This window comes from Shinella sp. G-2 (assembly GCF_050172695.1).
In the GTDB taxonomy this organism is placed as follows: Bacteria; Pseudomonadota; Alphaproteobacteria; order Rhizobiales; family Rhizobiaceae; genus Shinella.
This window is the reverse complement of record NZ_JBBEYH010000019.1, coordinates 56,061-97,826: the sequence shown is the minus strand read 5'-3', so window position 1 is coordinate 97,826 and position 41,766 is coordinate 56,061. Positions and strand designations below refer to the sequence as shown.

42 protein-coding genes are annotated in these 41,766 nt (G+C 64.9%); 17 read left to right on the top strand and 25 right to left on the bottom strand.

The window, feature by feature from the left end; genetic code table 11:
- Nucleotides 1-120: 120 nt before the first annotated feature.
- From V8U06_RS22070 to V8U06_RS22050, 5 genes are all read right to left on the bottom strand, one after another.
- Nucleotides 121-1,185 carry an ABC transporter ATP-binding protein gene (locus V8U06_RS22070; protein WP_427142530.1) on the bottom strand — a complete coding sequence of 355 codons (1,065 nt, stop codon included), beginning with the start codon at nt 1,183-1,185 and terminating at the stop codon, nt 121-123.
- Entirely contained in the window at nt 1,182-2,105 is a 924-nt protein-coding gene (locus tag V8U06_RS22065) for a PfkB family carbohydrate kinase (RefSeq protein ID WP_427142529.1), read from the bottom strand. Before V8U06_RS22065 ends, V8U06_RS22070 begins: the two co-directional genes overlap by 4 nt.
- A 73-nt stretch (nt 2,106-2,178) precedes the next feature.
- On the bottom strand, nt 2,179-3,024 hold the full coding sequence (locus V8U06_RS22060) for a carbohydrate ABC transporter permease (protein WP_427142528.1): 846 nt from the start codon (nt 3,022-3,024) through the stop codon (nt 2,179-2,181).
- Nucleotides 3,024-3,908 (bottom strand): carbohydrate ABC transporter permease, encoded by an 885-nt coding sequence (locus V8U06_RS22055; RefSeq protein WP_427142527.1) that lies wholly within the window; start codon nt 3,906-3,908, stop codon nt 3,024-3,026. The genes V8U06_RS22060 and V8U06_RS22055 overlap by 1 nt, the downstream gene beginning before the upstream one ends.
- Nucleotides 3,909-3,976: 68 nt before the next feature.
- Nucleotides 3,977-5,215: an extracellular solute-binding protein gene (locus tag V8U06_RS22050; RefSeq protein WP_226922135.1), complete on the bottom strand. Its 1,239-nt coding sequence runs from the start codon at nt 5,213-5,215 to the stop codon at nt 3,977-3,979.
- Nucleotides 5,216-5,359: 144 nt separating this feature from the next.
- Between V8U06_RS22050 and V8U06_RS22045 the strand changes: the two genes are divergently transcribed.
- Nucleotides 5,360-6,565, top strand: a complete 1,206-nt coding sequence (locus tag V8U06_RS22045) for an ROK family protein (protein WP_427142526.1) — start codon at nt 5,360-5,362, stop codon at nt 6,563-6,565.
- A gap of 7 nt (nt 6,566-6,572) precedes the next feature.
- Here V8U06_RS22045 and V8U06_RS22040 read toward each other — a convergent pair whose 3' ends face one another.
- From V8U06_RS22040 to V8U06_RS22025, 4 genes are all read right to left on the bottom strand, one after another.
- The gene (locus V8U06_RS22040) at nt 6,573-6,902 is read right to left on the bottom strand and encodes a hypothetical protein (protein WP_427142525.1); all 330 of its coding nucleotides are present in this window, start codon (nt 6,900-6,902) and stop codon (nt 6,573-6,575) included.
- A 120-nt stretch (nt 6,903-7,022) separates the two neighbouring features.
- Complete coding sequence (locus V8U06_RS22035) at nt 7,023-8,000, bottom strand: helix-turn-helix transcriptional regulator (RefSeq protein WP_427142524.1); 978 nt, start codon at nt 7,998-8,000, stop codon at nt 7,023-7,025.
- Nucleotides 8,001-8,194: 194 nt separating this feature from the next.
- Nucleotides 8,195-8,683 carry a hypothetical protein gene (locus V8U06_RS22030; RefSeq protein ID WP_427142523.1) on the bottom strand — a complete coding sequence of 163 codons (489 nt, stop codon included), beginning with the start codon at nt 8,681-8,683 and terminating at the stop codon, nt 8,195-8,197.
- Between the two features lie 63 nt (nt 8,684-8,746).
- Nucleotides 8,747-10,060, bottom strand: a complete 1,314-nt coding sequence (locus tag V8U06_RS22025; RefSeq protein WP_427142522.1) for an MFS transporter — start codon at nt 10,058-10,060, stop codon at nt 8,747-8,749.
- Nucleotides 10,061-10,215: 155 nt separating this feature from the next.
- On the opposite strand from V8U06_RS22025, the gene V8U06_RS22020 reads away from it, so the two are divergent.
- The 3 genes from V8U06_RS22020 to V8U06_RS22010 are packed head-to-tail and all read left to right on the top strand — an operon-like array spanning nt 10,216 to nt 11,449.
- Entirely contained in the window at nt 10,216-10,545 is a 330-nt protein-coding gene (locus tag V8U06_RS22020; RefSeq protein ID WP_226922141.1) for an ArsR/SmtB family transcription factor, read from the top strand.
- Nucleotides 10,542-11,021, top strand: coding sequence for an SRPBCC family protein (locus tag V8U06_RS22015; RefSeq protein ID WP_427142521.1), 480 nt, complete (start codon nt 10,542-10,544; stop codon nt 11,019-11,021). Before V8U06_RS22020 ends, V8U06_RS22015 begins: the two co-directional genes overlap by 4 nt.
- Before the next feature lie 14 nt (nt 11,022-11,035).
- Entirely contained in the window at nt 11,036-11,449 is a 414-nt protein-coding gene (locus V8U06_RS22010) for a GFA family protein (protein WP_226922143.1), read from the top strand.
- Nucleotides 11,450-11,494: 45 nt separating this feature from the next.
- On the opposite strand, the gene V8U06_RS22005 is transcribed toward V8U06_RS22010, so the two are convergent.
- The 12 genes from V8U06_RS22005 to V8U06_RS21950 form a co-directional block, all read right to left on the bottom strand.
- On the bottom strand, nt 11,495-13,678 hold the full coding sequence (locus V8U06_RS22005) for a nitric oxide reductase activation protein NorD (protein ID WP_427142520.1): 2,184 nt from the start codon (nt 13,676-13,678) through the stop codon (nt 11,495-11,497).
- 31 nt (nt 13,679-13,709) lie between these two features.
- Nucleotides 13,710-14,522, bottom strand: coding sequence for a CbbQ/NirQ/NorQ/GpvN family protein (locus V8U06_RS22000; RefSeq protein WP_427142519.1), 813 nt, complete (start codon nt 14,520-14,522; stop codon nt 13,710-13,712).
- Nucleotides 14,523-14,566: 44 nt separating this feature from the next.
- Nucleotides 14,567-15,586 (bottom strand): alpha/beta fold hydrolase, encoded by a 1,020-nt coding sequence (locus V8U06_RS21995; RefSeq protein ID WP_226922146.1) that lies wholly within the window; start codon nt 15,584-15,586, stop codon nt 14,567-14,569.
- Between the two features lie 58 nt (nt 15,587-15,644).
- Nucleotides 15,645-16,976 carry a purine-cytosine permease family protein gene (locus tag V8U06_RS21990; RefSeq protein WP_226922147.1) on the bottom strand — a complete coding sequence of 444 codons (1,332 nt, stop codon included), beginning with the start codon at nt 16,974-16,976 and terminating at the stop codon, nt 15,645-15,647.
- A gap of 69 nt (nt 16,977-17,045) precedes the next feature.
- The gene (locus V8U06_RS21985; RefSeq protein ID WP_226922148.1) at nt 17,046-18,080 is read right to left on the bottom strand and encodes an aliphatic amidase; all 1,035 of its coding nucleotides are present in this window, start codon (nt 18,078-18,080) and stop codon (nt 17,046-17,048) included.
- Between the two features lie 11 nt (nt 18,081-18,091).
- Complete coding sequence (gene urtE, locus V8U06_RS21980; RefSeq protein ID WP_427142518.1) at nt 18,092-18,787, bottom strand: urea ABC transporter ATP-binding subunit UrtE; 696 nt, start codon at nt 18,785-18,787, stop codon at nt 18,092-18,094.
- On the bottom strand, nt 18,780-19,544 hold the full coding sequence (urtD, locus tag V8U06_RS21975) for an urea ABC transporter ATP-binding protein UrtD (protein ID WP_226922150.1): 765 nt from the start codon (nt 19,542-19,544) through the stop codon (nt 18,780-18,782). Before urtD ends, urtE begins: the two co-directional genes overlap by 8 nt.
- Nucleotides 19,541-20,671: an urea ABC transporter permease subunit UrtC gene (urtC, locus tag V8U06_RS21970; protein WP_427142517.1), complete on the bottom strand. Its 1,131-nt coding sequence runs from the start codon at nt 20,669-20,671 to the stop codon at nt 19,541-19,543. The genes urtD and urtC overlap by 4 nt, the downstream gene beginning before the upstream one ends.
- Nucleotides 20,672-20,698: 27 nt before the next feature.
- Nucleotides 20,699-21,568, bottom strand: coding sequence for an urea ABC transporter permease subunit UrtB (urtB, locus tag V8U06_RS21965; protein ID WP_427142516.1), 870 nt, complete (start codon nt 21,566-21,568; stop codon nt 20,699-20,701).
- A 65-nt stretch (nt 21,569-21,633) separates the two neighbouring features.
- Complete coding sequence (locus V8U06_RS21960) at nt 21,634-22,881, bottom strand: transporter substrate-binding protein (protein ID WP_427142515.1); 1,248 nt, start codon at nt 22,879-22,881, stop codon at nt 21,634-21,636.
- A 272-nt stretch (nt 22,882-23,153) separates the two neighbouring features.
- Nucleotides 23,154-23,816 (bottom strand): ANTAR domain-containing response regulator, encoded by a 663-nt coding sequence (locus tag V8U06_RS21955; RefSeq protein WP_427142514.1) that lies wholly within the window; start codon nt 23,814-23,816, stop codon nt 23,154-23,156.
- 42 nt (nt 23,817-23,858) lie between these two features.
- A complete protein-coding gene (locus V8U06_RS21950) occupies nt 23,859-25,010 on the bottom strand; it encodes a transporter substrate-binding domain-containing protein (RefSeq protein WP_427142513.1) in 1,152 nt (383 codons plus the stop codon).
- Nucleotides 25,011-25,609: 599 nt separating this feature from the next.
- Between V8U06_RS21950 and V8U06_RS21945 the strand changes: the two genes are divergently transcribed.
- From V8U06_RS21945 to V8U06_RS21895, 11 genes are all read left to right on the top strand, one after another.
- The gene (locus V8U06_RS21945) at nt 25,610-27,163 is read left to right on the top strand and encodes an ABC transporter substrate-binding protein (RefSeq protein WP_427142512.1); all 1,554 of its coding nucleotides are present in this window, start codon (nt 25,610-25,612) and stop codon (nt 27,161-27,163) included.
- A 67-nt stretch (nt 27,164-27,230) separates the two neighbouring features.
- Nucleotides 27,231-28,220, top strand: a complete 990-nt coding sequence (locus V8U06_RS21940) for an ABC transporter permease (RefSeq protein ID WP_427142511.1) — start codon at nt 27,231-27,233, stop codon at nt 28,218-28,220.
- 8 nt (nt 28,221-28,228) lie between these two features.
- Complete coding sequence (locus tag V8U06_RS21935; RefSeq protein ID WP_427142510.1) at nt 28,229-29,143, top strand: ABC transporter permease; 915 nt, start codon at nt 28,229-28,231, stop codon at nt 29,141-29,143.
- Nucleotides 29,143-31,005: a dipeptide ABC transporter ATP-binding protein gene (locus V8U06_RS21930; RefSeq protein ID WP_427142509.1), complete on the top strand. Its 1,863-nt coding sequence runs from the start codon at nt 29,143-29,145 to the stop codon at nt 31,003-31,005. The genes V8U06_RS21935 and V8U06_RS21930 overlap by 1 nt, the downstream gene beginning before the upstream one ends.
- Nucleotides 31,002-32,180: an amidohydrolase gene (locus V8U06_RS21925; protein WP_427142508.1), complete on the top strand. Its 1,179-nt coding sequence runs from the start codon at nt 31,002-31,004 to the stop codon at nt 32,178-32,180. Before V8U06_RS21930 ends, V8U06_RS21925 begins: the two co-directional genes overlap by 4 nt.
- A gap of 23 nt (nt 32,181-32,203) precedes the next feature.
- Nucleotides 32,204-32,962 carry an SDR family NAD(P)-dependent oxidoreductase gene (locus V8U06_RS21920; RefSeq protein WP_427142507.1) on the top strand — a complete coding sequence of 253 codons (759 nt, stop codon included), beginning with the start codon at nt 32,204-32,206 and terminating at the stop codon, nt 32,960-32,962.
- A 44-nt stretch (nt 32,963-33,006) separates the two neighbouring features.
- Entirely contained in the window at nt 33,007-33,618 is a 612-nt protein-coding gene (locus V8U06_RS21915) for a cupin domain-containing protein (RefSeq protein ID WP_427142506.1), read from the top strand.
- A gap of 133 nt (nt 33,619-33,751) precedes the next feature.
- Entirely contained in the window at nt 33,752-34,630 is an 879-nt protein-coding gene (locus V8U06_RS21910; protein ID WP_427142505.1) for a DMT family transporter, read from the top strand.
- Nucleotides 34,631-34,756: 126 nt separating this feature from the next.
- Complete coding sequence (locus V8U06_RS21905) at nt 34,757-35,143, top strand: COG4315 family predicted lipoprotein (RefSeq protein WP_371826666.1); 387 nt, start codon at nt 34,757-34,759, stop codon at nt 35,141-35,143.
- A gap of 3 nt (nt 35,144-35,146) precedes the next feature.
- A complete protein-coding gene (locus V8U06_RS21900) occupies nt 35,147-35,656 on the top strand; it encodes a sigma-70 family RNA polymerase sigma factor (RefSeq protein WP_427142504.1) in 510 nt (169 codons plus the stop codon).
- Nucleotides 35,653-36,438: an anti-sigma factor family protein gene (locus V8U06_RS21895; RefSeq protein ID WP_427142503.1), complete on the top strand. Its 786-nt coding sequence runs from the start codon at nt 35,653-35,655 to the stop codon at nt 36,436-36,438. Before V8U06_RS21900 ends, V8U06_RS21895 begins: the two co-directional genes overlap by 4 nt.
- A 51-nt stretch (nt 36,439-36,489) precedes the next feature.
- On the opposite strand, the gene V8U06_RS21890 is transcribed toward V8U06_RS21895, so the two are convergent.
- The 3 genes from V8U06_RS21890 to V8U06_RS21880 form a co-directional block, all read right to left on the bottom strand.
- Entirely contained in the window at nt 36,490-37,404 is a 915-nt protein-coding gene (locus V8U06_RS21890; protein ID WP_427142502.1) for a DMT family transporter, read from the bottom strand.
- A 108-nt stretch (nt 37,405-37,512) separates the two neighbouring features.
- Complete coding sequence (locus tag V8U06_RS21885) at nt 37,513-38,409, bottom strand: dihydrodipicolinate synthase family protein (protein WP_427142532.1); 897 nt, start codon at nt 38,407-38,409, stop codon at nt 37,513-37,515.
- A gap of 142 nt (nt 38,410-38,551) precedes the next feature.
- The gene (locus tag V8U06_RS21880) at nt 38,552-39,355 is read right to left on the bottom strand and encodes a helix-turn-helix domain-containing protein (RefSeq protein ID WP_226922170.1); all 804 of its coding nucleotides are present in this window, start codon (nt 39,353-39,355) and stop codon (nt 38,552-38,554) included.
- 180 nt (nt 39,356-39,535) lie between these two features.
- On the opposite strand from V8U06_RS21880, the gene V8U06_RS21875 reads away from it, so the two are divergent.
- The gene (locus V8U06_RS21875; protein WP_427142501.1) at nt 39,536-40,474 is read left to right on the top strand and encodes a phytanoyl-CoA dioxygenase family protein; all 939 of its coding nucleotides are present in this window, start codon (nt 39,536-39,538) and stop codon (nt 40,472-40,474) included.
- An 11-nt stretch (nt 40,475-40,485) separates the two neighbouring features.
- Nucleotides 40,486-40,695, top strand: a complete 210-nt coding sequence (locus tag V8U06_RS21870) for a hypothetical protein (protein WP_427142500.1) — start codon at nt 40,486-40,488, stop codon at nt 40,693-40,695.
- On the opposite strand, the gene V8U06_RS21865 is transcribed toward V8U06_RS21870, so the two are convergent.
- Nucleotides 40,692-41,333 (bottom strand): YoaK family protein, encoded by a 642-nt coding sequence (locus tag V8U06_RS21865; RefSeq protein WP_427142499.1) that lies wholly within the window; start codon nt 41,331-41,333, stop codon nt 40,692-40,694. The two genes, V8U06_RS21870 and V8U06_RS21865, sit on opposite strands and share 4 nt — an antisense overlap.
- Nucleotides 41,334-41,766: the final 433 nt, after the last annotated feature.

The window sequence follows — 41,766 nt, the reverse complement described above, 5'->3', positions numbered from 1 at the left end:
AAGGAAAATACGGCGCGATCCGCGCCATCTGCTGTTCGCTCAGCAAAAACAAATCACTCATAACAGCCTCCTGACAGAGGCTATGAATCACAACTTATTCCAAATTAATAGGTCCTGACCCTAGTTGAGCCGCTCTTCCGTTTCCGCATCGAAGACGTGAAGGCCAGCGGGATCGACATGGAGGTCGAACTCGTCGCCTGCCTCGACCTTCGCGGAGGCCGGCAGGGCGGCGACAAGGCGCTGGCCGCCGACCGTCACGGTGACGATGCGCTCCGGCCCGGTCAGTTCGGCGACCTCGCAGCGCGCGGCAAGGCGCAGTCCCGCGCCGGACAGGGTGACGGCTTCCGGCCGCGCGCCGAGCACGAGCCGGCGCCCCGGCGCGACATTCGCGAGCCCCGGCACGGCGAGCACGATATCCGTCCCCTCGATCCGCGCACCGTCGGCTCCCGCCGTTGCCGAAAGAAGGTTCATCGGCGGCGCGCCGACGAAGGTCGCGACATAGAGCGTCGCCGGACGGTTGTAGATCGTTTCCGGCGTGTCGAGCTGTTCGATGCGGCCGTTGCGCATGACGGCGATGCGCGTCGCCAGCGTCATCGCCTCGATCTGGTCGTGCGTGACATAGACGACCGTCGTCTTCGTCATCTGGTGCAGGCGTTTCAGCTCCGTGCGCATCTCCATGCGCAGCTTCGCGTCGAGGTTGGACAGCGGCTCGTCGAAGAGAAAGATCTTCGGATTGCGCACCAGCGCCCGGCCGATGGCGACGCGCTGGCGCTGGCCGCCCGAGAGCTGGCCAGGTTTGCGCTCCAGAAGGTTTTCGATCTGCAGCAGCCGCGCCGTCTCCACCACCGCCCGGTCGCGCTCTGCCTTGCCGACCTTGCGCATTTCCAGGCCGAAGCCGATGTTCCGGTGCACCGTCAGGTTGGGATAGAGCGCATAGGACTGGAACACCATGGCGATGTCGCGATCCTTCGGATGCACGCCGACGATGGAGCGGGCATCGATGCGGATGTCACCGCTCGTCGGCTCGGCAAGACCGGCGATGATGTTGAGCAGCGTGGACTTGCCGCAGCCGGACGCCCCGAGCAGGACGAGGAATTCCCCGCTCTTGAGTGCGATGTCGATGCCCTTCAGCGTGTCGACGGCGCCATAGCTCTTGCGGATGGCCTCGATGGTCAGCGTGCTCATGCCGATGCCTCCTTGCGGATGGGGACGTAGCGTCTCGGATTGGTGGAAATGGCGAGGGAAGCGACGGCCACCCCGGCGGCAAGGCTCTGTTCCAGCCCTTCGCCGGCCGCATAGGCGGCAAGAAAGCCGGCATTGAAGACGTCGCCCGCGCCGATCGTGTCGACGACTTCGACAGTCGGCGCGGCGGTACGGAGCACCTCGCCTTCGGCGTCGACGGCAATCGCCCCCTTCGGCCCGCACTTGACCACGACGACGGCGCCCTCCGGCATGCCACGGCGAAGGGTGCGCGCGGCCTCGGCCGGGTCGGCGACACCGGCAAGGCTCGTCGTTTCGACCTCGTTGAACAGTGCGATCCGGCAGCGCGACAGCCAGGCTGTCGCAGCCGTCCGGTTCGCTGCCGTCCAGCCATCGAGCGGCCAGCCGGTATCGAGCGCGACGGCGATGCCGTGCCGGTCGGCCCAGTCGAAGAGACGGTCGTAATCCTGCACCAGACGGTCCGTGAGGAAGGAACCGCAGACAAGCGCGATGCCACCCGCAAGGCGCGCGCCGTCGAGCACCGCAAGCACGTCCTCGAGATCGAACAGCGGCAGGTGGCCGCGCGTCGTGAAGAAGGTGCGCTCGCCATCAGGATGGGTGATGCCCACCGTCAGCGTCGTCCCGCCCTCGTGCACCGGCCAGTCGCGGGCATGATTGCCGAACCCTTCCGCGAGCCACGCGCCGAAACGGTCGCTGCCGATGCTGGCCGCGATCTCGAAGGGTGCACCGAGCGCAAGCCAGGCAAGTCCCGTATTGCCGGCCGAACCGCCGACGCGCAGGTCGTCATGGTCGACGATGACCTCCGTGCCCGGCTGCGGCCAGGGCGCGGCCGGTCCCATGATCAGGTCGACATTGACGTTTCCGATGACGGCAAGCGGTATCACGCATTCTCTCCAGATCGTCCCGTTGCAAGCCTGTTCGCCGTCTCTTGCAGCCCCGTCGCAGCCATGCCCATCGTCATCCCTTCACGCCGCCGCTGGTGAGGCCCGAGATGAGGGCACGCTGCATGAGAAGGCCGACAACCACCGGCGGCAGCGCGGCCAGCACCCCGGCGGTGGCGATCAAGCCATAGTCGGACACACGCCCGCCGGCGAGATCGGCGATGGCGACCGTCAGGGTGCGCGCCCGCTGGTCCGAGGTGAAGAGCAGCGCATAGAAGAACTCGTCCCAGCCGAGCAGGAAGGCGAAGAGCGCGGACGTCGCGACAATGGGCATGGCGAGCGGCAGGGTGACGATGCGCAGGGTCGCGAAAAGGCTCGCGCCGTCCATCATCGCGGCCTGCTCGATCTCGCGCGGTATGCCGTCGAAACCGGATTTCATCAGCCAGGTGGTGAAGGGGGCGAGAATGCTGAGATAGACCAGCGCAAGGCCGAAGACCGAATTGAGAAGACCGAGCGCCGCGAGCGCCATATAGAGCGGCACGGCGAGCGCGACGGGCGGCAGCATGTAGGTGGCGATCACCAGCGACAGCGACCAGCCGATGGCCGGCGTGCGCGAAACGGCCCAGCCGGCGGGAACGGCGAGCGCGATGGCCGCGACCGTCGCCATGCCGGCGACAAGGATGCTGTTGACGAGCGAGGCCACGAAGGTCGCGCCGGCGCTGTTCGGGATCGTCGACAGCAGCGTGGCGTAACGCGAGAAATCCACCGTGCTCGGCCACCAGCGCAGCGGGCGCGCCACGAGATCGGCGGCCGGCGAGATGCTCATGATGAAGAGCCAGAGGATCGGCGCGAGGATGACGGCGGCGAGCAGAAGCGCGGCGGCGTGGATCAGGATCGAGGCAAAGAGGCTGCGGCGTTCCATCAGGCGGCACTCCCCGAGGCGCGGCGCACAAGCATGCCGTAGCCGATCGCCAGCACCGTGACGATGAGCGTCACGACGAGGGCGAGCGAGGCCCCGGAGCCGGCGCGCTGGAAGGAAAAGGCCTCCTGGTAGACGAGGATCGAGAGGGTGCGCGTGGAATTGGCGGGACCGCCACGCGTCATGACCCAGATGAGGTCGAAGACCTTGAAGGCCTCGATGGTGCGCAGGACCAGCGCCACCATCAGCGGCCCGGCGAGATAGGGCAGGATGACGAAGCGGAAGCGGGCGAAGGGGCCGGCGCCGTCGACCAGCGCGGCGGAGGTGATGTCGCGCGGCACGGCCTGCAGGGCAGCGAGCGCGATGAGGGCGACGAGCGGAAAGTTCTTCCAGCAATCGGCGACGATCAGCGCCGTCATCGCGGTCGCCGGCTCGCCGAGCCAGGAGCGGTAGGCATCGAGCAGGCCGGTCTGCGCCAGTGCGGCATTGAGCGCGCCGTATTCCGGATTGTAGATCAACCGCCAGAGCGTCGCGTTGACCACCGTCGGCAGCGCCCAGGGCAGGATGAGCAGCGCGCGCAGCACGGTGCGGCCGTAGAAATGCTGGTTGAGCAGCAGGGCGGCGAGAACGCCGATCACCATTTCGGCCGTCACCGACACCACGGCGAACCAGGTGGTCGCGGAGAGTGCCCGCAGGAAATTGCTGCTCGACAGCATTTTCGCATAGTTGTCGAAGCCGACGAAACTGCCGCCGAGGCCCACCAGCTTGGCGTCGGTGAAGGAGAGCCGCACCGTATCGACCATGGGCCAGCCGATGACGGCGATCATGATCACCAGCAGCGGAAGCATGAGAAGCCATGCCCGGGTCGTCATCCAGGTGCTGGACATAGCGTCCTCGTGTCTATTGTCGGGAGAAGGAGTGTGCGGGCGACCGAGGTCGCCCGCAAGGCATGATCTCAGAGGCCGCTGTTTTCCGCAGCGGACTTCAGCGCGTCCTCGGGCGAGGCCTGGTCGAGCAGGGCCTCCTGAATGGCCTGCTGCAGGGCCGTCGACAGTTCCTGGTACTTCGGCGTCGTCGGACGCGGATACATGGCGGCAAGGCTGGCCTTGGCGGCCGCGATCATCTCCTCCTGACCGGCGGTGACGGCCGGGTCCTCATAGGAAGAGGCCCAGATCGGCAGGCTCAGCTTCGCATAGGCGTTCTGCGTTTCCTGCGAGGTCATGTGCACGATGTATTTCCAGGCTTCGTCCTGGTGCTTGCTCGTGGAGGTGATGCCGAGGCCCATCGAGCCGTTGACGGCCGACACCGTGCTCTTGCCTTCCACGCCCGGCGCCGGCACGACGCCGACCTTGCCGGCCACCTTGCTGTCCTTGCCGGCATTGGCCATGTTGTACATGTAGGTCCAGTTCAGCGCGAAGGCGGCTTCGCCGTTCTGGAAGACGTTGCGCACGTCCTCTTCCAGGAACTCCTTGGAGTTCGGGTTGGTGACGCCCGACTTGTAGCTGTCCACCATGTACTTCAGCGCATCCAGCCCGCCGCCCTCGGTGAAGGCCGGCTTGCCGTCCTTCAGGAAGGCGCCGCCATAGGCGCTGACGAGGGTCGTGTAATCGCAGACCGCGGCTTCCGCCTGCGACCAGCTCCAGGCGATCGGCGTGGCGAGCAGGCCCTTGTCCTTGATGATCTTGGCTTGCTCGTTGAGTTCGGCCCAGGTCTTCGGCGGCGTCTTGATGCCGGCCTTTTCAAGGATCTCCTTGTTGTAGAAGAGATATTTGGTGTCGAGGATCCAGGGCATGCCATAGGACTTGCCGTCATAGTCGACGGTGGTCCAGGCACCGGGCAGAACGCCCTTCTTCATCTCGTCGGTGATGCGCGCGGAGACGTCGACCAGCACGTTGTTCGTGGCATATTCGGCCGGCCAGATCACGTCGTAGAGCACGACGTCATAACCGCCGCCGGAGCCCTGGGCGAGCACGGTCTTGTCGTGCAGGCCCTCGTAGGGCACGAATTCCAGGTTCACCTTGATATCCGGGTTCGCCTTGGTGAAGGCGTCGGTCATGGCGCGCACGTCCGCCTCGCTATAGGCGGCCTGCGCCATGAAGAGCGCGTTGAGCGTGGTCTCCGCAAAAGCGTGCGGGGCGGAGACGGCCGCAATCAGCGCCGCTCCGAGCAGGGTCTTCTTGATCGATTTCAACATGCCGTCCTCCAGTTTGCTTCGTGATCCCGGGACGCCCTCATGGGCACCCGTTTAATTCCCCGGAACGCTTCGGTTCCTTATTAAGTCAAAACTCTTGACTTAAATGTTCTGTATTATTCAAATGGTGTCAAGAGGGAAGTGCCGATGAACGAATTGCGGACGATCCGTGCGAAAAGCGGAACCAACCAGGAAGGCACGAGCGCCCATAACCGGCGCGTCATCATCGAGGCCATCCGCCTGAACGGCCCGCTGTCGCGCGCCGACCTTGCCCGCGCCACGCGTCTGACGAAACAGGCCGTGTCCAATCTCGTCGAAAGCCTGGAGGCGGACGGGCTCGTCGCCTCGCAGGCACTGGTGCGCGGCGCGCGCGGCCAGCCCTCGACACCCTACGATCTCGTTCCGGAGGGGGCTTTTGCGCTCGGCGTGCAGATCGACCGGGAACTCGCCCGCGTCGTCGCGGTCGATCTTCTCGGCCGGGAACATGCCCGCGCGGTCGCCAACCTTCCGCCCGGCGACCCCGCCGGCGGCAGCCGCGTGATCCTCGACCTGATCGAGACGGTGCGCGCCGAGCTTGCCGCACGCATTCCGGTCTCCGCCCAGCGGCTTACCGGGCTCGGCGTCGCCATGCCCGGCCCCTTCGGGCTGGAGCCGCCGGACGACGACCGCTGGATGATGGGCAAGTGGCAGACCTTCCCGCTTCTGGAAACGCTGTCGGCCGGCACGGGGCTGCAAACGAGCCTGCAGAGCGACGCCACCGCCTGCGCCACGGCCGAACGCATGAACGGCGCGGCCGACGGGCTCGACCATGTGGTCTGCCTCTATCTCGGTTACGGCATCGGCGCGGGTCTCATCCTTGGCGGCGAGCTCTATACCGGCAGCCACCGCAATGCCGGCGAAATCGGCATGGTGCTGTTTTCACGCGGCGGCACCGTGCTGCCGCTGGAACACCGCGCCTCCCTCGCCTCGCTCTTCCAGCTTCTCGGCCTCGATAGCGCGACGACCGATGCCTATGACGCGGTGGAGCAGCTCGCCGAAGCGGACGATCCGCGCATCCTCTCCTGGCTCGCCGGGGCGGCGGCGGATTTCCGGCAGGCCGTGCACATGGTCGAGACCCTGTTCGATCCCCAGACCGTCATTCTCACCGGCAGTGCGCCGCAGCCCCTGGCGCGGCGGCTCTTCGAGGCGATCTTCCCGCTGATGCCCTCCAATGTCGAACGGCCGGGCCGCACCCTTCCCCGCCTCCAGCTCGGCACGATGGATCCCTGGGCCGTCGCCCTCGGCGCGGCCGCCGACCCCATCCGCCGCGCCTTCGACCCGCTTTTCGCGGCCATCCTGAAGGAGGCCTCCTGAGGCAGGCCTAATAACAATCCTGCATGTCGTTGGCGGCCTGATTGGCGATCACGCCGCCCGCCGTCGAGGCTATGTGCCCGGCAACCGCCCCGCCGCGTCCGGCGAAACCACCAAAACCGCCCACCATGCCGAGCGCGCCGCCCAGCATCGCGGCATTCGTCTGCGCCTGCATCGCCTCTGCGCAGGCATCCTTCTTCTCGGTCCGCACCTTCTGCCGTTCGACCCGCGTGGGAGATGTCGTCCGGCTGGCGGCTTCCCTTGTTCCCGAATTGCCGGTCGTCTGCGCGCAGCCGGCAAGTGAAAGGGCGACAACGCCCACTATTCCCAGTCGTCTCATGGTATCTCCCGGTTTCAAGACTGAAGGCCCAGATGTGCCCGAGCTGTCCGGTGCGTCTGCGCTACGGGCGAACGACCATTGCGGATGGCGAACAAGCCACGTGTTATTTTCTGCGGGCATTCAGCGGCCCAGGATCTCCGCCCGGATCTCGGAGGGCGTGGCGTCGAAGCGTTTGCGAAAGGCCCTGTTGAAGGACGAGACCTCCGAAAACCCGGCATCGTAGGCTATGGTCGTGATCGTGCTGGAGGCGCGGTCGCGTTCCCGCAGCAGGCGGAGGGCATATTCGAGCCGCTGCTCGCGAACGAAATCCGTGAAGGTCGTGCCGACATTCTCGAAGAGGCGCTGAACATAGCGCACCGTGACGCCCTGACGCCTCGCAACGGCCTCGATATGAAGGCCGTGATCGCAAAGGCGCTCGCGGATATCCTTCTGGACGAGCTTGAGCCGGGCCGCCGCAATGCTGATTTCGTTCCGCTCGGCGCCGCCGCGCACGAACCCGTCGAGAACCAGGGCCGTCAGATCGTAGACATGACGCGCGGCGGCCTCACCGATCCTGGCGGAACCCGGCGGGTTGCCACGGATCAAGTCGACATAGTTCTTCAGAAGCGGCATGCCCCCGGCGCTTGCCGGGATCACATAGCTCGCTTCCAGATCGAGGCGCGGGGCACGGTCGGCAAGAAGCTGACGGTCGAGCGAGACGAAGTCGAAATGGGTGAGATTTCCGTGCCAGCATTCATGGAATATTCCCTCGCTTATCAGCACGAGATCGCCCGGGGCCACCTTGATGGGCGCCTTGCCTTCGACGGAAATCTCGCGTTCGTCGTTCTGGATCGTCCAGACATAGTTCTGGCGTCCGTCTTGCAGGAGGTCGCGCGCCCGAACGCCGCGCATCGGGGTGAAGAAACCGCTGGAGACCATGAGCCCGCTCGGCAGGGTCATCGCCTCGAGGTCGACGCGGAATGTGTCGAGATCGGGCGGCAGCAGCCGGCGCCCTCCCCAGACATGGAGCGCCATGAAATCATGCAGGAACGCCATCCGCTCCCGCCGTGGAACATCCTCGGTGGAGAGCCGCTGCATGGCAAACGGTGCGGTCGTCATCGCAAATGCTCCGGCTTCGGGCGAAGTAGGAGCCATTTCCCCCACCATTCAGTGGGGGCGGACGGTACGGTTGCGAAGGGTGGACCGTCTCGGACGTCGGCGAACAGGCTTTGCAGGCGGCGAACACGACGACGGTTTTTTTTACCGGCTGGACAAAGAATCCGCCGCCCGCATTCGCCCGCATGCCGATCCGTTCAAGGCGGCGGCATCTCGCCGCATTGCTCTGGCAGGGCGGCGTCGAGACGACCCGTTCTTCTATCCAGGCTGCCGCTTTCGATCTGCAGGGGGCGGAAAGGCGGCTCCTGGATCGCGGGATTTACCTGTCGCACCACGTAACAGCCGGCAAAGACCGCCTCCGTTCCATCCGCGTGATGGGCGCGGATGGCCACGGGGACCTGATAGTAGACGCTGCCGGCCGCACCTTCCTCGCTGACGGCGCCAGTCACGACATCGACGGCCTCCGTGGTTGCATAGCCCTGAGCGAAGGCCTGGAAATCGGCGGCCGGTTTCCGCTCCCCGAAATAGTCCCAGGCGCGGGCATATTCCTTGCGATCGATCGCGTTGTAGAGCGACGTCACCAGCGCCGCCGCATCGGACCGGTTGTCATAGTAGTCAGGCTCGGCCGCATGGATCGGCCCGCAGGAAAGGATGCAAGCGGCGGCCGCAGCAAGATATCGGATCATGGCAATGTCCTCCGCCCCCACTGTAGGGCGGAGAATGCGGCAAGACCGTGAGGCATGTGCCGTTCAGGCCAGCGACGCGTGCCGCGTTTCCGCGTCGATCAGCACGGCGGCACATGCCGCGGCGATCAACAGGGCGGCGAAGATGCCGATCGCCAGGCCGAAGCTGCGCTCGACCACGAACCCCATCAGCGAGGGCGCCAGCAGCCCGCCAAGTCTTGCCATGGCGCCCGCCATGCCCATGCCGGTCGCCCGCGACGCCGTGGGGTAGAGTTCCGGCGTGAAGGCATAAAGCGCACCCCAGGTGCCGAGCAGGGCGAAGCTCATGATCAGCAGGGAGGTGCCGATCAGCGGTGCGGTTCCCGCCACCACGAACAGCAGGCACCCGAGTGACGACAGCAGGCAGAAGCCGATCAATGTCGGCCGGCGACCCCATTTCTCGACACCGTAGGCGGCGAGTGCATAGCCGGGGATCTGGGCGAGCGCGAGGAAGACGAGGAAGCCATAGCCGCGGACGAAACCGAAACCCTCGCCCGCGAGCCGTGGCGGCAGCCAGGTAAAGACGCCGTAATAGGAGATCGAGACCAGGAACCAGATTGCCAGGATCATCAGGCTGCGCTGGCGCAGTTCCGGCGAGAACATGCCGGACCGGGGCAGATTGGCCGCCGACGCGAGCGAGACATCCGCCGCCAGCGGCGGCTTGCCGTTGACCGCGAGAATGCGGTCGAGAATGGCCTTCGCCTCCTGCACCTTGCCGAGGCGCAGCAGGTAGAGGGGGGATTCCGGCACGAGGAAACGCAAAACGATGCCGAGCAGGGCGGGAATGGCCGTCACGGCAAAGATGTAGCGCCAGCCATCGGCAAGGCCGGCGAGGCTGACGGCCCAGGCGACGAGCGCGACGATGAGCGTGCCAAGCGCCCAGAAGCCCTCCAGCATGACCAGCCAGCGACCCCGGTTTCGCGCCGGCAGAAACTCCGCCATCATCGCATAGTCGACGGGCAACGTGCCGCCGACGGCAGCGCCGGTGAGAAACCGCAACACGAGCAGGAAAGCGAAATCGGGCGCGAAGACGGACAGCGTGCCGAACAGCGAATCGCAGGCGACCGTGACGATCAGCACCCGTCGCCGGCCAATGCGGTCGGCAAGCCGGCCGAAGCCCGCAGCCCCCACGAGCATGCCCAGGAAGAACAGCGTACCGGTCTGCAGGGCCTGGGGAACCGTCAGGTCGAAGGTTGCGGCAATCGAGGCAGCCGTGAAGCCGACCGCAAGCACCTGCATGGCATCGGCCGTCCAGACGAGACCGAATATCGCCAGAAGCCGCCGCTGGTAGGCGCCGGTGCCGGCGCGGTCGAGCACGTCGTCCACTGTTGTCGTCGTCATCGGGCCGTCTCCGCTTTTTTCTCGCAAGGGCAGCGGCACCTTAACCGCCGCTCCGGTCTGGCGGAATTGGCTGCGGCAGAAAATTCACCGTCCGAAAACGGCGCCCAAAATCAATAGTCTTGACTAATTGATTAGTGAAGACTATTTAATTTTCCATGATCGAAGCCGAAACCATCACCACCGTCATGCGCGCCCTCGCCGATCCCACACGGCGAGCGGTGTTCGAGCGTATCGTCAACGCCAGGGAAATCACCGTGGTCGAACTGACACGGGGCAGCACTGTCACCCAGGGCGCCATCTCGCAGCATCTGAAATCCCTGAAACAGGCGGGCCTCGTCAGCGAACGCCCCGAGGGCCGCAACGTCTACTACCGTGCCCAACCCGAGGGACTGGAGCCGCTGGCCGACTGGATGAGCCATTACGGTGTCTTCTGGCGCGAGCGCTTCGCCGATCTCAGAACCCTGCTGAAGGAAATCGATCCATGAACCAAGCCGTGAAGCCGGATGCACAGGCCATCGTGCTCGACGACATCTTCCCTCACACGCCGGATGTGCTCTGGAAGGCCCTGACCAGTGGCGACTTGATCGGCCGCTGGCTGATGGCGCCGATGGGCTTTGCCCCTGTCGTCGGCAACCGCTTCACCTTTCAGACCACGCCGGCCGGCGCCTGGGACGGCACCATTCACTGCGAGGTGCTGGAGGTCGTGCCGAACGAGCGGCTGTCCTATGCCTGGAAGGGCGGCCATGAGGACAACGAGGGTTACGGCTCGAAACTGGAGACCGTCGTCACCTTCACACTCGGCAGAACCGATACGGGCACGCGCCTCAGCCTCATCCATTCCGGCTTCCTGCTTCCGAAGAACGACACCGCCTATCGCAATATGAGCGAGGGATGGAAAAAGGTCGTCAGGCGGTTCGAGACGGTGGCCGCGGAAACGGCGTCCGCCGAAACGTTGCAGTGAGACAGGAGGAAAAGATGAGCAGACCCTATATCGGCGGCTGTGCCTGCGGTGCGATCCGCTACGAAGTCTCGGGGGAACCGGCCGTCATGGTCGACTGCCAATGCCGGCAATGCCAGCGCGACAGCGGCACCGGACACCAGTCTCACCTGACCTTCGTCGCCGCCGCGGTCAAGGTGGAGGGCAACGCATCATATTGGCAATCCGTCGGCGATGGCGGCACGGTGAAGCGGCGCGCCTTCTGCCCGACCTGCGGTTCGGCCGTCTACATGACGTTCCCGGACGCCCCCGATATCTTCATCGTCACCCCGGCGAGCCTCGACGACCCGAGCCGCTACAGGCCGCAACTGGTCTCCTGGACCGCGGCCGGGCATGCCTGGGATCATCTCGATCCGGCAGTGCCGACATTCGAGAAAATGCCGCCGTCGTAAAACGGCCCCACGCATTTCGGCCGAAGCGGCGGCACCGGAACTGCCCTAGGCACGCAGTCGCAGATAGATCGCCGGCAGCAATTTATCGAGCCGTTCGATCGAGTCGATGCGGATCGCGCCGCGCGGGCCGAAGATGCGTTGCGCGTAGGAATCCGCCTGGGAATCGAGCGCGACGCAAAAGGTATCGATCCCCTCGCGCGAGAGTTCGTGCACGGCCATGCGGGCATCCTCCACGAGATAGCGCCGGTCGTCGACATCGATGTCGGAGGGCTCGCCGTCCGTGACGATGAGCAGCAGCCGGCGATAGTTCCGCTGCCGCCGGAGATCACCGCCGGCATGGCGCACGACCGCGCCGAGCCGCGTCGAATAATCGCCCGACAGGCCGGCAAGGCGTGCAACGGCAAAGCGGTCGAAGGGCCGGTCGAAATCCTTGACGCGCATGTAGCGCACGTCCTCCCGCCCGTCGGAACAGAAGGCGGCGATGGCGAAGGGATCGCCGACATCCGTCATCGCCCGCGCAAGCAGCGCCGTCGATAACAGCTCCATCTCCAGCACGGAGCCATCGGAACCGCGCACCCTTTCCATCGTCGAGCGTGACGCATCGATCAGGACGAGCACCGACATGTCACGCGCGCGGCGCTCGTAGCGGCCATAGACGCGCGTATCGGGCACCTCCCCTGCACGCCGCGCGATCATCGCCGCGATGCTGGCATCCATATCGAGGAATTCCCCTTCGGTCTGGCCGCGGACACGCTGCTGGCGGCTGATCCGCGACGCTTTGATCAACGCCGAAAGCCGTTCGACGAGATCGGACCGCGCCTCGCTCAAGGCCGTCGCATGCCGGGTCGAACCGACCGGTCCCGGCATCTCCCGCACCCGGCACCAGTCGGGCCGGTAACGGCCGGTCACGTGGTCATATTCCGGATAGCGCGCGACGAGCAGGCTCTCGTCATCGCGCGCCTCGGCCAACCGGCCGCGCGCCGTCTCCCCGTCCTCGCCCTCCTCCCGGCGCCCGTCGTCGCCGGCCTGCTGCTCGATCCGTGCCCCCTCCAGCATGGCCTCGATCTCGACCGGCGCCTGGTTCTCCTCCGGGCCGAAATCCCAGATGCCCATGTTGTCGTCGCGATAGGCCGGCTGGACGACGTAGGTCTTGGCGTCGAACTGCAGGCGCATCTGGCCGATATCGTTGCCGAGCAACCCGCCGATGCGGCGGCTGAGCTGCTGGTCGCCGATGTCGACGCCAATCGCCTCGGCAAACAGGCTACGGCCTTTCTCCACCCAGCCATGCGGATCGGCATAATCCGGGTCCGCCAGTGCCCGCGAAAGCCGGGCCATCAGAGCGATGGCGATGGGTGGGCCTTCCGGCCGGGCGACGTGGAAGCGCCGCCAGAGGGACGCAAGCCCGGGCATCTGCCGGGCGGCGAGCCTTTCGACACGGGCATCCTCGATGAGCGAAACGAGCGCGACCTGTAGCGGCTTCAGCCCGGCGGCGGGAAATTTCACCCGCGTGAAACGGTGATGCGCGCCGATATGGGCGACGGCGGCACGGTAGAGCAGCCTGGCCTCGTCGCCCTCGAAACCGGCAAAGGCCGCCGGCAGGCGTATGCCGCCGCCACCGAAACCGGATCGGCGTCGCATCTGCTCGGGCGCGTCCGGCGGCGCCTCGGCAATCGGCGGCGCAATCCCCCAGAGGGCGCTCAGATAGAGACCGAGACCATGACGCCACTCGGCAAGGCCGCCCTCCGCAGAGCGCCCGTCGACGAGGCGGATCGCCTCGCCGCTTTCGAGCGCGAAGAAGGCCCGGCGACGGGCCGCATCCTTGCCGCCGAGATGAAGGCCCATGCGGACGAAGGCGATGAAATCCGGCGCCTCCAGCGCATCGACAAGCCGGCGGGTATTTTCCAGCAGCGGAAGCGTGGCCTCCGGCGCGCGGCGCGCCACATCCTCCACCGCCGCCGCCCAGGCGTGCATCGCGGCGGCGTCGAAGCGGCGCGCGGCAAGAAGCGCTGCCTGCGGTACGAGGCTGGCGGCAAGTCTGCCGGCGCGGATCGCGACCATGGAGACGGCGGAGGCGAGCTCCACCGCGAAGGCGGGGCCGATACGGGCAGCAAGGGCTGGGCCGGCACGACGATAGGCCGTCGCGACGAGATCGCCATAACCGGCATGATCGATGCGGCCATGCGCGGTACGCCAGCGCTCCCGCCATTCCGGCGGGAATCCATCTGACATTTCGAGGGTTGCGGCCTCCTGCATGACGGCCTCAGAGGCAGGCGGCAATCGCGCCGGTCAGCGCGTCGCGCACGTCCGGATCGTCTGTGATCGGCACGACCATGGCAACCTGGCAGGCCGCCTCGACCGCGATGCCGGCGGCGATCAGCAGGCCGGAATTGATCAGCATGCGGGTGGAGGCCCCTTCCTCCAGTCCCTGCCCCTTGAGATTGCGCGAGCGCTCGGCGATACGCACCAGCATGTCCGCCGTGCGCCGGTCGATGCCCGCCTCCCGGGCGACGATCTCCGCCTCGATCTCGGGCGATGGATAACCGAAGGCGATCGCGCCGAAGCGCTGCTTGGTCGATTCCTTCAGATCCTTGAGCACGCTCTGATAGCCGGGATTGTAGGAGATGACGACGTGGAAATCCGGATGCGCCCGCACCACCTCGTTCTTCTTTTCAAGCGGCAGGATGCGCCGGTCGTCGGTCAGCGAGTGGATGACGACGGTGGTGTCCTGTCGCGCCTCGACGATCTCGTCGAGATAGCAGATCGCCCCTTCGCGCACGGCAAGGGTCAGCGGCCCGTCGTGCCAGACCGTACCGTCCGTGTCGAGCAGATAGCGCCCGACGAGATCCGAGGCGGTCATGTCCTCATGGCACGAGACGGTGATCAGCGGCTTGCCCAGCCGCCAGGCCATGTGCTCGACGAAGCGCGTCTTGCCGCAGCCGGTCGGCCCTTTCAGCATGACGGGCATGCGGCTCTTGTGGGCGGCCTCGAACAGCGCGATCTCGCTTTCGACCGGCCGATAGAAGGGTTCGCTGGAAATGCGATAGGCATCCAGGTTCGTCACGATAGACCTCATGAAGTTGGCGCCGCGACGCTCCAGCCGTCGCGGCGCTTGGGGGATCAGGACGCCAGCAGTTCTTTCAGCTTGTCGTCCAGGAACTTGACGTCGACGGGATTGGTGCCCGGCCCGCCGGCAAAGTGCCCCCAGATCGAGGGGATCGGCACATAGGTCGCGTTCGGCATGTTCGCGACCTCGTTCTGGCTGTCCTCCGGCGGGAAGTAGAGATCGGTTCCGCCGGGCATGACATAGGTCTTCGCCTTGATCGCGCCGAGCGCGGCCTTGTAGTCGCCGTTGAAGAGGTCGTTCGCCGAGATGTCGCCGTTCTGCCAGGTCCACAGCATGGTGAGCAGGTTGTTGGGGTCCTTCGGCAGGAAGAAACCCTCCCAGAAGGCGACGAGGAAATCCTCGAGCGAGGCATAGCCCAGCGTCTTCAGGTCCAGTTCCTCGCGGTAGAAGGACTGCGAGAAACCCCAGCCGGCATAGACGCGGGCGGCGGCCCGCAGGCCCTTGTGCGGCTTTGTCGTGTACCAGCCATTCTGGAAGGCATCGTCCGCCGTCAGCGCCGCCTTCACGCCCTCCAGGAAGACGAAGTTGTGGCGCGAGCATTTCGCCGAACCGCAGAAGGGCACGAGCAGGTCCATCATATCCGGGTACATGGCGCCCCAATGGAAGGTCTGCAGCGCGCCCATCGACCAGCCGGTCACCATGCGCAGGTGCGAAATGCCGAAGTGCTCCGTCACCAGCCGGTGCTGGGCGCGGACATTGTCATAGGCCGTCACCTTCGGGAAGCGGGCGGCATTGTAGGGCTCCGGCGTGTTGCTCGGCGAGGAGGAAAGGCCGTTGCCGAACATGTTCGGAATGATGATGAAGTACCTGTCGGGATCGAGCGCCATGCCCCGGCCGACAAGCCATTCGTTGTCGTAGTGCTGGCCGGAATACCAGGTCGGATAGACGATGGCATTGTCCTTCGCGGCATTGAGCGTTCCGAAGGTCTTGTAGGCCAGTTTGGCGTCGCGCAGGATCGCGCCGTTCTGCAGGGCGAAATCGCCGAGGCCGAAGATTTCGTAGTCGAGCGTCATTCTGTTCTTCCTTCATTGAACATGAGCATTCGGGGCGCGCCGAAGCGCGCCGCCGGTTTCAGGCGGAAGCGCCCGCAGCGGTGCGCCGGTCCTTCAGCGAGGACAGCGCGAGATGGGCGATGCCGGCGACGAGGCCCGCGCTGATGGCCGTGGAAAACTGCGGCGCGTAGAATTCGACAACGAAGCCGACGGCCGAGCCGATCGCCCAGGAAAGAAACGGCGTCGAACGCCATTCCTTTTCCATCGCACCCGCGCTCTTGAAGATGTAGGCCTCGACCAGGAGGATCATGCCGATGGGCGGAACCACGATGCCGAGCAGCGACAGCCACTGGATGAAGAAAGCCCAGACATTGCCGGCGGCGATCACGATGCCGAGCACGCCGAGCACCACGGCGAGCAGTCGCATCTTCGAGCCGAGGATGCGCGACCAGCCGGTCGCCGCATTGTAGAGGCAGTGCGAGCAGACCGAGCCGAGGTTGATATAGAGGAACAGGAAGGCGAGCGCGCTGAGCCAGCCGATCTGCAACGTGTTCATGTAGCCGAACATGTTGTCCGCCCCGAACGGATTGGCGTTCGGCACCGCCAGCGCTGCCGTCAGGATGCCGCCGACCAGCATGGCGACGAGATTGGAGACCGGGAAGGCCGAGAAGGTCGCGATGAGGGAGTGGCTGCCGGTCCTGGCCCAGCGGTTGAAATCGGCGGTCACCGTGCCGGCATCGATGAAGAGCGCGATGACGACCGTCAGCCCGACCCCCATCGACATGGTGGCGACGCCGTTGTTGCCGGCATAGTTCCAGATCGCGTCGAAGGTGGTGGTCGAGGCCGCGTGCATCACCACGAAGAGCCCGAGCACGAAGAACAGCGGCACAGAAACGAGGCCGATCAGGTGCAGGCCGCGCACGCCGATGAAGGTGATGGCGATATAGAGCAGGCCCGCGACGATGGTCATCGCCACATAACTCATCCCGTAGGTCGAGGCGATCAGCGCGCCGGTAATGCCGGTCTGCACGGCGAACCAGCCGAGCAGCAGCGTCGAGAGCAGGCCGGAGGCGAGCGCATAGCCCTTGGTGCCGAAGACGCCGGAGGCGATCAGCGCGAAGTTGCGCCCGCTCTTCGTCGCCGAAAGGCCGAGCGCGCCGACATAGGCGAACATGATCAGGTTGCCGAGCACCATCGCGACGAGCGCGCGGGAAAAGCCCATGCCGAGCACGAGGATCGAGCCCGTCATGGAGCCGGTGATGATCGCCGGGAACCCGGCCCAGACCGTCACCATGGAAAAGAGGCTGTGCCGGGCCGAAAGCGGCACGGGCGCATGTTCGTATTCTTCGCCGAGCACGTGGTCGGCATCGAGCGGCGACAGATCGCCTGGCCCTGTGGACTGTGTAGACACGTTCGTTCCCCTCATGTCTCTCTTGTTGAAGGGACCACCCGGCGCGACGGCCGGATGGTCCGGCTTGCGTCAGCGATGGGCGTTGGCGTTGGGAATGCCCTCGATCGGGCATTCATCCGTGCCGACCGAACCGCGGGTCATGGCCTCGACCATTTCGCGCGTCCCGTCCGGGTCGTTCACCCATTTGGCGTAGAAGTTGTACGGGCAGGAGGCGACGCCGCGGTCGCCTTCGCCCGAATTGATCATGCCGGTATAGCCACGGTGCAGCAGCTTGAAGAGATGGTTCTGCGACTGACCGTTGCGACGGGCATCGCGGATAGCCGAGACGGAGAGCTGCGCATACTGGATGCCGTTCTCCTCCGTGCCGCATTCGCCGAGCGTGCGCCCGTCGAAGCCGACGATCGCGGAATGGCCGAAATAGGAATAGACCCCGTCGAAGCCGGCGGCATTGGCGACCGCCACATAGACGTTGTTCGCCCAGGCCATGGACTTGGAGATCTGCACCTGCTGCTCCTTGGCCGGATACATGTAGCCCTGGCAGCGGATGATGAGCTCGGCGCCCCGCATGGCGCAGTCGCGCCAGATCTCCGGGTAGTTGCCGTCATCGCAGATGATGAGGCTGATCTTCAGGCCCTTCGGGCCCTCGGACACATAGGTGCAGTCACCCGGATACCAGCCCTCGATCGGCACCCAGGGCATGATCTTGCGGTACTTCTGGACGATTTCGCCCTTGTTGTTCATTAGGATGAGCGTGTTGTAGGGCGCCTTGTGCGGGTGCTCCTCGTGGCGCTCGCCGGTCAGCGAGAAGACGCCCCAGACATTGGCCTTGCGGCAGGCCTCGGCGAAGATCGCCGTTTCTTCGCCCGGGATCTGCGAGGCGGTCTCGTACATCTCCTTGGAATCGTACATGATCCCGTGGGTCGAATACTCCGGGAAGATGACCAGATCCATGCCCGGCAGGCCGACCTTCATGCCCTCCACCATAGCGGCGATCTTGCGGGCATTTTCCAGCACTTCGGCCTTGGTGTGCAGCCGCGGCATCTTGTAGTTCACGACAGCAACGCCAACGGTGTCTTTGCTGCTGCTGATGTCACCATGATACATTTCAAGTCTCCTTAGACGACGAGGTGGCTCTGGATGAGGTCATCGCCGAGCGCGCCGATGTCGTCCGACACCGCCACGCTTCCGCGATTGAGGATCGCGAAGCGGTGCGAGGCCCGCCGCGCGAATTTGATGTTCTGTTCGACGAGGATCACGGCGAGGCCGTGCTTGCGGTTGAGGTCGATCAGCACGTCCTCGATCTGCTCGACGATGTTGGGCTGGATGCCCTCCGTCGGCTCGTCGAGAAGCAGGATCTTCGGCTCCGACAGCAGGGCCCGCGCGATGGCGAGCTGCTGCTGCTGACCGCCAGAGAGATTGCCCCCGCGACGGCCGAGGAACTCCTTCAGGATCGGGAACAGATCGAAGATGTGATCGGGGATCGTGCGCGCCGGCTTTTCCGCGGCGAAGGTGCCGAGCAGCAGGTTCTCGCGCACGGTGAAGTTCGGCAGGATACCCCGCCCCTGCGGCACATAGCCGAGCCCGGCACGCGCCCGCATATGGGTCGGCAGGTTGTTGATCTCCGCCCCGTCGAGCCGGATCGAGCCGGCACAGCGCGACATGAGGCCGAGGATGGTGCGCAGCAGCGTCGTCTTGCCGACGCCGTTGCGCCCGAGCACCGTCAGGAACTCGCCTTCCCGCACCGAGAGCGAGACCGACTGAAGGGCGCGGCTGCGGCCGTAGAAGCCGTCGACATCGGAAAGCTCAAGCATGGCCGATACCTCCCGAACCGAGATAGGCCTCACGGACCTTCGCATCCTGCGAAACCGCATCGGCGGTGCCCTGGGCGAGCAGCTTGCCCTGATGCATCACCGAAACCGTCTCGGCGATGTCGCGCACGAAGCCCATGTCGTGCTCGACGACGATGAGGGTGTGCTTGCCGCGCAGCCGGTTGAAGAGCTCGGCGGTCATGTTGGTCTCATGCGCCGTCATGCCGGCGGTCGGCTCGTCCATGAGGATGAGCGCAGGATCCTGGGCGAGGATCAGTGCGATCTCCAGCCATTGCGTCTGGCCGTGCGAGAGTTGCGCGGCCTGGGTTTCGAGCTGGTCCTCCAGCCCGACCAGCACGGCGAGGCGCTCCAGCCGCTCGGTGTCCGCCCCGCCGGAGAAGCGGAAAAGATTGCGCCAGACGCCCGGATCGCGCGAGCAGCCGATCTCCAGGTTTTCCCGCACGGTCAGTTCGCGAAACACGCTCGGCACCTGGAACTTGCGGCCGATGCCGGTGCGGGCGATGCGGAACTCCCTCAGGGCGTGGATGGGGGCGCCGCGGAAGACGATTTCGCCCGAGGTGATGCGGGACTTGCCGCAGATGAGGTCGAGCGTCGTCGATTTGCCGGCACCGTTCGGGCCGATCAGGCAGCGCAGCTCGCCCGCCGCCACCTCGAAGTCGAGCCGGTCGACCGCGATGAAACCCGAGAAGGCGACGGTCACCTGGTTGAGCGCGAGCAATTGCGCGCGGGCGGACGTCATAGCGCACCTCCGAGATGGGGTTGGGATTCGGATGGGGAATGCTCGGTGGCATGGCGGGCGCCGCCCTCGCGCTCTGCCTTAGGGAAGCGGCGCACGAGGGCTTCGAAGGCGCCCGCCAGCCCCTTCGGCATGAACAGCACGATGAGGACAAACAGGCCGCCCATGACGAGGGTCCAGGTTTCGAGGAAGGCTTCGGATTCCGACAGCGCCCCTTGCACGCCGGTGACCAGGATCGCCCCCAGCATGGCGCCGACGAGGCTCTGCCGGCCGCCGACGGCAACCCAGATCACGATGGAAAGGCTGAGCGGCACGCCGAGGAAGGTCGGCGAGGCGAATTCCATGACGATCGTGTAGAGCATGCCCGCAAGACCCGCGATGGCAGCGGAAAGGGCGAAGACGACGGTCTTGTAGAGCGCGACATCGTAGCCGAAGAAGCGTACCCGCTCCTCCTGGTCACGCACCGCCTGCAGGATGAGGCCGGTCTTGCTGCGCGAGACGGCGAGCGCGAGGAACAGCGTGACGGTGAGGCAGGCCGCCACGAGATAATAGGTCGAGGCGGAATAGGCATCGAAGGTCAGACCGGCAATGTCGAACTGCGCAAGGTCGGTGATGCCGTTGAAGCCGCCGGTATAGCTCTGCTGGTCGACGATGATGAGGTTGACCACCACCATGGCGGCGAGCGTGATGATCGCCGCATAGACCCCGGCGATGCGCCCGCCGAACATGAACCAGCCGAGAAGCGCAGCGAACAGCGCCGGAACAAGGATGCCTGCGAGAAGCGCGATGGGCATGGAATAGAAGGGCGACCAGATCCACGGCAGCTCGGTGACGTTGTTCCAGACCATGAAGTCGGGAAGGCCGTCGCTGCCGGTGTGGATCGGCACAGTCTTCAGCTTCAGGAACATGGCCATGCAATAGGAACCGAGACCGAAGGTCGTGGCCTGTCCGAGATTGAGGATGCCGGCATAGCCCCAGGACAGGCTGAGCGCGATCGCCAGCATGCCGAAGATCAGGTAACGGGCATATTTGTTGAGCAGGAAGGCGTCGTCGACCAGCAGGGGCACGGCGAGGATCGCCAGACAGACGACGCCGTAGAGAAGGATTTGGCGGGAGACTTTTCCAGACAAGGCGGAACCTCTCGTTGACGCAGGCGGTCAGGCGCGCACACGCGGGGCGAACAAGCCCTGCGGCCGGAACCGGATGATGATGACGATGGCGATGAGGACGAGCGCCTTGGCGATCGTGTCGTTGCTGTAATAGGCAAGAAGGCCGGAGGCTTCGCCGAGTACTGTGGAGCTTGCGAGCGTGCCGACGAGGCTCTGCACGCCGCCGAGAACGACCACCATGAAGGCGTCGACGACATAGGTCGTGCCCATTTCCGGCGATACACTTTTCAGGGGCGAGATCAGCGCGCCGGCAAGCCCGGCGATGCCGGCCCCATAGGCGAAGGTCAGCCGATAGGCGCGGGCGGAATTGATGCCGAAGCTCGATGCGATGGCGCGGTTCTGGGTGATCGCCCGAAGTTTCAGGCCGAAGGACGTGTAGCGGTAGATGCACCAGGTCAGCACGAAGAGGCCGAGCGCCACGGCGAGCACGAAGAGGCGGTAGGCCGAGTCGGTCGCGCCGAGGATATCGACGCTGCCGGACAGCGACGGCGGCATCTGCACGTAGCGCAGCTCGCCGCCGGCCGTCAGGCGCACGATCTGCTGTGTCATGACGCCAAGGCCCCAGGTCGCGAGGATCGTGTCCAGCGGCCGGTCATAGAGATGGCGGATGACGGCGACCTCGATCAGCCAGCCGAGCGCGGCGATCAGGAGGAAGATGACGGCAAGGCTTGCCAGAAGGCTCCAGCCGAACTGGCTTTGCAGCAGCCAGGCACAGTAGGCGCCGAGCATCACGAACTCGCCATGGGCGAGATTGATGACCCCGGTCACCCCGTAGATGATCGCAAACCCGAGGGCCACGAGAAGCAGGATCGAGGACAGGCTGAGGCCTGTCAGAATTTGCGAAACGACGAAGTCCATCGGCACCTTCTCCAGGAGGTTGGACCGGCGGCCGTCCGGAAGACGGCCGCCGGCTGCTCGGGGGATCAGACCTCCTTGAGGCCTTCGGCGGTGCACTTCTGGTTGGGATAGGCGCTGTAGGGATTGGGCTCGAGCCAGTCGGCCGATTGCGTCAGAATCTCGAACTGCCCGTCCGCCTTGCATTGCCCGATCTTCGGACGCAGCCAGCAGTGCAGGTTCTCCGGCTCCACCTTCACTAGGCCCTGCGGCGCCTTGTACTGCTCGTTCTTCACCGCCTCGCGGATGGCGAGCGGGCCGATGTCGCTCGCCGCGAGCTTGGCGACCGCCTGCTTGAAGAGATGGACCTGGAAGTAGGAGGATTCCGAGACGAAATGCGTGACCTTGTCGCCGCCCCAGCGGGAGCGGTAGGCCTCGACGAAGCGCTGGTTCTCCGGGGAATCGAAGACCATGAAGTAGGGCGCGGAGGTGAAGTGGCCGGCGGCGGCATCACCGCCCATGGCCGCGACCTCGTTCTCGGAGGTGGTGAGGCTCGCCATCGGCATGGTGGCCGGGTCAAGGCCGGCCGCACGATACTGCCGGTGCAGCGCCACCACGGAATCGCCGACCACCGTCGAGAAGATGACGTTGGGCTTTTCCGAGCGGAACTTGTTGATGACGGAGGAGAACTCCGAATGACCGAGCGGCACGTATTCCTCGGCGATGACCTCCGCGCCGAGCCCTTCGAGCAGCTTCTTGCAGTAGTTGTTCTCTTCCTTCGGATAGATGTAGTTCGAGCCGATCAGGTACCAGCGCTTGCCGAACTTCTCGACCAGCCAGGGAATGAAGTCGTCCTGCTGCTGGTTCGGCACCGCGCCCGTATAGATGACGTTCTTGGAGCATTCGCGGCCCTCGTAGAGCGTCGGATACCAGAAGAGGTTCTCCTGCTTCTCGAAGACCGGCAGCACGGCCTTGCGGCTCGCCGAGGTATAGGAGCCGAACACGGAAACGCAGCGGTCGCTGAGCACCAGCTTGCGGGCCTTTTCGGCGAAGGTCGCCGGATCCGAGGCCGGGTCTTCCACCACCGGCGTGATCTTCAGCCCGTTGATGCCGCCATTGGCATTGATCTCCTCGATCGCCATCAGCGTCGCCTTGTTCAGCGACTCCTCGATAATCGCCGTCGTGCCGGTCAGCGAGAAGAGCACGCCCACCTTGATCTCACCGTCCTGCGCAAAGGCCAGCGAGGAATTCTTCGACCAGATATGGGGGAAGCCCACCAGCGATACCGCGCCGGCTGCCGCCCCGATTTTCAGAAATTCGCGCCTGTTCTTGTTCACCCTCTGTCTCCATCAAAAAACAAAGGCCCCGAAGCGCTCCGCCGGACTGGCGGATCGTTTCGGGGCCTCTTCGCCTCTGGATTTGTTTGCGGCGTCCTCGCCGCGGGGAATGCGCTTGTCTGGCAGGTCCGGCTGCGACGCATCGCGTGCTTTCGCCGGATCGGCTTCAGGTCATGTAGAAAAACAAAAAACCCCACGCTCCGCTCTCGCGGACCCGTGGGGTATCGTCACCCTTATTTGCGCAGCGCCTTTGCCGCGACAATACGAAAACGCTAACTGAGAAGTTCGTGCGAGTCAATCACCGCCGCAGCGACGGCGCCGATCGTCACGCGCTTCTCCATCGCCTGCTTGCGCAGGAAGTTGTAGGCCTCCTCTTCGCTGAGGTTTTTCAAGCGGATGAGCAGCGCCTTCGCCCGCTCGACGAGGCGCATGGTGCGCAGGTTCTCGTCGAGTTTGTCGATCCGCCCGCGAAGGCGCCGCTCATACTGGAAATGCTCGCGCGCCATCATCAGCACCGCCTGGATCATCCGGGCCGTCGCCGGATAATGCAGCATGCCGTGCGCCGCGCAGTTATGGACGAGCTTGAGGTTGAGCGGCGCCTTGCCGTCATCCACGAGGATCAGCGCGGAGGACGGCTCCCCCGGCACCCAGGGAATGCGCTGCGGCAGGTCGTCCGAAAGCAGGCAGAAGATCGCGTCGTATTGCAGCGGGATCTGCGCCGGCTTCGGCCAGATGTGCCGCACGGCGACGCGCTGACGCTGCAACTCCCGGATCAGGAACTCGCCATGGTCATCGCGCTCGACGATGACGGCGACGGTGAACTCGGCCGGAAGGCCCGCCTGACGCGGACGCTCCTCCGCGACAGGCCGGTTCTCCGGCTTTTGCCCCCCGATCCAGCGGTCGTGACCGTAGTCCGCCCTCGACATTTCCGGCATGCGCTCCTCCCGCTGGGGACGGCGTCTTCCCGTTTCCTGCATTCAGCAATTCTCCAGACAACGGCCGTAGCCGATGAGATAGGGATCGGCCTTCACGCTCGCCTGCGACTGGAAGACGATGTCGAACTGGCCCTGCCGGTTCGCCCGGCCGATGCGCGTCCAGACATCCGCATGGCCCCAGACGGGGTTGATCGACACACTCCCCTGCGGCGCCTCGAATTCCGCCCCCATGACGAAGGTGCGCAATTGCTTGGTGTCGAGGGAATTGGTCTCCTCCAGCGTGCGGGCGAAGAGATTGACCTGAAAATACGAGGCTTCGAGGCACATGTTGGTCGGCTCGTCGCCGCCATAGCGCTTCTGGTAGTGGCTGACGAAGCTGTTGTTGCTCGCCGTCTCCACACCCTGGAAATAGGATGCCGCCGTATAGTGCCCCTCCCCGACATCGTAGCCCATGGCGCGGATTTCCGCCTCGGTCGTGGTGAGGCTGGCAATGGGCACGGTCTTCGGATTGAGGCCGAGATCGTGATAAGCCTGATAGAGGAAGGTGGTGGATTCGCCGACGACGGTGGAGAAGATCACGTCCGGCTGCGCCTGCTTGATCTCGCGCACCAGCGGCATGAACTCGCTGCGGTCGGCCTCGAGGCGCAGATACCGTTCCCCGACGATCGTCCCGCCATTGTTGCGCACCAGTTCCCGCATCACCCGATTGGATTCGCGCGGATAGACGTAGTCCGAGCCGACGAAGAAGAAGCGGTTGCCGAACTGGCTCATCAGCGCCCGGCAGAGCTGCACGGAATTCTGGTTCGGCGTCGCGCCGGTATAGATGACGTTCGGCGAGAACTCGAAGCCCTCGTAAAGTGTCGGATACCAGAGCAGGCCATCCAGCCGCTCGACGACCGGTAGGACCGCCTTGCGGCTGGAGGAGGTGTAGCAGCCGAAGATCGTGCTGACGCCGTCCTCGACCATCAGGCGCTTGGCATATTGCCCGTAGGAGCGGATTTCCGAGCCCGGATCGTAGACGATCGGCTCGATGGGGCGCCCGTTGACGCCGCCCCGGTCATTGATCTCGTCGATGGCGATCAGCGTGCCACGCAACTGCGTTTCCTCGATGACCGACATGAATCCGGTCTTCGAGAAGAGAACCCCGACGCGCCATGGCGCGGAGGTCCGCTGATTTCGGTTGAGAGTTCCCATTGTTTCGGTTCATCCCTTAATTTGATCCCCTTTTTTTGATCGGCCACCGCTGGTGAGGTCTTGCGCCCCATCGCTTCCGCTTGCCGAGATGCCGCCTGTCCGGTCCGCTGGGCGCGCCTGTTTTCTTTCTCCCGCCAGAAAACAAAAAACCTCCCAGCCTCGGAACGATGCGAGGCACAGGAGGCGACATTGCGCTCAGAAGTATGGCGGCATCCTTGCCGCCCGTCACCAGATTGACGTTCCGTTACGATAGGATCGAGAAATGCGGAATGTCAACATGCGGTTCTTCGAGCCCTGATGCCGCCGCCCTATTGCCTGCCTGCCCGCTGCACCCCGTCGAAAACCGCCGCGGCCGAGGCCCGCCCCCCTTCCCGCGATCTGCCGACCACGCCCCTGTCCGGGGTCGCAGGAAAGAAATTACACCACATTCACATTCAAGTCACTTGAACAGAAGTGCGATTGTGTTTACAAAAAGGCATGGGAGCAAGCGGAACCAAAGAAATCCGCCTTCCAGGAGGGGCATCCATTTCATCGACAGTTTCCGGCTGATGGCCGGCGCCCCTTTGCGTGCCTTTTCGCCAACCAGAGGGAACCTAACCGTGACGATCAACCGACGTGAATTCATGAAGGCGAGCGCCCTCGGCGTCGCCGCGCTCTCGCTACCGAGCCTTGCCAGCCGGGCCCTGGCCGCATCCGGTCCGCTCATCTTCGCAGCCGCCGGCACCGTGACCAGCAGCTGGGACCCGACCTCGCACACCGTCGCCCCGCAGATCACCGCCGAGGGCTTTCTCTTCGGCCATCTCACCAAATGCCCGATGAGCGAGGCCAATCCGGGCGAAATCCTGCCGGACCTTGCGACCGAATGGTCCGTGATCGACGAGCACACGCTGGAATACAAGCTGCGCCAGGGCGTGACCTTCCATGACGGCAAGCCCTTCACTGCGGCCGACGTGAAGGCGACCTACGAATATGCCTCCAACCCCGACCGCCCGGCCTCGGCCTGGTATCCGGGCCGCGTCGATGTCGAGGTCGTCGACGATTTCACGGTGCGGCTGAGCACCAGGCAATACGGCTATCCGGCGCTGAACTTCTGGTACGTCTCGAGCTTCCTGCCGATCCTCTCGGCCGCCGACGTCGCCAATCCGGAGACGCTGAAGCAGCGCCCGAACGGCACCGGCCCGTTCAAATATGTCGAGACCACCGGCGACCAGATCAAGTTCGCCGCCTTCGACAAGTTCCACGAGGGCAAGCCCTCCATCGAGGAGATCGTCTGGGCCTATGTTCCGGATGCGAACACGCGCGTGCTCGGGCTTCTCAACGGTCAGTACCACCTCACCGAACGTCTGGAGCCAGAGCAGTATCTCTCCCTTCAGAAGGAAGCGAACCTCAAGACGGACCGGTCGCTGTCCAGCGAGAACAAGTACCTGCACTTCCGCTGCAACAAGCCGCCCTTCGACGATCCGCGCATCCGGCTGGCGGTCTGCCATGCCATCGACCGCTCGCAGGTCCTTGCCGTGGTCGGCGAGGCCGGGCAGGCCTCGAACTGCCATGTCTCCCCGGTAAAGTTCGGCTTCACCGACGTGAAGGATTATCCGGAATACGACCCGGAAAAGACGCAGGCCCTGCTTGCCCAGGCCGGCTTCCCCAATGGCCAGGGCCTGCCGGAAATCGAATACATCACCTCGGTCGGCTTCTATCCGAAGACGCGCGAATATGGCGAACTCATCACCGCCATGCTGCAGGAACAGGGTTTCCCGGTGAAGCTCACCACTCTCGAGCCCGCCGCCTGGGAAGAGCAGCTCTATCGCCGCGCCGACGGCCAGGGCCCCGGCCATATCATCGATGTCGGCTGGATCACCGGCTCGCCGGAACCCGATCTCGTGCTGCGGCCGAACTACCATTCCAAGTTCGCGCTCATCAACGGGGTCAGCGATGCCGAGATCGACGCCTCCCTCGACAAGGAGCGCGGCGCCACCTCCACGGAGGAGCGCCTGAAGATCCTGCAGGAGGAGACCCTGCCGCTCATCGCCGGCAAGGCGCCGAGCATCTCGCTCTTCTCCTCGGTCTTCCTGCGCGCCATGAGCGCCAAGCTCGACGGCGTCAAGTTCTACCCGAACGGCCCCATCGATCTGTCCAAGGCGACGCTGTCCTGACCGCCAGCGGGCGATGCGCCGGCACCGCATCGCCCGCTCTTCTTTCCGTATCGCCGGATGATCCATTATGGCTTTTGCCCTGGAATTCTTCTTGCGGCGCATCAGTCAGGGCGTTCTCATCGTCCTGGCTGTCGCCTTCGTCATCTTCACGCTGCTGCGCATTGCGCCGGGCGACCCGATCCGCATCATCCTCGGCCCGATGGCAACGCCGAGCGCCATGGAGGAAACGGCCGAGCGCCTCGGGCTGCGCGACCCCATCCCCGTGCAGTTCCTGCGCTATCTCGGCGATATCGCCAAGGGCGACTTCGGCAATTCCTTCATCCGCGGCAAGCAGGGCGGCACCACGGGCGGCTCCCAGGATGCCGCCGGCTCGCCACCGGTCGAGCGCGCCGCCGTCATCGAACTGATCGGCAAGGCGCTGCCCTATACGCTGCTGCTCGCCGCCTGCGGCTTCCTGCTCGCCTGTCTCGTCTCGATCCCGCTCGGCATCCTCGCCGGTGTGCGGAACAGGGGCTGGCCGCAGAAGGTTGCGCTCTACCTTTCCTCCTTCCTCGTCTCGCTGCCCAATGTCTGGGTCGGCATCGTGCTGATCTACCTGCTGTCGGCCCGCACCGGCTGGCTGCCCGCCATCGGCTACCAGCACATCGGCTATGTCATCATCCCCGCCATCGTCGTCGCGGTGGAGCTTGCGCCGGTGATGATCCGCTCGATCTCGGTCGCCGTCGCGACGAACGTGCAGGACCCGTTCTACGAGATCGGGCAGGTGCGCGGCCTCAGCGCGCGGGCCATGCTGTTCCGCCATGTGCTGCGCAATGCGGCCGTGCCGCTGCTCAACAGCTTCGGCGCGCAGATGATCGGCATGCTGCTCGGCGGGCTCTTCGTCGTCGAATACATCTTCAGCTTCCCCGGCATCGGGCTTCTGACGATCAATGCGGTCTTCCAGCGCGATTTCCCGATCATCCAGACGGTCGCGATCTTCGCCAGCACCGTGCTCGTCTTCATCAACATCGCCGTCGACTTCGCCTCGACGACGATCGACCGACGCCTGAAGTTCTGAGGGGTACCATGGCCATCGCATCCTCCACCCCACAATCTTCCCACACGCCCGCCCGTGGCCAGAGCGTCAATGCCCGCATCCTGCGGCATGCCTGGCGCTCGCCCGAAATGAAGGTGGCAAGCGCCGTCTTCCTCGCGCTCTGCCTGCTGACGCTGTTCGGTCCCTTCATCATCGACGCCTCGGCGACGAAGATCTCGGTCGCCGACAAGTTCCTGCCGCCCGTGTTCATGGAGGGCGGCAAGCTTCCCTATTTCCTCGGCACGGATCAGCTCGGCCGCGACCTCCTGCTGCGCTCGCTGATCGGCCTGCGCAACGCCTTCCTGATCGGCGTCGTCAGCGTCGTGCTGATGTTCGTGCTCGGCTGCGCCATCGGCATCTTTTCCGGCTATCGCGGTGGCTGGACGGATGTCGTCCTGATGCGCATCACCGATATCCAGATGTCCATCCCGGTCATCATCCTCGCCATCACCATTCTCGGCATGTCGCGCCCGAACCCCTTCACCATCGTCTCGGTGCTCGTGCTCTCCGGCTGGCCGATCTATGCCCGCGTTGCGCGCAGCGTGACGCTCGCCGAGCGCCAGAAGGAATATGTGCGCGCCGCCCGCATCATCGGCGCCTCGGACCTGCGCATCATGGTCCGGCATATCGCGCCCTCCATCCTGCCGCCCATCGCCTTCGTCGCGGTGCTCGACGTCGCGCGCATGATGATCTTCGAGGCGATCTTCGGCTTCATCGGCATCGGCATCCAGCCACCGACGCCGACCTTCGGCACGATCATCTCGGGCGGCACGCAGTATCTCCTGAACGCCTGGTGGATCACCATCGTGCCCGGCTGCCTGCTGGCGCTTTCGCTCGGCAGCCTCAACCTCATCGGCGGCGTTCTGGAAAGAAGCCGGAACCTCATTCTGCAGGGAGCGGCATGATGGCGGCGGAACCTCTTCTCAACGTCGAAGGCCTCAGCATTTCCCTTGGCTCGGGCGCGCGAAAGCTGCTTTGCGACATCAGCTTCAAGGTCGAGCCGAAATCCGTGCTCGGTATCATCGGCGAAAGCGGCTCGGGCAAGACGCTGCTCTCCCGCGCGCTGGTCAACTGGGTGCGCCCGCCGCTTCAGGTCACCTCCGGCACGGTGACCTATCAGGGGAGAAACCTTCTTGCCCTGCCGGAAGCCGAGATGGCGCGCCTGCGCGGCCGCGAGATCGCCTATATCGGCGCCAACCCGACCACGGCGCTCGATCCGACCGTGCCGGTGGGCCACCAGATCGAGGAGAAGCTGCGCACCATCGAGCCCGGCCTTTCCCGCCAAGAGACGCGGGGGCGCGTCGTCGACCTGCTCGATGCCGTGCGCATTCCCTCGGCCCGTTCGCGCTTCGACGAATATCCCTTCCAGTTCTCCGGCGGCATGATGCAGCGGGCGATGATCGTCGATGCGCTCATCTCCAACCCGAAACTGCTGGTCGCCGACAACATCACCCAGCCGCTGGACGTAACCGTCGCCGCCCAGATCCTGCGCCTGCTGCGCGACCTGCAACGCGACTTCGGCACGTCCATCGTCTTCGTCTCCTCCTCCTTCGGCACCATCGTCGACATTGCCGACGCGGTCGTCGTTCTCGACAAGGGAGCGATCGTGGAGGCGCAGGATACCGGCCGTATCCAGAAAAACCCGGTTCATCCCTATACGAAGGAGCTGCTCGCCAAGGTGCCGCGGCTCTGGCACGACGTCGGCGCCGTGCCGAAGGTCAATGCCGAGCCCGTCGTCCTCAGCGTGCGCGACGTCGCCAAGACCTATGAGGTGAAGGACCGCGCATCGCTGTTCCGGAAGAACCGCGTGCAGGCCGTCCGGGGCGTTTCCTTCGAGGTTCGCCGCGGCGAGAGCCTCGGCCTGATCGGCGAATCCGGCTGCGGGAAATCCACCCTGTCGCGCCTGCTCTCCTCGCTCGAACCGCCAGATCACGGGGCGATCGAGGTGAACGGCGTCGATGTCGCGACCCTGCGCGGCGAAGCGCTGCTTGCCATGCGCCGCCGCTTCCAGCTCCTCCTGCAGGATCCCTACAATTCCATCCCTTCGCATGTCTCGATCGGCGCGACCATCGCCGAGCCCCTCAGCATCCACGGGCTCGCATCCGGGCGCGGCCTGCGGGAAAAGGTCTCCGCCGTGATGCAGGAGGTCGGCCTGTCGCCTGACCTCTACGACGCGCTGCCCGTCGGTCTCAGCGCCGGCCAGCGTCAGCGCGTCAACATCGCCCGCGCGATGGTTCTCGAACCGAGCGTGCTGATCCTCGACGAGACGTTGTCCGCGCTCGACCAGGTCGAGCAGGCCAAGCTGCTCGACCTCTTCGACAGCCTGCAGCGCAGGCACGGCATCACCTATCTCTACATTTCCCACGATCTTGCCATGGTGCGGCGGGCCTGCGCGCGCATTGCGGTCATGTATCTCGGCAAGATCGTCGAGATCGGCGACAACGAGACGATCTTCGACACGCCCGCCCACCCCTACACGCGCACGCTGCTGAGCTCGGTGAGCACGGTGGAGGCGAAACCCTTCCGGCCGCGGGACTATCTGCTCGAAGGCGAGCCGCCGGACCCGATCCACATTCCCGAGGGTTGCTCCTTCCGCAGCCGCTGCCCCTTCGTCGTCGACGCCTGCCGGAGCAGCGAACCGGCACTTTCCGGCAAGGGCGGCGGAAGCGCGGCCGCCTGTCACCTCGGCCTCGACCGCCTGCCGCCGCCCTCGGTCCTGACGGCGGCCGGCGCCGGGTCCGACCTGAAACGAACGGACAACCTATGACATTCTCCCACAAGCAGGCGTCGGACTTCTTCGATGAACGCGCCTCGACCTATCGCGCCTGGCGGCATCACCTGCACCAGAACCCGGAAATCGCCTTCGAGGAGCGCGACACGGCCGCCTTTCTCGCGGCCCGTCTCGGCGAGATGGGCCTCAAGGTACGGCAAGGCCTTGCCGGGACAGGACTGGTCGCAAGTCTCGAAGGAAAACAGGCCGGACCGCGCATCGGTTTTCGCGCCGACATGGACGCCCTGCCGCTCACCGAGCAATCGTCCCTGTCTTATCGCTCCGCCCGCCCCGGCGCGACCCATGCCTGCGGGCATGACGGGCACATGACCATGCTGCTGGCGGCTGCCGACTACCTCTCGGGACAGGAGGATGTCCCCGGCACCCTGCACTTCATCTTTCAGCCCGCCGAGGAGGCGGCCGGCGGCGGCCGGGTCATGGTCGAGGACGGTCTGTTCGACCATGCGCCCTGCGACCTCGTCTTCGGCCTGCACAACTGGCCCTCCCTCGAAACCGGCCGGATCGCGGTGCGGCCGGGGCCGATGATGGCGGCCATGGATCTCTTCCGCATCACGGTGAGCGGCGACGGGGTGCACGCCGCCCTGCCGCATCTCGGCACCGACACGATCGTGGCCGCGGGTGCGCTGACGCAGGCGCTGCAAGCCATCGTCAGCCGCGCCATCGATCCGCACCAGCAGCTCGTGCTCTCGATCACCCAGATTCACGGCGGCCATTCCCTGAATGCCCTGCCCGACAGCGTGGAGCTGCGCGGAACCCTGCGCTACTTCGATGAGGGCGTCGCATCCACAGCGCACCGGCGCATGCACGAGATGGCGGAGGGCGTCGCGCGCACCCACGCGGTCAAGATCGGCCTCGACATTCAGTCGCAATATCCGGTGACGACGAACGACCCCGATGCCGCCGGCATCATGCTGCGCGCCGCCGAGCTTTCGCCGACCGGCGGGGCAGCGATCACGCAGTTCACCCCGAGCATGGCGTCGGAAGATTTCGCCTTCATGCTTGCCGCGTGCAGGGGCGCCTATGCCTGGATCGGCAACGGCCGCCCGACGGCGCTGCACAGCCCGGAATTCGACTTCAACGACGAGATCCTGCCGCTCGGTGCGCACTATTGGGTCGCACTTGCGCAGGCCTGCCAATCCCGAACCGTATAACGAACTGACCAGAGGAGAGTGACATGAGACTTGCGGGCAAGAAGGCCTTGATGATCGGCGCGGCCACCGGCATCGGCAGAGCCGCCGCCATCCAGTTCGCCGACAACGGAGCGGACCTCGTCATCGCCGATATCAACCTGCCGGCCGCCGAAGAAACGGCCGCAAGCCGCGCCAGAACCGGCCGCCACGCGTCGGCCATCGCCTGCGACGTCTGCCAGGAGGCGAGCGTGCGTGATGCCGTCGCCGCCGCGGAAAGCCGGATGGGCGGGATCGATACGCTCGTCTTCTTCGCCGGGCTGCAGAGGCTCGGCCATGCCGAACAGTTCTCCGGCGACGACTGGGACGCCGTCTTCGACGTCAATGCCCGTGGCACCTTCTTCGCGACGAAACATGCCGCGCCCGTCATCCGCAAGGCCGGCGGCGGCAGCATCACCACCACGTCCTCGCTGGCGGGCCTTCGCGGCGCGCCGGGCATGACGGGCTATGCCGCCGCCAAGGGCGCGGTCATCGCCTATACCGTCGCGCTCGCCCAGGAGCTTGCGCCCGACAATATCCGCGTGAACTCCGTCCTGCCCGGCTGGATCGATACGCCCTTCAACAACCCGGCCATCGCCCTCATGGGCGGCGCCACGGCGCATGGCGAGGTCGTCAAGCGCATCGTGCCGCTCGGCCGGCAGGGCACGCCGGACGAAGTGGCGCCGATTTATGTCTTTCTGGCCTCGGAGGAATCCCGCTATATCACTGCAAAGCAGATGATGGTCGATGGCGGCATGGCCCATTGAATTTCGACGACAAGCAGCCCCGGCACGATCAAGAAGGAACCGGAATGAAGCGGGAGAAGCGTCAGGACGCCGAGCGGGACAGCCTCAGCGACACCAAGAAGAGCCTCGGCGTCCGGTTGCGGCTCGCGCGGCAGATGAAAGGGCTGACGCTGAAGGAACTTGCCGAAAGCAGTGGCTGCTCGGAAAGCCTTCTGTCGAAGGTGGAAAACGGCAAGGTGCTGCCCTCGCTTCCGATGATCCACCGCGTCGTGCAGGTGCTCGAAACCAATATCAGCTGGCTCTTCGACGAGCCGGCTGACGACGAATCCGTCATATTCCGCAAGGGCACGCGCCCCTTCATCACCCTCGATAAGCACAAGGGAACCTCGCGCGGCCTGATGCTCGAGCGCATCATCCCCTACAAGGACGGCCATCTGCTCCAGTGCAACATCCATCACCTGGAGCTGGGCGGGCAGAGCGGGGAAACCATCACGCATGAGGGCGAGGAGGTCGGCTACGTCCTCACCGGCACCGTGGAACTCACCCTCAACGGCGATGCCTTCCGTTTGGAGACCGGCGACGGCTTCTGCTTCCGCTCCAATATTCCGCACTCCTATCGCAATATCGGCGACGATGCGGCCAGCATCCTCTGGGTCTGCACGCCGCCCACGTTCTGAGCCGGGTGCCGTCCCGGCGCGGCTTTACGGCCGGCCATCATTCCGGGCCGTTGAGAAGACGCGGCGCGTTTGCCCGCGCCTTGCCCACGGCCCTGTGCTATCAGCGGGCTCGACGATTCTGAGTGTGGACGCCATGAGCCCCAAGACCCGCGGTTATCTCTTCGCCTTCCTGGCCATCTGCATTTTTGCCGGCCAGGATGCGATCACCAAATATCTCGGCGATCGTTATCCCGCGCTGTTCATAACGATGATCCGCTTCTGGGCCTTCGCGCTTTTCGTCTGCGGCTTTGCCGCGTCGTCGCCGGGTGGCATGCGCCAGGCCGTGCGCACGGGGCGCCCATGGTTGCAGATCGCGAGAGGCCTGCTGCTCGTCGCGGAAATCGTGCTCATCGTGTTTTCCTATGTGCATGCCGGTCTCGCCATGAGCCAGTCGATCTTTCAGGCAACGCCGCTGATCATCACGATCCTCTCGATCCCGCTGCTCGGCGAGGCGGTCGGATGGCGGCGCGGAACCGCCGTGCTGGTGGGCCTGCTCGGCGTTCTCGTGATCATCAATCCCGTGGATGTGCATTTCGATCTGTCGCTGCTTCTCCCCCTCGGGGCGTCGGTGCTCTTTGCGCTTTACAGCATCGCCACCCGCGCCGTGAGCCGCGAGGATTCGGCCGTGACCAGCCTCTTCTACGCCGGCATGGCCGGAGCCGTGGCGATCTCGCTGATCGGTCCGTTCTACTGGACGGCGGTCGAACCGTCCGACTGGTTCGCCCTTGCCGCACTCTGCGTCTGCGGCACCCTCAGCCACTATTTCCTGATCCGCGCCTATGGTCTGCTGCCGGCGGCCGAAGTCCAGCCCGTCACCTATTTTCAGCTCGTTCTCAACGTCATCCTCGCCGTCTGGCTGTTCGGCGAGATCGTCACGCTCAACATGATCGCCGGCGCCGTCATCGTCGTTGGCGCCGGTCTCTTCACCATCTGGCGCGAGCATCAGCTGACGAAGCGGGCGTCCTCCGCCTGACGGCGCGGGCACGGCACTAGCCTTAAAAAATTTCTCGCCAGCGGGATTATTGGCGGCCGCGCGGTGTTCTTCAGGGTTACGGACGGGCGACCGGCCGTTCACACCAGCAACGAAGAGGATTTCAGCATGCGCTCTCTCCTACTGGCCGCCGCCGTGATGGCGGTTACCGTGCCCCTCGCCCATGCGGACGACTATGCCGGCGGCGCCATCAAGTCCATGGATACGGCCAAGGGCGAGGTTCTCACCGACGCCAAGGGCATGACGCTTTACATCTTCGACAAGGATGCGAAGGACACGTCCAACTGCTACGATGCCTGCGCCCAGAAGTGGCCGCCCCTGATGGCGGCGGCGGATGCTGCCGCGGACGGCAAATATACGCTGGTCGCCCGTAAGGACGGCAGCAAGCAGTGGGCCTATGACGGCAAGCCGCTCTATCTGTGGCAGAACGACAAGAAATCCGGCGATGTCACCGGGGACGGGATGGGCGGTGTCTGGCACGTCGCCAAAGAGTAGCCGATGTCGCAGCTCATGGACGAGATCGAGGAATGCGTGCCGGCGTTGCGGCGCTACGCCCGCGCACTGACGCACGACCCTGACAAGGCCGACGATCTCGTCCAGGACTGCCTGGAACGGGCGATCCGCAAGCGCGGCCTCTGGCGCCCTTCGGGTTCCGTCCGCTCCTGGGTGTTCCGCATCCTGCTCAATGTCTATCGCAACGATCTTCGCCAGTTGCGCCGCTCGCCGGCGCCCGTTTCACTCGAAACCCTGCCGGGCAGCGACCCGGCCGGGCCCGATGTGCAGCCGGGCCGGCTGGCGCTCGCCGAGACGGCACGGGCGATGCAGGCGCTGCCGCTCGAGCACCGCGAGGTCCTGCTGCTCGTCGCCGTCGAGGAGATGAGCTATGCCGAAGCGGCAACCGTGCTTTCCATTCCCGTCGGCACCCTCATGTCGCGACTGGCCCGCGCCCGCGCCACGCTGCGGGAAGCGATGCAGGCGGGCGCGCCGAAACTGAGATCTGTGAAATGAGCCCCGATCAACGCAAGTCCATCGAGTCCGATCTTCACGCCTATGCCGACGGCATGCTCGACGGGCCGGCGCGCGCGGCGGTCGAAGCCTATCTCGCCGACAATCCGGCCATCGCCGAAGAGGTGGAAGGCTGGAAGCGGCAGAGCGAAACGTTGCGGGCGCTCTATGGCCCCGCCGCCAGCGAACCGGTGCCCTCCCGTCTCGACATCCGCCGCATCGAAAGGGAGAGCCGGAGCCCGGTGCTCCACTGGGGCCGGATGGCGGCGGCGGCCGTTCTCCTGCTTGCCGTCGGCGGCGCCGCTGGCTGGTACGGGCGCGGCACGTTCGCACCGGCAGAACCGATCCAGATCGCCCTTGCCGACGAGGCGATGAAGGCCCATCAGGTCTATTCCGGCGAAGTCCTGCATCCGGTGGAAGTCTGGGCCGGGGAGAAGGACCACCTCAAGACATGGCTTTCCAAGCGTCTCGCCCGCTCGCTGACCATTCCCGATCTCACCACCAGCGGACTGACGCTCATCGGCGGGCGGCTGCTGCCGGCGGCGAACGGCCCGGCGGCGCAGGTCATGTACGAGGACGAGACCGGTCGCCGGGTGACGCTCTACATCACGCCGGTGAAAGACGGTCGCGAAACCTCCTTCCGCTATGCCACGCTCGATCCGCTCGAAGCCTTCGTCTGGGGCGACGAGGTGATCAGTTGCGCGCTCGTGGGGGATCTGCCGCGGGAACGGCTGCTGGAGATCGCGACCCTCGCCTACAAGCAGCTCGAAGCGGGCGAAGCCTGAAAAGGCCCGCCTTGTCCGACGCCGAAGCGATGCCGCGTCGACGGGAATGCTCTATGCCTTGTAGGCCTCTGGCGTGGCCCTGCGCGCCGGCCGCGTCATGGCGATGACCCCGGCGACAACGAAGATCAGCCCGATCCAGGCCATCGGCGGCAGTTTCTCGCCGAGGAACACGACGCCAATACCCACGCCGATCGGGACGCGGATATAGGCCTGTGCCGTCGTGCCCACCGAGCCCAGCGTCTGGATGAGCCTGAAATAGATGACGAAGGCGAGCGCCGTGGAGAAGACGGACAGGGCAAGCAGGGCGGCGATGGATTCGCGGCTCGGGGCCAGCGTCCAGGGCCTGTCGACGACAAGACTGACGGGGATGAGAATGATCGCCCCGCAGATCATCGATCCGGCCGCCGGCAGCATCGGATCCATGCCCTTGAAGTTCTTGCCGAAAATCGCAGCACCCGCATAGCTTATCGTGGCAGCGACGATCACCATCTGCGCGAAGGCCTCATGTCCGAGGCCGCCCAGCGCTTCGAAGCCGACGATGAGGCAGACGCCGATTAGGCCTACGCAAACCCCGAACAGCTTCTGCCCCGTGACCGCCTCGTGCCGGGCGACGAGCACCGTCAGCAGGAACGTGAAGATCGGCGAGGTCGAGTTGAGAATGGTCGCAAGACCGGCATCGGTCGTCTGCTCCGCCCAGGCGATCAGCGTGAACGGAATAACGCTGTTGAGACAGGCCTGGAAGAGAAAGCGCCCCCAGGTAACGCGGTCCCGCGGCAACGAAAGGCCCCGCGCCGTCACCAGCATCAGCAGCAGGCTTCCCGCGATGAGCGTTCGCGCTGCGATGAAAGTCACCGGCGGGATCGTCTCGACGCCGATCTTGATGAAGGCATAGGACGACGCCCAGAGGGTCGAAAGCAGGAGCAGCAAGACGAGATCCGTCGTCCGGTTGGTGCTTTCGGATGTCATTGCCATTCCCTCTTCAATCCCGTTTTCCGACCCTACACGAAACACATGGAAAACAGTTCGGTGTCGATCGAAGCATGTCCTGCGCCATGCAGCGAACATGCAAGAGGCTCAGCCCTCGACCCCAAGACTTTCCAGCGCGGCCTTCACCCGCAGGATATCCGCGGGGCTCAAAGGCAGGATGGGTCGCGGCGGCACGAGATGGCAAAGATCGAGGAGAGCCGCAATGGCATACATCACCCGAAAGCTGCCGAACGCCTTGAACAGCGTCCAGAGCGGCTCGAATGCCTGGCCGAGACGCTCGGCCTCTGCGCTGTCGCCGGCAATCGCCGCGCGGGTCAGCGCCAGGGCCTCCGCCGGCAGCAGGCCGGCGACGACGCTGTACCAAGCATCGCCGCCTGAAAGCAGCGATTGCGCCGCCCCCCAATCGCCGCTGTAGCCGATGGAAAAGCCTGCGGGCGTCATCGCGCGCAGGCGGGAGAGTTCGCCGCGAATGTCGCCATCGGCCGGCAACGGCATCTTGATGGCGACGACATCAGGCACTTTGGCCAGCCGCGCGATCAGGTCGTCGCTGAAGACGAAATGGGTGGTGCCGGGATTGTTGTAGACGCAGAGCGGCAGGCCGCCCGCCGCCGCGACCGAGACCATGTGCTGGAAGACCTCGTCCTGCGTCAGCGGCGTATAGGACATGGGCGCGAGCAGCAGGCCGTCGGCGCCGGCCGCCTTCGCATCGCGGGCGAGCGCCTCGGCCTCGTCCGTGCGCAGCGCGCCGACACCGACGATAACGGGGATCTTGCCGCCGACACTCGCCATCGCGGCGTCGACGGCGCGCCGGCGTTCCTCCCGCGAGAGAAAGGCGTAACCGCCCGTGCTGCCGAGAAGACCAATAGAGTCGGCGCCCGCGCTCACGATGCGGTCGAGCAGGCGGGCAAGCAGGACCGTATCGACGCGTCCGGCCGCGTCGGTCGGCGTGATCGAAAAGGCCGAAAGGCCGTTGAAAAACGTCATCGTCATTCTCCTTGCTCCGATCATAGACCGCCCAGCAGCTTGAAGGCGATCAACCACATTGTCACCGCGACAAGTCCCTCCAGCGTGCAGGTTTCGTACCGAGACCTCGCCTGCTCGTCGAGCTGCATGAACCTGACATGCTCTAGCGCCGAAACGAGGCGCGATAGGCGCGCGGGGTCAGGCCGCGAAGGCGCAGGAACTGGCGGTTGAAATTGGCGAGCGAGGCATAGCCGACCTCGTTGGCGATGTGCTGGATCGGCTGGGTGGTTGCCGAGAGGCGGGCGCAGGCCTCGCCGATGCGCAGGCCGATGAGATAATCGGAAATACTGACCTCTGTATGCCGCTTGAACAGCCGGTGCAGGCCGGATTCGCTGAGCGCCGCAAGACGGGCGAGTTCCTCCATGGACAGCGGCCGCTGATAGTGCGCGTGGAGATGCAGAAGGACGCGGTCGATCCGCGTCCGATCCTCACCGATCTGCTGCGGCACGACGGAAGACAGGGGCTGGCTGCTTCTGTCTTCAGCAAGCCGACCGAGCACGGCAAGCAGGCCGATGAGGCGCTGCGCCGGCGGACGGGAAAACATCGCCTCGAACTCCTCCGCCAGCGCGAGGCCGAGCGCCGGATCGAAGGCGAGGCCGCTTGCCGCGCGGGCGATCATCTGGCGGATCGGCGCCAGCTCCACGGAACTGCCGGCAAGGCTTTCCATCCATTCTCGACGGAACCAGAAGACGAGCGCCACATGCGGCTCCCCCGATACGATCTTCTCCCGCGATGCCCAGCTATGCGGCAGGTTCGGGCCGATCAGGACGAGGTCGCCATGATCGTAATTGGCCACATGGTTTCCGATGAAACGCTGGCCGCGCGAATTCAGCGTGAGGGTCAGTTCGAATTCGGGATGATGATGCCATTCGAAGGGAATGGCCTCCTCGAGCCGCCGGTTGAGCATGCTCCAGGATGCGTCCGATGTGATCGTCAGATGTTCGCGATGTGGCCTCATCACGCACCAAGGGAGAACAGAACGCCAGAATAGTATCAGAAATTGCCATCAGAAGACAACACGGCCGGCATGGCCCGTATAGGCTCATCCCATCACCTGACGTCAGGACGATCACGATGGGAGCAGACCATGGACCATACCGAAGCCACCAAACGCGACAGCCACCCGACCACGACCGCAACGACCCAGCTCAAGGATGTCAGGAAGACATTGCCGCTACGCGTTTTGTCGAAGGCCGACTGGGAGCACTGGACGACGAAGGGCTATGTCATTGTCCGGCAGGCGGTGCCTGCGGCCAATGTGGAGCGGCTTGTCGACCTGCTCTGGCATTTTGACGAAAAGGATCCGCGCGATCCCGCCACCTGGTACGCGCCGCAGCGGCGCGAGCACAAGATGAAGGAACTGAACAATACCGGCATGCTGGAGATCTACAATCACCAGTATCTCTGGGACAATCGCATGGAACAGCGGGTCTACGACGCCTTCGTCGACATCTGGGACCGGGTAGACCTGTGGGTGACCATCGACCGGGCCAACCTCAACCCGCCGAAGAAGATCAAGGGCAACCCGAACGGTTTCATCCACTGGGATGTCGATACCTCGATCCGCCCGCTGCCGATCGGCGTTCAGGGCGTGCTGAGCCTCCAGAAGCAGGATGGCGATGTCGGCGGCTTCCAGTGCGTGCCGGGGCTGTTCGAGCATTTCGAACAATGGGTGAAGACCCAGCCGGAAGACCGCGACCCGATGCATCCGGACATGACCGGTCAATCCGTCGTCAACATCGACATGGAGCCGGGCGACCTGATGATCTTCAACTCCCTGCTTGCCCACGGCGTTCGCCCGAACCATTCGGACGGTCGGGTGCGTATGGCCCAGTACATTTCCATGCATCCTGCCGCCTTCGACGACGCGGCCGAGCGGGAAGAACGCATCCGACTCTGGCGCGATCTCGACCATCCCCAGCGAGATGCCTTCCCGGGCGATCCGCGCGCGTGGGAGAAACAGCATGCAAAGACCGCAACGCTCTCCCCCCTCGGCGAAAGGCTGCTCGGCCTGAGCCACTGGTAACGGATGATCCCATGGCCCGCTCGACCGCGGGCCATGGGGCGCACCGACCGCTAAAGTTTGTCAGGGAAAAGCGGGAACCGGTTTTCCCGAAGAGACAAACGAAAACAAAAGAATCTAGAGGATTGCCGGTGAAATACGGTTCGCCGGAAATGCTCTCGCTTTCTGTTTTTACCGCATTACCCGACGCCGAAGCGATCCCGCTTCGGCTGGAAATGCTCTAGCGGAGATAGCGCATGCTCAAGGCCGCGAGCGGTGCGGCAAGGGCGCAGAACGTGCCGCCGCCGAGGTTTTCATAACCGAGAACACCAAGCACGCCGCCCAGGGCAAAAGCGGCGATGGTCACAAGATGAAGTTTCAGGCGCCGGAGGGTCGCCGGCCTTTCGCCACCGGTATTGCTGCCGAGAAGCATGGCGAACCCGACCCCGATATCCGTCGCTATGCCCGAAACATGGGTGGTTCTCACGCGGCTTCCCGATATCCGGGTCGATGCCGCATTCTGTATGCCCATCGTCAGGCTCAGGATCCCCACCATCAGGATGCCGTTCGGCGGCCTGGTGCTGACGGCAACGGTGAAGCCGACCAACAGCAGGAGGCCGGCCTCCACCGCCAAGGTCAGCGCATAGATGTTGTTGCGCCTCTGCCGCTTGCCGATGTCGATCAGCAGGGACGCAAGGAAGGCGCCGAGAATGAACATCACCACGACCGACAGGAAACCCAGCGCCATGTCGAGCCGGGAAATCGACACCAGTTCCGACGCCATCGAAACATTGCCGGTCATGTTCGCGGAGAAATACTGGAAGGCCATGTAGCCGGCGCTGTTCACGCCGCCGGCGACGAAGGCCAGGATGGAAGCCAGCATCAGGTCTACGGCCGGGGTTCTCGTATCGCCTTCATGAATCAGCATTTTGAATATGGAGCTGCTTGGCCAAAGGAGGGCGCAGAATCGTCATCGGTGCTGCGAATGACACGTCATAGCCCGCGCAAGCCGGCCGCGTAAATCGACAGCAGGTGGTTTGGAAGCGGGAATTCTCCCAATACTCAAAATATGTCTAGACATAATAAATATTATGACTATACATAATAGCACGCCGGCTGGGAGGACGCGTCATATGGAGGCATTCCGCATCACTGCGTCCGTAAACGGGATCCGGACATCCGGCGCCCGGGCAAACGCCGTCCGGCGGGCCGCAGCGTCGGGGCGACGCGATGGAAAGCATCGATACCGGCATCCCAAAGATACCCGCCCCCGATCGTTCTTGCCTGCTTACCGCGAATGCAGCAGCCTCTGACAG

Bases quoted from the DNA above. Each gene is read 5' to 3' on its own strand.
- V8U06_RS21895 (WP_427142503.1), top strand. From the start codon at position 35,653: ATGAGCCCCGATCAACGCAAGTCCATCGAGTCCGATCTTCACGCCTAT.
- urtD (WP_226922150.1), bottom strand. From the start codon at position 19,544: ATGACGTCCGCCCGCGCGCAATTGCTCGCGCTCAACCAGGTGACCGTC.
- V8U06_RS22070 (WP_427142530.1), bottom strand. From the start codon at position 1,185: ATGAGCACGCTGACCATCGAGGCCATCCGCAAGAGCTATGGCGCCGTC.
- V8U06_RS22045 (WP_427142526.1), top strand. From the start codon at position 5,360: ATGAACGAATTGCGGACGATCCGTGCGAAAAGCGGAACCAACCAGGAA.
- V8U06_RS22055 (WP_427142527.1), bottom strand. From the start codon at position 3,908: ATGTCCAGCACCTGGATGACGACCCGGGCATGGCTTCTCATGCTTCCG.
- V8U06_RS21915 (WP_427142506.1), top strand. From the start codon at position 33,007: ATGAAGCGGGAGAAGCGTCAGGACGCCGAGCGGGACAGCCTCAGCGAC.
- V8U06_RS21905 (WP_371826666.1), top strand. From the start codon at position 34,757: ATGCGCTCTCTCCTACTGGCCGCCGCCGTGATGGCGGTTACCGTGCCC.
- V8U06_RS21995 (WP_226922146.1), bottom strand. From the start codon at position 15,586: ATGACGCTCGACTACGAAATCTTCGGCCTCGGCGATTTCGCCCTGCAG.
- V8U06_RS22010 (WP_226922143.1), top strand. From the start codon at position 11,036: ATGAGCAGACCCTATATCGGCGGCTGTGCCTGCGGTGCGATCCGCTAC.
- V8U06_RS21985 (WP_226922148.1), bottom strand. From the start codon at position 18,080: ATGTATCATGGTGACATCAGCAGCAGCAAAGACACCGTTGGCGTTGCT.
- V8U06_RS22025 (WP_427142522.1), bottom strand. From the start codon at position 10,060: ATGACGACGACAACAGTGGACGACGTGCTCGACCGCGCCGGCACCGGC.
- V8U06_RS21885 (WP_427142532.1), bottom strand. From the start codon at position 38,409: ATGACGTTTTTCAACGGCCTTTCGGCCTTTTCGATCACGCCGACCGAC.
- V8U06_RS22015 (WP_427142521.1), top strand. From the start codon at position 10,542: ATGAACCAAGCCGTGAAGCCGGATGCACAGGCCATCGTGCTCGACGAC.
- V8U06_RS22035 (WP_427142524.1), bottom strand. From the start codon at position 8,000: ATGACGACCGCACCGTTTGCCATGCAGCGGCTCTCCACCGAGGATGTT.
- V8U06_RS21920 (WP_427142507.1), top strand. From the start codon at position 32,204: ATGAGACTTGCGGGCAAGAAGGCCTTGATGATCGGCGCGGCCACCGGC.
- V8U06_RS21955 (WP_427142514.1), bottom strand. From the start codon at position 23,816: ATGCCGGAAATGTCGAGGGCGGACTACGGTCACGACCGCTGGATCGGG.
- V8U06_RS22030 (WP_427142523.1), bottom strand. From the start codon at position 8,683: ATGATCCGATATCTTGCTGCGGCCGCCGCTTGCATCCTTTCCTGCGGG.
- V8U06_RS21900 (WP_427142504.1), top strand. From the start codon at position 35,147: ATGTCGCAGCTCATGGACGAGATCGAGGAATGCGTGCCGGCGTTGCGG.
- V8U06_RS22040 (WP_427142525.1), bottom strand. From the start codon at position 6,902: ATGAGACGACTGGGAATAGTGGGCGTTGTCGCCCTTTCACTTGCCGGC.
- V8U06_RS21870 (WP_427142500.1), top strand. From the start codon at position 40,486: ATGGCCCGCTCGACCGCGGGCCATGGGGCGCACCGACCGCTAAAGTTT.
- V8U06_RS21865 (WP_427142499.1), bottom strand. From the start codon at position 41,333: ATGCTGGCTTCCATCCTGGCCTTCGTCGCCGGCGGCGTGAACAGCGCC.
- urtB (WP_427142516.1), bottom strand. From the start codon at position 21,568: ATGGACTTCGTCGTTTCGCAAATTCTGACAGGCCTCAGCCTGTCCTCG.
- V8U06_RS22000 (WP_427142519.1), bottom strand. From the start codon at position 14,522: ATGAGGTCTATCGTGACGAACCTGGATGCCTATCGCATTTCCAGCGAA.
- V8U06_RS22050 (WP_226922135.1), bottom strand. From the start codon at position 5,215: ATGTTGAAATCGATCAAGAAGACCCTGCTCGGAGCGGCGCTGATTGCG.
- V8U06_RS21940 (WP_427142511.1), top strand. From the start codon at position 27,231: ATGGCTTTTGCCCTGGAATTCTTCTTGCGGCGCATCAGTCAGGGCGTT.
- V8U06_RS22020 (WP_226922141.1), top strand. From the start codon at position 10,216: ATGATCGAAGCCGAAACCATCACCACCGTCATGCGCGCCCTCGCCGAT.
- V8U06_RS22005 (WP_427142520.1), bottom strand. From the start codon at position 13,678: ATGTCAGATGGATTCCCGCCGGAATGGCGGGAGCGCTGGCGTACCGCG.
- V8U06_RS21950 (WP_427142513.1), bottom strand. From the start codon at position 25,010: ATGGGAACTCTCAACCGAAATCAGCGGACCTCCGCGCCATGGCGCGTC.
- V8U06_RS21925 (WP_427142508.1), top strand. From the start codon at position 31,002: ATGACATTCTCCCACAAGCAGGCGTCGGACTTCTTCGATGAACGCGCC.
- V8U06_RS21890 (WP_427142502.1), bottom strand. From the start codon at position 37,404: ATGACATCCGAAAGCACCAACCGGACGACGGATCTCGTCTTGCTGCTC.
- urtE (WP_427142518.1), bottom strand. From the start codon at position 18,787: ATGCTTGAGCTTTCCGATGTCGACGGCTTCTACGGCCGCAGCCGCGCC.
- V8U06_RS21875 (WP_427142501.1), top strand. From the start codon at position 39,536: ATGGACCATACCGAAGCCACCAAACGCGACAGCCACCCGACCACGACC.
- V8U06_RS21935 (WP_427142510.1), top strand. From the start codon at position 28,229: ATGGCCATCGCATCCTCCACCCCACAATCTTCCCACACGCCCGCCCGT.
- V8U06_RS21930 (WP_427142509.1), top strand. From the start codon at position 29,143: ATGGCGGCGGAACCTCTTCTCAACGTCGAAGGCCTCAGCATTTCCCTT.
- V8U06_RS22060 (WP_427142528.1), bottom strand. From the start codon at position 3,024: ATGGAACGCCGCAGCCTCTTTGCCTCGATCCTGATCCACGCCGCCGCG.
- V8U06_RS21910 (WP_427142505.1), top strand. From the start codon at position 33,752: ATGAGCCCCAAGACCCGCGGTTATCTCTTCGCCTTCCTGGCCATCTGC.
- V8U06_RS21880 (WP_226922170.1), bottom strand. From the start codon at position 39,355: ATGCTCAACCGGCGGCTCGAGGAGGCCATTCCCTTCGAATGGCATCAT.